The sequence below is a fragment of the Methylophaga thalassica MP genome (assembly GCF_000214595.1).
Lineage (GTDB): Bacteria > Pseudomonadota > Gammaproteobacteria > Nitrosococcales > Methylophagaceae > Methylophaga > Methylophaga thalassica.
This window is the reverse complement of sequence record NZ_AFIG01000001.1, coordinates 1,349,044-1,406,714: the sequence shown is the minus strand read 5'-3', so window position 1 is coordinate 1,406,714 and position 57,671 is coordinate 1,349,044. Positions and strand designations below refer to the sequence as shown.

At 43.6% G+C, this 57,671-nt stretch carries 50 protein-coding genes (2 of these 50 only partly in view); 31 read left to right on the top strand and 19 right to left on the bottom strand.

Annotation, left to right across the window (positions count from 1 at the left end; all coding sequences use genetic code 11):
• From MAMP_RS06640 to MAMP_RS06550, 19 genes are all read left to right on the top strand, one after another.
• A protein-coding gene (locus tag MAMP_RS06640; protein WP_007145242.1) for a calcium-binding protein crosses the window boundary here: on the top strand, nt 1–1,446 show its 3' portion. 891 nt of this gene lie to the left of the window's left edge; 1,446 of the gene's 2,337 nt are visible here — the last part of the coding sequence; its start codon lies off the left edge, out of view; it ends in the stop codon at nt 1,444–1,446.
• A 73-nt stretch (nt 1,447–1,519) separates the two neighbouring features.
• Nucleotides 1,520–1,969 carry a type II secretion system major pseudopilin GspG gene (gspG, locus tag MAMP_RS06635; RefSeq protein ID WP_007145241.1) on the top strand — a complete coding sequence of 150 codons (450 nt, stop codon included), beginning with the start codon at nt 1,520–1,522 and terminating at the stop codon, nt 1,967–1,969.
• Nucleotides 1,970–1,981: 12 nt separating this feature from the next.
• The gene (locus MAMP_RS06630) at nt 1,982–3,178 is read left to right on the top strand and encodes a type II secretion system F family protein (protein ID WP_007145240.1); all 1,197 of its coding nucleotides are present in this window, start codon (nt 1,982–1,984) and stop codon (nt 3,176–3,178) included.
• Complete coding sequence (locus MAMP_RS06625) at nt 3,175–4,893, top strand: GspE/PulE family protein (RefSeq protein WP_007145239.1); 1,719 nt, start codon at nt 3,175–3,177, stop codon at nt 4,891–4,893. The genes MAMP_RS06630 and MAMP_RS06625 overlap by 4 nt, the downstream gene beginning before the upstream one ends.
• Nucleotides 4,874–5,749, top strand: coding sequence for a hypothetical protein (locus tag MAMP_RS06620; RefSeq protein WP_007145238.1), 876 nt, complete (start codon nt 4,874–4,876; stop codon nt 5,747–5,749). The genes MAMP_RS06625 and MAMP_RS06620 overlap by 20 nt, the downstream gene beginning before the upstream one ends.
• On the top strand, nt 5,746–6,267 hold the full coding sequence (locus tag MAMP_RS06615; RefSeq protein ID WP_007145237.1) for a hypothetical protein: 522 nt from the start codon (nt 5,746–5,748) through the stop codon (nt 6,265–6,267). The genes MAMP_RS06620 and MAMP_RS06615 overlap by 4 nt, the downstream gene beginning before the upstream one ends.
• Entirely contained in the window at nt 6,267–6,824 is a 558-nt protein-coding gene (locus tag MAMP_RS06610) for a hypothetical protein (protein WP_007145236.1), read from the top strand. Before MAMP_RS06615 ends, MAMP_RS06610 begins: the two co-directional genes overlap by 1 nt.
• Nucleotides 6,824–7,366: a hypothetical protein gene (locus tag MAMP_RS06605; RefSeq protein WP_007145235.1), complete on the top strand. Its 543-nt coding sequence runs from the start codon at nt 6,824–6,826 to the stop codon at nt 7,364–7,366. Before MAMP_RS06610 ends, MAMP_RS06605 begins: the two co-directional genes overlap by 1 nt.
• A gap of 86 nt (nt 7,367–7,452) precedes the next feature.
• Nucleotides 7,453–9,330: a hypothetical protein gene (locus MAMP_RS06600; protein WP_007145234.1), complete on the top strand. Its 1,878-nt coding sequence runs from the start codon at nt 7,453–7,455 to the stop codon at nt 9,328–9,330.
• A 5-nt stretch (nt 9,331–9,335) separates the two neighbouring features.
• Entirely contained in the window at nt 9,336–9,818 is a 483-nt protein-coding gene (locus MAMP_RS06595; protein WP_007145233.1) for a type II secretion system protein, read from the top strand.
• Nucleotides 9,818–10,195 (top strand): type II secretion system protein, encoded by a 378-nt coding sequence (locus MAMP_RS06590; protein ID WP_007145232.1) that lies wholly within the window; start codon nt 9,818–9,820, stop codon nt 10,193–10,195. Before MAMP_RS06595 ends, MAMP_RS06590 begins: the two co-directional genes overlap by 1 nt.
• Entirely contained in the window at nt 10,182–10,652 is a 471-nt protein-coding gene (locus MAMP_RS06585) for a type II secretion system protein (RefSeq protein ID WP_007145231.1), read from the top strand. Before MAMP_RS06590 ends, MAMP_RS06585 begins: the two co-directional genes overlap by 14 nt.
• A gap of 43 nt (nt 10,653–10,695) precedes the next feature.
• Nucleotides 10,696–12,426, top strand: a complete 1,731-nt coding sequence (locus MAMP_RS06580) for a type I secretion system permease/ATPase (protein ID WP_007145230.1) — start codon at nt 10,696–10,698, stop codon at nt 12,424–12,426.
• Nucleotides 12,427–12,440: 14 nt separating this feature from the next.
• Nucleotides 12,441–13,784 carry an HlyD family type I secretion periplasmic adaptor subunit gene (locus tag MAMP_RS06575; RefSeq protein WP_007145229.1) on the top strand — a complete coding sequence of 448 codons (1,344 nt, stop codon included), beginning with the start codon at nt 12,441–12,443 and terminating at the stop codon, nt 13,782–13,784.
• Between the two features lie 5 nt (nt 13,785–13,789).
• Complete coding sequence (locus MAMP_RS06570) at nt 13,790–15,124, top strand: TolC family outer membrane protein (protein WP_007145228.1); 1,335 nt, start codon at nt 13,790–13,792, stop codon at nt 15,122–15,124.
• 197 nt (nt 15,125–15,321) lie between these two features.
• Entirely contained in the window at nt 15,322–15,966 is a 645-nt protein-coding gene (locus tag MAMP_RS06565; protein ID WP_007145227.1) for a MotA/TolQ/ExbB proton channel family protein, read from the top strand.
• 72 nt (nt 15,967–16,038) lie between these two features.
• Nucleotides 16,039–16,449, top strand: coding sequence for an ExbD/TolR family protein (locus MAMP_RS06560; protein ID WP_007145226.1), 411 nt, complete (start codon nt 16,039–16,041; stop codon nt 16,447–16,449).
• A gap of 33 nt (nt 16,450–16,482) precedes the next feature.
• Nucleotides 16,483–17,481 carry an energy transducer TonB gene (locus MAMP_RS06555; protein WP_007145225.1) on the top strand — a complete coding sequence of 333 codons (999 nt, stop codon included), beginning with the start codon at nt 16,483–16,485 and terminating at the stop codon, nt 17,479–17,481.
• A gap of 261 nt (nt 17,482–17,742) precedes the next feature.
• Complete coding sequence (locus MAMP_RS06550; RefSeq protein WP_007145224.1) at nt 17,743–19,962, top strand: NADP-dependent isocitrate dehydrogenase; 2,220 nt, start codon at nt 17,743–17,745, stop codon at nt 19,960–19,962.
• 65 nt (nt 19,963–20,027) lie between these two features.
• Here MAMP_RS06550 and MAMP_RS16250 read toward each other — a convergent pair whose 3' ends face one another.
• Nucleotides 20,028–20,444, bottom strand: coding sequence for a YMGG-like glycine zipper-containing protein (locus MAMP_RS16250; protein WP_007145223.1), 417 nt, complete (start codon nt 20,442–20,444; stop codon nt 20,028–20,030).
• A gap of 150 nt (nt 20,445–20,594) precedes the next feature.
• Nucleotides 20,595–21,479 carry a LysR family transcriptional regulator gene (locus MAMP_RS06540; RefSeq protein ID WP_007145222.1) on the bottom strand — a complete coding sequence of 295 codons (885 nt, stop codon included), beginning with the start codon at nt 21,477–21,479 and terminating at the stop codon, nt 20,595–20,597.
• A gap of 93 nt (nt 21,480–21,572) precedes the next feature.
• Between MAMP_RS06540 and MAMP_RS06535 the strand changes: the two genes are divergently transcribed.
• Together MAMP_RS06535 and MAMP_RS06530 are read left to right on the top strand one after the other, a co-directional pair.
• Nucleotides 21,573–23,144 carry an NADH-quinone oxidoreductase subunit L gene (locus MAMP_RS06535; protein WP_007145221.1) on the top strand — a complete coding sequence of 524 codons (1,572 nt, stop codon included), beginning with the start codon at nt 21,573–21,575 and terminating at the stop codon, nt 23,142–23,144.
• A complete protein-coding gene (locus tag MAMP_RS06530; protein WP_007145220.1) occupies nt 23,141–25,507 on the top strand; it encodes a YbcC family protein in 2,367 nt (788 codons plus the stop codon). The genes MAMP_RS06535 and MAMP_RS06530 overlap by 4 nt, the downstream gene beginning before the upstream one ends.
• Nucleotides 25,508–25,607: 100 nt before the next feature.
• Here the strand turns inward: MAMP_RS06530 and MAMP_RS06525 are convergent, their stop codons facing one another.
• The 3 genes from MAMP_RS06525 to MAMP_RS06515 all read right to left on the bottom strand — a co-directional run bounded on the left by MAMP_RS06525 (nt 25,608) and on the right by MAMP_RS06515 (nt 28,480).
• Nucleotides 25,608–27,152 carry a methyl-accepting chemotaxis protein gene (locus MAMP_RS06525; protein WP_007145219.1) on the bottom strand — a complete coding sequence of 515 codons (1,545 nt, stop codon included), beginning with the start codon at nt 27,150–27,152 and terminating at the stop codon, nt 25,608–25,610.
• The gene (locus MAMP_RS06520; RefSeq protein ID WP_040576228.1) at nt 27,145–27,720 is read right to left on the bottom strand and encodes a hypothetical protein; all 576 of its coding nucleotides are present in this window, start codon (nt 27,718–27,720) and stop codon (nt 27,145–27,147) included. Before MAMP_RS06520 ends, MAMP_RS06525 begins: the two co-directional genes overlap by 8 nt.
• Before the next feature lie 208 nt (nt 27,721–27,928).
• A complete protein-coding gene (locus MAMP_RS06515) occupies nt 27,929–28,480 on the bottom strand; it encodes an NUDIX domain-containing protein (protein WP_007145217.1) in 552 nt (183 codons plus the stop codon).
• Nucleotides 28,481–28,593: 113 nt separating this feature from the next.
• Here MAMP_RS06515 and MAMP_RS06510 point away from each other — a divergent pair, with 113 nt between their 5' ends.
• Nucleotides 28,594–29,709, top strand: a complete 1,116-nt coding sequence (locus tag MAMP_RS06510; protein WP_007145216.1) for a choice-of-anchor A family protein — start codon at nt 28,594–28,596, stop codon at nt 29,707–29,709.
• 73 nt (nt 29,710–29,782) lie between these two features.
• Here MAMP_RS06510 and MAMP_RS06505 read toward each other — a convergent pair whose 3' ends face one another.
• Both MAMP_RS06505 and MAMP_RS06500 read right to left on the bottom strand, forming a co-directional pair.
• A complete protein-coding gene (locus MAMP_RS06505) occupies nt 29,783–30,220 on the bottom strand; it encodes a hypothetical protein (RefSeq protein ID WP_007145215.1) in 438 nt (145 codons plus the stop codon).
• An 88-nt stretch (nt 30,221–30,308) separates the two neighbouring features.
• Nucleotides 30,309–31,346: a helix-turn-helix domain-containing protein gene (locus MAMP_RS06500; RefSeq protein WP_007145214.1), complete on the bottom strand. Its 1,038-nt coding sequence runs from the start codon at nt 31,344–31,346 to the stop codon at nt 30,309–30,311.
• Between the two features lie 84 nt (nt 31,347–31,430).
• Between MAMP_RS06500 and MAMP_RS06495 the strand changes: the two genes are divergently transcribed.
• The gene (locus MAMP_RS06495; protein WP_007145213.1) at nt 31,431–31,898 is read left to right on the top strand and encodes a hypothetical protein; all 468 of its coding nucleotides are present in this window, start codon (nt 31,431–31,433) and stop codon (nt 31,896–31,898) included.
• Between the two features lie 85 nt (nt 31,899–31,983).
• Here MAMP_RS06495 and MAMP_RS06490 read toward each other — a convergent pair whose 3' ends face one another.
• The 3 genes from MAMP_RS06490 to MAMP_RS06480 all read right to left on the bottom strand — a co-directional run bounded on the left by MAMP_RS06490 (nt 31,984) and on the right by MAMP_RS06480 (nt 34,090).
• Complete coding sequence (locus MAMP_RS06490) at nt 31,984–32,205, bottom strand: hypothetical protein (RefSeq protein WP_007145212.1); 222 nt, start codon at nt 32,203–32,205, stop codon at nt 31,984–31,986.
• Between the two features lie 85 nt (nt 32,206–32,290).
• Nucleotides 32,291–32,479, bottom strand: a complete 189-nt coding sequence (locus MAMP_RS06485) for a hypothetical protein (RefSeq protein ID WP_007145211.1) — start codon at nt 32,477–32,479, stop codon at nt 32,291–32,293.
• Between the two features lie 207 nt (nt 32,480–32,686).
• Complete coding sequence (locus MAMP_RS06480; protein WP_007145210.1) at nt 32,687–34,090, bottom strand: hypothetical protein; 1,404 nt, start codon at nt 34,088–34,090, stop codon at nt 32,687–32,689.
• A 188-nt stretch (nt 34,091–34,278) separates the two neighbouring features.
• On the opposite strand from MAMP_RS06480, the gene MAMP_RS06475 reads away from it, so the two are divergent.
• Both MAMP_RS06475 and MAMP_RS06470 read left to right on the top strand, forming a co-directional pair.
• Entirely contained in the window at nt 34,279–35,781 is a 1,503-nt protein-coding gene (locus MAMP_RS06475) for an FAD-binding domain-containing protein (RefSeq protein ID WP_007145209.1), read from the top strand.
• 180 nt (nt 35,782–35,961) lie between these two features.
• Nucleotides 35,962–37,146 carry an MFS transporter gene (locus MAMP_RS06470; RefSeq protein ID WP_007145208.1) on the top strand — a complete coding sequence of 395 codons (1,185 nt, stop codon included), beginning with the start codon at nt 35,962–35,964 and terminating at the stop codon, nt 37,144–37,146.
• Nucleotides 37,147–37,185: 39 nt separating this feature from the next.
• Here MAMP_RS06470 and MAMP_RS06465 read toward each other — a convergent pair whose 3' ends face one another.
• Together MAMP_RS06465 and MAMP_RS06460 are read right to left on the bottom strand one after the other, a co-directional pair.
• Nucleotides 37,186–39,276, bottom strand: coding sequence for a putative bifunctional diguanylate cyclase/phosphodiesterase (locus MAMP_RS06465; RefSeq protein ID WP_007145207.1), 2,091 nt, complete (start codon nt 39,274–39,276; stop codon nt 37,186–37,188).
• Between the two features lie 423 nt (nt 39,277–39,699).
• Nucleotides 39,700–40,260: a YgjP-like metallopeptidase domain-containing protein gene (locus tag MAMP_RS06460; protein ID WP_007145205.1), complete on the bottom strand. Its 561-nt coding sequence runs from the start codon at nt 40,258–40,260 to the stop codon at nt 39,700–39,702.
• Nucleotides 40,261–40,369: 109 nt separating this feature from the next.
• Between MAMP_RS06460 and MAMP_RS06455 the strand changes: the two genes are divergently transcribed.
• Nucleotides 40,370–40,564, top strand: a complete 195-nt coding sequence (locus tag MAMP_RS06455; protein WP_007145204.1) for a hypothetical protein — start codon at nt 40,370–40,372, stop codon at nt 40,562–40,564.
• Between the two features lie 72 nt (nt 40,565–40,636).
• Here the strand turns inward: MAMP_RS06455 and MAMP_RS06450 are convergent, their stop codons facing one another.
• The 5 genes from MAMP_RS06450 to ptsP all read right to left on the bottom strand — a co-directional run bounded on the left by MAMP_RS06450 (nt 40,637) and on the right by ptsP (nt 48,623).
• On the bottom strand, nt 40,637–41,941 hold the full coding sequence (locus tag MAMP_RS06450; protein ID WP_007145203.1) for a GGDEF domain-containing protein: 1,305 nt from the start codon (nt 41,939–41,941) through the stop codon (nt 40,637–40,639).
• Between the two features lie 167 nt (nt 41,942–42,108).
• Entirely contained in the window at nt 42,109–43,392 is a 1,284-nt protein-coding gene (locus MAMP_RS06445; RefSeq protein WP_007145202.1) for a carbohydrate porin, read from the bottom strand.
• 25 nt (nt 43,393–43,417) lie between these two features.
• The gene (locus MAMP_RS16610; RefSeq protein WP_007145201.1) at nt 43,418–45,121 is read right to left on the bottom strand and encodes a fructose-specific PTS transporter subunit EIIC; all 1,704 of its coding nucleotides are present in this window, start codon (nt 45,119–45,121) and stop codon (nt 43,418–43,420) included.
• 41 nt (nt 45,122–45,162) lie between these two features.
• A complete protein-coding gene (gene pfkB, locus MAMP_RS06435; protein ID WP_007145200.1) occupies nt 45,163–46,113 on the bottom strand; it encodes a 1-phosphofructokinase in 951 nt (316 codons plus the stop codon).
• On the bottom strand, nt 46,113–48,623 hold the full coding sequence (gene ptsP / locus MAMP_RS06430) for a phosphoenolpyruvate--protein phosphotransferase (protein ID WP_007145199.1): 2,511 nt from the start codon (nt 48,621–48,623) through the stop codon (nt 46,113–46,115). Before ptsP ends, pfkB begins: the two co-directional genes overlap by 1 nt.
• Nucleotides 48,624–48,822: 199 nt before the next feature.
• On the opposite strand from ptsP, the gene MAMP_RS06425 reads away from it, so the two are divergent.
• The 5 genes from MAMP_RS06425 (at nt 48,823) to MAMP_RS06405 (ending at nt 55,177) form a co-directional block, all read left to right on the top strand.
• Entirely contained in the window at nt 48,823–49,806 is a 984-nt protein-coding gene (locus MAMP_RS06425) for a LacI family DNA-binding transcriptional regulator (protein ID WP_040576227.1), read from the top strand.
• A gap of 36 nt (nt 49,807–49,842) precedes the next feature.
• A complete protein-coding gene (locus tag MAMP_RS06420) occupies nt 49,843–50,862 on the top strand; it encodes a class 1 fructose-bisphosphatase (RefSeq protein ID WP_007145197.1) in 1,020 nt (339 codons plus the stop codon).
• Nucleotides 50,863–51,026: 164 nt separating this feature from the next.
• Nucleotides 51,027–51,758: an oxygen-insensitive NADPH nitroreductase gene (nfsA, locus tag MAMP_RS06415; RefSeq protein WP_007145196.1), complete on the top strand. Its 732-nt coding sequence runs from the start codon at nt 51,027–51,029 to the stop codon at nt 51,756–51,758.
• A 189-nt stretch (nt 51,759–51,947) separates the two neighbouring features.
• Nucleotides 51,948–54,251 carry an FdhF/YdeP family oxidoreductase gene (locus MAMP_RS06410; RefSeq protein WP_040576226.1) on the top strand — a complete coding sequence of 768 codons (2,304 nt, stop codon included), beginning with the start codon at nt 51,948–51,950 and terminating at the stop codon, nt 54,249–54,251.
• A 230-nt stretch (nt 54,252–54,481) separates the two neighbouring features.
• On the top strand, nt 54,482–55,177 hold the full coding sequence (locus tag MAMP_RS06405; protein WP_007145193.1) for a hypothetical protein: 696 nt from the start codon (nt 54,482–54,484) through the stop codon (nt 55,175–55,177).
• Between the two features lie 115 nt (nt 55,178–55,292).
• On the opposite strand, the gene MAMP_RS06400 is transcribed toward MAMP_RS06405, so the two are convergent.
• The gene (locus MAMP_RS06400; protein ID WP_139031840.1) at nt 55,293–56,990 is read right to left on the bottom strand and encodes a DUF262 domain-containing protein; all 1,698 of its coding nucleotides are present in this window, start codon (nt 56,988–56,990) and stop codon (nt 55,293–55,295) included.
• A gap of 129 nt (nt 56,991–57,119) precedes the next feature.
• Nucleotides 57,120–57,671, bottom strand: partial view of a caspase family protein gene (locus MAMP_RS06395; protein WP_007145191.1) — the 3' portion only. Its footprint extends 423 nt past the window's final position; the window shows 552 of its 975 coding nt (coding positions 424–975); its start codon lies beyond the right edge, outside the window; its stop codon occupies nt 57,120–57,122.

Genomic DNA, 57,671 nt, shown 5'->3' with positions numbered 1-57,671 from the left:
GCGGGTTATAACGCAGTTGATACCTTGCAATTTACTAAAAGTGGTGACTTTGACGAGTCTCTATCATTCACCGGAATTGAGCGTATCGAGCTGGATAGTGGCGTTAATATCACTTTATCTTCTGAGCAACTTGAAAATAATGGTGAATCATTAAGCACGGGCTTCTTAAATCCAGGTCTGCAAATTCATGGTACGGCCGGTGGACCGAGCGAGTCAGTCACGGTTGAAATGGAGTTTGAAGAAGCGGAATTTGAACCTGAAGAAGATATCGTCGGTGCTGAGGAAGTGGAATATGACTACGCCGAATTCTCTGTTGAGGAATTTGCAGTAGCGAATTTATTCCACAACGTTGACATGATCTACGATGCCAGTGAAGGTGAAGAAGGTAGCTTTACTCATGTTTACGGTGGCAATGAATCGGCTGGAGCGACTGAAACCGTTTATGGCAGTGCTGGTGTCGACTACGGTGTCATGAACGGTGGTAATGATACTTACTACGGAGGTGATGGCAACGATGTTCTGGTTGGTGGAAGCGGTGCCGATAGCCTGTATGGTGAAGACGGTGACGATATCTTCCTTGTCGGTGGTTTCGGTTCAGGTAATTCTGGTACAACCTCTGCGGCTGATGATGGTAATCAGGAATGGATCGCAACAGGTGCTGAGCACGATCTGATTGTGGGTGGTGATGGTGTTGATACATTACGTATTACCACTGGAGTCGGTGCAGATACAAAAACTAACGGCACTATCGTTTTAAATGACGCTAATTTCCAAGGAATGGAAGTTGTTCAAGTGGGTGGCACAGTAGACCAATTGAATGTGGAAAATGATGCATTGCAAATGTTGAATGACCACTACTATTTCGCTGCCAATGGTACTGTCGATGACTTAGACAATAGCCTGGGTAACAATGGCGGTACTATTGATAATGTCGTTGTTGATGCTTCTGGTGTAACTGCAAATGGTCTGCGTTTTGAAGGTAATGGTAATGACAATACCTTTATCGGTACAACGCAGGATGATGTTTTCGTCGGTAACGGCGGTAACGATACGCTGACTGGTGGTGATGGCGCGGATACGTTCGTGTTTGGTCAGGTCCATGAGCAAGTCGTGACTGGCGATGACGATGAAGTTCAAACCTATGTAGATACTGCATTTAATTTGACTGGCATCGATACCATTACTGATTTTTTGAGTGGGGTAGATAAGATTGCACTCAATATCGATCAGTTTACGTCTCTAACAGCAGGTAGTTTTAGTGCTGATAATCTGGTTTGTAGCGTAGGTGCAGCTGCTGGTGATGCGAATGACTTCTTGTTATTCGACACAGCAACGGGTGCATTGAGCTATGACGCGGATGGCAGTGGCTCTGGTGCTGCTGTGCAATTTGCTACTTTGACAGGTGTGACTTCATTAAGCGCATCTGACATTGAAGTGTTTGCATAAAGTGAATGGAGAGGGTGTACCCATTGGGTACATCCTCTTTTTTTCTAACTGGTCACCCGTTGAGATTATTGTTATGCCAGACGTTGTTATTTATTTAAAACAGAAACACCATCAATCCGGATTTACCTTGTTAGAACTCTTGGTGGTGATGGTCATTATCGGTTTGTTAGCCGGTTATGTTGGACCGAAGTATTTTGCTCAAATTGGTAAGTCCGAAGTGAAAACGGCCCGTGCTCAGATTGAAGCACTCGGTAAAGCTCTGGATCAATATCGTTTGGATGTTGGCCATTATCCAACAACAGAGCAGGGACTGGCTGCACTCAATACACCCCCGAATAATGAACGTAAATGGCAAGGGCCATACCTTAAAAAAGACGTACCAAACGATCCTTGGGATAACCCGTATTTTTATCAGATGCCGGGTACACATAGTCAGTATGCAGACTATGACTTGTGGTCATTAGGCAGCGATGGTGCCAGCGGTGGTAAAGATACGGCGGCCGATATTGTGAGCTGGCGTTAGGTATCTGACTTTATGATTTTTACGATGAAAGTCATTCATGATGGTGCTGTCAGGTTGATAGAGATTGAAGCCGGTAATGCTAATCAGGCACGTTATCTGGCAGAAAGACAAGGCCATCACGTACTTTCTATCAATCAACAAAAAAGTGGGGCATTGTCTCTTGGTTTGCCTCAATTAAAAAAAACCAAATTCAATGTGATGCTATTTAGCCAGGAATTACTGGCATTGCTTGAGTCTGGACTCAGTCTGGTTGAGGCCATTGAAGCCTTAGCTGAGAAAGAAACTCATGCGGAATCAAAAGCGGTATTGAACCAAATCAAAGCCGCTTTATTTGATGGACAACCGTTATCTGTAGCTCTGGAAAAAGTGCCAGAGGTATTTACTCCTTTATATATAGCCCTGATTCGTTCCAGTGAACGTACGGGGGATATGACAACGGCATTAAGTCGACATGTGGCGTATCAGTCCCAAGTCGATGCAATGAAAAAGAAAATCGTCTCTGCTGCTATTTATCCGGTGTTATTACTGGTGGTCGGCGGCTTGGTGGTGTTGTTTTTACTGGGGTATGTCGTACCCAAATTCAGTGTGATTTATGAAAGCACCAATGCGGATCTGCCTTGGTTATCACAGTTATTACTGAGCTGGGGCCAGTTATTACACAGCCATGGACGTGAAGCGTTTATGGTGTTTATCGCCAGTATTGCTGTAATGAGTTATGTGCTGACGCGGTCGTTTGTACGTCGTTTTATTATGGCGAAAGTCTGGCAAATTCCTAAACTGGGCGAAACGCTGCGAATCTACCAGCTTGCCCGTTTTTACCGAACATTAAGTATGTTACTGCGTGGTGGTATCCCATTGATTACGGCTATGCAGATGGTGTCCTCGTTATTACAGCCTTTATTACGCAGCAAATTAGCCTTGGTGGCTAATGATGTGAAAGAAGGTAAACCCTTATCCAATGCTATGGAATTACATGGCATGACCACCTCGATTTCTGTTCGTATGTTACGGGTGGGTGAACGTACCGGACAGATGGGTGACATGATGGAACGCATTGGCGTGTTCTACGATGATGAAATTGCCCGTGCTGTGGAATGGTTTACTAAATTACTTGAACCGGCTTTGATGATCATCATTGGTCTGGTGGTGGGCTTAGTCGTGGTGCTGATGTATATGCCGATTTTTGAATTGGCAGGGAGTATTCAATGAATACGGCCTATCATGACATCACGCCTGGGAAAACTGAGCTTGTTGTGGAAGCACTGACCGTTGAACAGCTGAATCAGGCGAAACAACTGGCACAACAAAGCAAGCAGCCTTTACTCAAAGTGTTGGAAGAGATCAGTGAGTTAACACCTGATGTGTTTGTGCAAGCGCTGGGGTTATTGGTGCGTTATCCGGTGTTGACGATTTCTCAGCTCTATCAGTTGCAACCTGATTTTGATGTGGTGCCGTTTACGCAGGCGGAGAAAATCGGCTGCTTGGCGGTGCGTGATAAACATGACGCCTTATATCTGGTTCATGCCAATCCATTCGAAGCCAATTTGTATTCCAAGCTGGATCTGCTGGTGAATGAGCCTGCCACCTGGGCCTTGGCGCATACCGAAGATTTAAACGTCTATCTTTCTCATCATGAAGCCAATATGCGTGCTTTAGGTGATGAGGTATCAGAGCACCATGCTGAGCGTAATGAGGATGAGCAGGCTATAGAAGATATTTCCTTACGCTCAATCAGCGAAGATACTAGCCCGATTGTGAAGTTTGTACGCTCGACTTTATATGATGCGTTAAAAGCCGGTGCCAGTGATGTACATCTGGAAACGGATCAAAACGGGCTTAAAGTGAAATACCGTATTGATGGAGTATTGAGTCATGTCGGTGGCATTCAGGGGCTGGCTCAGGCAGAGCAAGTGATTTCCCGTGTCAAAGTCATGTCTGATCTGGATATCGCTGAGCGACGCATCCCCCAAGATGGCCGCTTTAAAGTGATGGCATTGGGGCGAGAAATTGATTTACGTGTGTCGATTATGCCCAGTGTGTTGGGTGAAGATGCGGTTTTACGGGTTTTAGACAGACAAGCATTAAGTGAAGAAGCTCAGGGACTGAGTTTAGAAATATTGGGTTTTGCTCCCGATATTATGGCGCGGTTTCGATTATTAGCCGAAGAACCTTACGGCATGTTGTTGGTAACAGGGCCAACAGGTAGCGGTAAAACTACCACGCTGTACGGCATTATTTCTGAGATTAATCACGGCACTGACAAAATCATCACCATTGAAGATCCCGTCGAATATCAGTTACCCGGTGTATTGCAAATCCCCGTCAATGAGAAAAAAGGACTGACCTTCGCCAAAGGCTTACGTTCTATTTTGCGTCATGATCCAGACAAAATCATGGTCGGTGAGATTCGTGATAATGAAACTGCACAAATCGCCGTGCAATCAGCGCTGACCGGTCACTTGGTGTTAACCACTGTGCACGCTAACAATGTATTTGATGTGATTGGCCGTTTCACCAATATGGGGGTGGATCCGTATAACTTTGTTTCGGCCATGAATGGCATCCTGGCACAGCGATTGGTAAGGGTGAACTGTCCACATTGCCTGACAGAGGATAAGCCAGATGCAGCATTGGTAGAAAAGTCAGGCTTAAACGCCGAGCAGATAAGCGACTTTCGTTTTAAAAAAGGACAAGGTTGTGGTCAGTGCCACGGATTAGGATTCAAAGGCCGGAAAGCGATTGCCGAATTATTGTGCTTTAACGATGAAATTCGCGAACTGATTGTTACGCGTCAACCGGTGAGAAAAATCAAAGAGGCAGCCTATGCCAATGGCACCAGAACGATGCGTGAAGCGGCATTGTTACTGGTGAAAAATGGTGAGACGACACTAGAGGAGATTAATCGTGTTACCACATTGGCTTAATGTTATGACCGATGAGCTGAATGTGTGTATTCGGCCGAATAGTCTTGTTATCAGACGCTTTAAAGGTGTCGCCGGTAAAACACGTTGTATCGATCAACAGAAAATTATGATGAAAAAGGCTGTCGACCACAGGGATGTGGAGGTGGCTTATCTTGCCAAGGTGCTTCATACCACACTCAGTCAAGCGCGTTGGCATGCAAAAACGGCTCGCGTTGTTTTAGCCAACAGTTTTGTACGTTATGCCGTTCTGCCCTGGAATCCGGTCATTAAGACTGATGAAGAAAAGCAGGGGTATCTGCAACATCTGTTTGTCAGTCTCTATGGCGATGTGGTGAAAAGCTGGAATAAAACCATCAGTCCGTCAGGCTTCGGTCAGCCTGCTGTCGCCAGTGCGATACCGACACCGCTCATTCAGAAGATTGATGAAATATTTGCCTCATTAGCCATCCAACTCCTTAGCATCCAGCCGTATCTGATGTCGGTAATGAATGACGCGATTGCGGTGATCAAATCACAGCAGTTACAAAGTTTGTGTTGGTTGACAGTGATTAGTGATGGACGTTTATGTCTGGGGTTGATGTCAGAAGGTCAGTGGTTATGGCTTAAAAACGTACAGCAAGAAAGTGATGTGATCGGTCAGATTGAGCTGTTGATTCAACGTGAACGTCTGATCAATAGCATCTTTGATAAAGCCGTGCAGCAACGTTATGAACAAGTCATGTTATTGCACTGGCCAGATATCTCTGTATCCAGTGCCATAAAAATCGGCAACTACCGCATTATTCGCCTGCCATCGTCAAAGTTATTTGCCAAGGAACAGCCTGATACTCAGGTAGCGAGGTTAATTGCCTCATGAAAACGATTCATCTTAATCACCGTTTGCACACCTCTGCACCCAAGCCGCTGGCATCATTTTTATTATCTGTGGCGGTATTAGCGGTGTTGTTAAGTCTGTTCTTTTTACAACAGAGCAATGCCCGACTGGCGGAATTAAAACAGGAAAAAGCCCGCTATAGCCGAACCACAGAATCGAAATCGACAGCACAGCCTTTATCGGAACGTGAACAGGCGGAACTGGATGCAGTGAATGTGGCTATTAATGAGATTGTGCGCCCGTGGTCACAACTGTTTTTTGCATTAGAAGAATCTCGGTTTGACAGTATCAATCTGGTTGCCATTGAGCCTAATGCGAAGACAAACACTGTGCAGATCATCGCGATTACCTCTCCAGTGGATGAGATCCTGGCGTATATCGACGAATTAAAAAAGCAAGCCATGGTGAGCTCAGTAAGCTTGTTATCGACTGAATCAGTTCGTCTCGATGGCAAAGAGGCCACACAGTTTGAGTTATTAGTGACGTGGGTAGAGCACTGATGCAAAAAGTCATGATGGAACATTACGGACAATGGCTGCTTTACCAGCTTAGGCAGTGGGGTTGGCAAGGCAATCTGGCAGTAGGGTTATTGCTGGTCAGTATCGTGATTTCAATGATGATTCAGGCCAATAATGAGCAGGCAGAAAAACTGCGATTAACGATTGATGATTTGGCTCAACACACACCCGTCGATATTCAACATGAACCACGATCCACTCAGATCACACAACGTTTTTATCAGGCCTTGCCTGAGCAAACACAGGCCAATAAAAACATTGCTGATGTATTAACGGTGATTGAACAGCATGGCTTAAAACTGAACCGTTCTGATTACTCAACACGCGAAGTCCCGCAATCGAGCATGGTGCTTTATCACATCAAATTTCCTCTGGAAGGTGCCTATCCAGCGATTAGAAATGTGGTGACGGAAATCATGAACCGTCAGCAAAGCATGGCGCTAAGCCATATTAATTTTAAACGTGACAATATGCGTAGCGAGCAGGTGAAAGCCAATATCGAGTTTGTGCTCTACACCAAAGCGGATGGTAAACACTGATGCAGAAGCTGAAAGACAATTTGGTGTGGGTGGGTTTAGCACTGACATTGCTTTTGGTGGTGTTTGTTGAACTGCAGGATGAGCCAGATAACGATATGACCGAAGTCGTTGTGGTAGCCCCTGATCATGTACAAACACACAGCGAACAGACACAACAGATTCAGAAACAAGCCGTTCAGACGCAAGAGACATTCGTTGTTGCCCAGGCGGATAACAACAGCCGTTTTACCTTACGAAAAAGAATCATTGATGTACCGGTTGATTTATTTGCATTGCCTCAGGCAAAGCAGGAAAGCCAGCCCATTGCCGTGGCACCGAGACCACCGGCCCCCCCTGTAAACCCATACACCTATGTAGGCAAGCTGATTGAAGATGGAGAAATGCGCGTATTCCTGACCAATGGACGTGAAAACTACGTTGTGCGGGCAGGCGATACGCTGGAAAAGGTGTGGCAGGTGAAAGCGATTCATTCAACAGAAATGATTTTACTCAACTTACCAACACAGACACAGATTCGTGTTGAAATTGGAGCAGTACTTTGAGAATAGCTAGGGATCAAAAAAGGTTACGGATAATAAGACGTTCGGCATTGCTGGTGCTTTTAGCGTGTTTGCAAAGCTGTAGCAGTATGCAGGAGACGCAACAGCAGCAATACACCGATGCCGAGTTTATCGCTGCAAAACGATTGATTGCTTATGGGCAGGTGGATGAAGGCATTGCCAAATTAAAACAGTTAACCACGCAATACCCGCTTAACCCGGAATATCGCAATACCTTAAAACTGCAGCAGGAGATGAAAATCGCCGGGCTGTTACAGTCTGCTCACACGGCACTGGATAATCATCAACCATTAGTGGCTGAGAAAACTTTTAATCAGGTGTTGGCACTGGCACCCGAAAATCAACGCGCCCTGAATGGATTGAAAAAAGTGGCGAGTGCGCAAAAGCACGAAACCATCATACAAAGTGCTGAACAGGCATTTGCCAAACAGGACTTTGATACCGCTCGTAGCTTAGTGCGTGTGGTGCTGGCGGAAGACTCAACCAATGAAGCGGCCAGACAGTTATTTGAAAAGCTCGATGAACAGGCCATTGAGAAAGTCACTGCGGTGCCACACATCAAATCGGCGTTTAAAAAGTCAGTCAGTCTGGAATTTAACAATGCCCCTATCAAATCGGTTTTTGAGTATATCGGCAAAGCAGGGGATTTAAATTTCACCTTTGACCGTGAACTCAGCGATGCCATGCAAACCAGCATTATGCTGCGTGATACGCCTATCAAAGAAGCGATTGACACCATTCTGACGACAAATCAACTGGGTAAAAAAATCCTGAATGAAAACACCATTCTGATTTATCCATTAAGCCGTAGTCAGGAATACGAAGAGTTATATGTACGCAGCTTTTACCTGAACAATATGGATGCCAAACAAGCCCTGGCTTTGTTGCAAACAGTATTAAAAGTGGAAGATGTCTACGTCGATGAGAAGCTGAATACGCTGGTGATGCGAGACAGTCTGGAGTCGATAAAAACCGCTGAAAAACTGATTGCTTCTCAGGATCTGGTTGAACCTGAAGTGATGCTGGAAGTGGAGGTAATGGAGGTCAATCGCCGTAATCTGGAAGAGATTGGCATTCGTTATCCTACGTCGGCCGCGCTGGGTGTGCGTGGTGAAGATGATGTCGATGGGCGACTGACCTTAGCCGAGCTGAAAGAGTTCAATTCCGGTATGGGGGTGTTCACGGTGACCGATCCGGTGCTGGCATTAAACCTGATGCAAAAAGACACCGATACCAATCTATTAGCCAACCCGAAAATACGAGTGAAAAACCGCGATAAAGCCAAGATCCATGTTGGCGATAAAGTGCCGGTATTAACCAGTGTGTCGAACTCAACGGGTTTTGTTTCCCAGTCGGTCAGTTACATTGAAGTGGGCATCAAACTGGAAGTGGAGCCGACTATCCTGATTCAGAACCAGGTATCGATTAAGGTCAAACTGGAAGTCAGTAATATCATTGACCAAATCACCTCCAGTAGTGGCGTGGTGGCCTATTCGATTGGTAGCCGTAATGCTGATACCACCTTGTCTTTAAAAGATGGTGAAACGCAGATTCTGGCAGGGTTATTCAAAGATGATGAGACCAATACCGACTACAAAGTACCAGGTTTATCGGGTTTACCCTTTATTGGTCGTTTCTTCACCGATAAGAATAAAGACAGACAGAAAAACGAGATTGTCTTATTAATTACCCCACGCATTCTGCATAACATTGTGCCAGCAAACTCGGTGTATACCGCTTTCCCATCTGGGATTAACCATTCTGCGAAAAATGGGCAAGGTCAATACGGCGGCATGCCACAGCCTCAGCCTGCGTATCAACCTGCTTACTCTTCAGCGCCACCGCCTGTGGTGCCCACAGATGACGAAAGGCAACGCGATAACGCCAAAACAGCTCAGGAGTTTGCTGATCAAATCCTGCAAAAAGATAGCTATGGAGGCATGTAATCAAGATGCCTGGAAACAGAAAACAGCAGGGTTTTACATTAATTGAGTTGTTAGTAGCGCTAACGTTATTGGCGCTGATTGTCAGCTCCGCAGCGCCGTTAGTGCAACTCAGTGCTCAACGTAATAAAGAGCAGGAACTAAAGCGGGTGCTCTGGCAAATACGCGATGCGATTGACGCCTATAAACAAGCGGTGGATGACGGTCGGATTGAACTCTCTGATGACGCCTCTGGCTATCCGGAAAGCCTGCAAATGCTGGTGGATGGTGTTGAAGATGCACAAGATCCGGAACACAAAAAGATCTATTTCCTTAGACGTATTCCACGTGATCCGTTTGCCAGTGACCCCAGCTTAAGTAATGCCGAAACCTGGGGATTACGTAGCTACGAAAGTTCTTTTGAGGATAAATCTGCCGGTGATGATGTGTACGACGTGTATTCACTATCCAATGGAATGGGTATTAATCAACAGCCATACAAGGAATGGTAATGAAGACGAATAAAGGCTTTACCTTAGTGGAAATATTAGTGGTATTAACCATTATCGCCATTTTATTGAGTCTAGTGGCGCCACGTTATTTCGCCTCTATAGATCGTTCAAAAGAAAAAGTGCTACGTCATGATTTGATCGTCATGCGTAGTGCGATTGACCAATATTTTGCCGACAGAAATGCCTATCCGGACACCCTTGAGCAGTTAGTTGACGGGCGTTATTTACGTGAAGTGCCGGTAGACCCGATTACCGATCGACGTGACACCTGGGTATTTACTCCGCCCAAAGACAGTTATTACGAAGGCGATATTGCTAATGTTTATAGCGACTCGGAGTTGATCTCCTCGGAAGGAACCCCGTATGCCGAGTGGTAAGCAACAAGGTTTTATCTTGCTTGGCATGCTGTGTTTGCTGGTGATTGCCGGTTACGTGTTAACCCAGGCAACTGCCCGTTGGAGTGATGTGGTTCAGCGTCAGCGGGAACAGGAGTTATTAAAAGTGGGTGACACCATCCGTAAAGCCATTGGTCGCTATTACAACGCCACACCGGGCGTAGTGAAACAGTACCCCCCCAATTTGGAAGCCTTGTTATATGACGACAGGTTTCCTACACCACAACGTTATCTGAGAAAGCTTTATATCGATCCTATGACACAACGCGAAGGCTGGGGCATTGTTGTCGCCCCCAGTGGCGGGGTGATGGGCATTAATAGTCTGTCCGGTGATAAACCGTTCAAACAGAAAAATTTTCGGCCTATCTACCAGGAGTTTGAGGATAAGGATTATTACGCTGAATGGTTTTTTGTCTACGTAGAAGACTATCGCTCATAAGAGGCAAACCCTCTGACAACACGCAACAAAAATGAAGGTGACCATGGTGAAGAAGCCGCTTAAAACTACAAAGAATGAAATCGCCGAGTCGTTGCTCGCCTTTAAATCCGTGTTTATTACGGTGGGGATTTTCAGTGCTATTTTGAATATTCTGATGCTGACGCCGTCGCTGTATATGTTGCAGGTCTATGATCGAGTGCTGACCAGTCGTAATGAGTCGACTTTATTAATGCTGACCGTGATGGTGGTGGGTGCTTATCTAGTGCTGGGCGGTCTGGAGTTTGTACGTAGTTTTGTGTTGATCCGGGTCTCTGCCAAGCTCGATATGATGCTGAATAAACGGGTGTACACCGCGGCATTTGAACAGAGTTTGAAAAGAGCCGGTGTTAATGCTGGCCAGTTTCTGCAAGACCTGACCAGTATCCGCCAGTTTATGAGCGGCAATGCCTTATTCGCCTTTTTTGATGCACCGTGGTTTCCCATTTATCTGTTTATCATCTTTTTGTTTGATACCTCGCTGGGCTTCTTTGCCTTGTTTGGTTCATTGACATTGATTGCCTTGGCTATTGCCAATGAACGTGTATCTAAAAAGCCTTTATCAGAAGCGAATGAAGCGTCCATCGCAGCGAATAATCTGGCGACCAATAATTTACGTAATGCAGAAGTGATCGAAGCGATGGGCATGCTGCCCAACCTGATGTCGCGTTGGTACAAACTGCAATGTCGGTTTTTATTATTACAGGGCGATGCCAGTGAAAAGTCAGGCGTCATTTCTGCCATCAGCCGTTTTGTCAGATTGTCATTGCAGTCATTGATTCTCGGGCTCGGTGGTTTATTGGTGCTGGAAGATAAAATCACCCCGGGCATGATGATTGTGGCCTCGATTTTAATGGGCCGTGCACTGACTCCTGTCGAGCAACTGATGAGTGTCTGGAAAACCTGGAGCGGGGCGAAAAGTGCCTATGGTCGGATTAATGAACTGTTGACGGCAAACCCTGCCCGTGAGGTGAATATGCCTTTGCCCAAACCCAAAGGTCTGGTGACGGTAGAAGCCATTACGGTAATTCCGGCGGGTGGAACAGTGCCAACACTGAGAAATGTCAGCTTTTCTATCGCCCCCGGGGATGTGCTTGGCATTATTGGTCCCAGTGGTGCAGGTAAGTCGACATTGGCGCGAGCATTGGTTGGCATTGCATCCACGGCAGCGGGACATGTGCGTCTCGATTCGGCTGATATTTTTCAGTGGAATAAACATGAGCTTGGCCCATATATCGGTTATTTACCACAAAACATCGAACTATTTGCTGGCACTGTCAGTGAAAATATCGCCCGTTTTGGTGAAGTGAATCCCAGTAAGGTGATTTCAGCAGCCCAGCAGGCGGGTGTTCACGACATGATTTTACGATTGCCAGAGGGCTATGACACCCGACTCGGCGACGATGGCGCCGGACTTTCAGGTGGTCAAAAGCAGCGTCTGGGGCTGGCACGTGCAATTTATGACGATCCTTCCTTATTGGTGCTGGATGAACCGAATTCTAATCTGGATGAAACCGGTGAACAGGCACTGATTAATACCATAAAACGCCTCCAACAACGTGGCAAAACCATAGTGATGATTACCCATCGTTCTAATGCTTTAGCGGCAACCAGCAAGTTACTGCTGTTAGTCGATGGCACTGCACAACTGTTTGGTCCGACCAAAGAGGTGATGGCGACACTGGCTAATAAACAGAAAAATAAAAGCACCCCGGCAAAAGCAACATCGGCAGCATAACTATGAGCGAATCTATGAGTACAACACAGTCTGAATCTCGTCATCAACAGCCCGAGGCCGTGAGTCAAACCATCAGTACCGATATCCAAAAATACACCCGGATGGGCTGGTTAATCGTACTGGCAGGATTTGGTGGTTTTTTAGTCTGGGCTTTACTGGCACCTTTAGACAAGGGCGTCCCGTTAAATGGCAAAGTCTCTGTCGCTACTAATAAAAAGGCCGTGCAGTATCAGGATGGCGGCACGGTCGATGCGATTCTGATCAAAGAGGGCTCGGTGGTGAAAGCAGGCGATGTCTTGGTCAGAATGAACAATGTTCAGGCGAAGGCCAATGCTGAAACCAACCGGGTGCAATATTACATCGCCAAAGCCACTGAGGCCCGTTTGATTGCTGAGCGAGATGATAAAGACAAGATTGAGTTTCCAGCGATGCTAGCCGAAATATCAGATAACCCACGGGTGACGAGCTATCTGGAAACGCAAAAAGAAGTGTTTTTCTCACGCCGCAATACCCTAAAAAGTGAGTTATCCGCCATTAGTGAAAACATTAATGGCTTAATCTCACAAACCAAAGGCCTACAAGCTTCACGTAAAAATAAAGAAGAGCAACTGACCTATATTAACGAACAGCTCGAAGGCATCCGCGAGTTGGAAAAAGAAGGTTATGTGGCCCGTAATCGTCTATTGGAACTGGAGCAAACCGCGGCACAAATCAATGCCACTATTTCAGAAGATATTGGCAATATTGCCCGTGCTCAGAGTCAGGTCAGTGAACTCAAACTAAGCCGCTTACGTCGCGAGCAGGAATATAAAGAGCAAGTCAGAGAGCAGCTGTCAGAGGTACAAAGACAAGTCGATGCGTTAGGCAGTCAGTTAACCGGTCTGGACTATGATTTGGAAAAGGTACTGGTGAGAGCGCCAGCCTCTGGCATTGTGGTTGGACTCAAGGTATTCACTGAAGGGGCGGTGGTCGCTCCCGGATTTAAAATGATGGACATCGTGCCCAGCGAAGATTCCTTGGTTGTCGAAGGGCAATTGCCCGTGCATTTAATTGATAAAGTCCGTGCCGGTTTGCCTGTAGAGTTAATGTTTACCGCATTTAATCGAAACCTGACGCCGCATGTACCGGGTGAAGTCACCCAGATATCGGCTGATCGTTTGATTGATGAAATAACCGGTGAGCCCTATTACCAGTTAATTGCCAAGGTCTCGCCTGAAGGCATAGAGATGATGCCGGATCTCACTGTGAAACCGGGTATGCCGGTAGAAATGTTTGTTAAAACCGGTGAGCGAACCATGATGAATTATCTGCTCAAGCCGTTTATTGACCGCCTGAAACTGTCCATGACCGAAGAGTAGTGAATATGACGTTATGGAGACAAGCTGTTTACCTTGCTGTGATGGGGGCGTTATCTATCCATCAGGCACAGGCATTAGATCTACTTGAAGCATATACGCTGGCACGGGCTAATGATCCGACCTTTAAGGCCGCTTATCAGGCGTATCAGGCAGGTAAGGAATACAAAACGTTAGGTCGGGCCAATTTATTACCGATGATTACAGCCAGTTATTCGCGGTTTCGTAATCATGCGGATATTGAGTATCAGAACAGCTTATTCAGCCGGACTGAAAAACGTGAATATACCAGTGAATCCGCTTCGGTTCAGCTGCGGCAGCCATTGATAAACTTTGATGCTTATGCCCGTTATAAACAAGGGCTGGCACAAACATCAATGAGTGAACAGGAGTTTGCCATTCGTGATCAAGAACTGATTTTACGTGTGTTTAACCGCTACGCTGCTGTCTTATATGCCAAAGATATGTTGTCACTGTCAGAACGTAAAAAAGCCGCCTATGAAGAACAGATGCAGGCCAATCTGTATATGTATAAACACGGTGAAGGCACCAAGACCGATATTCTGGAATCACAAGCCCGATACGATCTGGCTGAAGCCGATATCGTTGAAGCCAGAGATAACGTTAGTGATGCTCAGGCTGCCTTGGATCAAATCCTGGGCAGAACAACAGAAAGCATTGATCCCTTATTGGATAACTTTACGCTGCTGCCACTGCAAACTGATGATTTAGCCGAGTGGGAAGCGATAGCGTTACAAAATAATATCGAATTAAGCATTCAACGTTATGCCGTTGAGGTGGCACAGCAGGAGCTAAAACGCAGTCAGGCCGGACATTTGCCAAAGCTGGATGCAGTTGCCAGCTGGAATAACAATACCTCTGATACCACCAATACGTATAACCAGGAATCCACCATCCGTTCTGTTGGTTTGCAAGTGACAGTACCGATTTTTTCAGGTGGTGCGACATCGGCGCGCGTGCGTCAGTCACAAGCTAATTTATATAAAGCCAAAGAACAGTTTGATGAGACGGCGAACAAGGTAACACTGGAATTACAGCAGCAGTTTAATCTGGTGTCCAATGCCAAACGCAAACTAAAAGCCTACAGAACGGCGGTCAACTCGGCTGAGATGTTGGTTCACGCGACCAAAAAAAGCATCAAAGGCGGCACCCGTACCAATGTTGATGTGCTTAATGCGGAAAGTCAGTTATTTGAAGCCAAAGCAGATTTATTGCTGGCCCGTTATAACTATCTTCAGAGTTACCTCAATTTTAAAAAAGCGGCAGGCACGCTGGTATTTGATGATCTTGAACATGTGGCATCTCGTTTCCGATCACAGTAAATAACAAGATAGCTGGTCACCAAGGGCGTGTTAAAAACGTGTTTTTGCAAAAAAAGTGTAAATAAATTGTCACTTTTTCATTTTCGATTGGCATAGAGAGTAAGAGCACAACAAAAGGATGCTCGTTCGCGAATGATCTGCTGAAGTTTTTTGTACGTCATTGCTTGTAATATTGAATTCTAAGGAAAGTGGTTTTTATGGATGCAGTTCCAGATATTGTTGATGCGGTACTTATCTTTCTTGTTATTTTGTCTGTGATTATCTGGTCAGTAGGTATTAGCAAATACTTGGCGTTTTATCGTAATAGCCGGTTTGACCGAGAGTTTTTGGCTGTTTTTTCAAAAGCGCGTGATATTCAGGATCTACTGGCGGTGATGTCTTCAACAAAAGGGCGTCTTGCCAGAGTCTGCCAGGCCGGATTGGATGAACTGGTTTCATGGCAATATCTAGCGAATTCTGTCGCGCCTGATGATAAACGTGAAATGTTGATGCATTCCTTGAAACAACAGGCGCATGCTGAACAAACCCGTATGGAAAATGGCTTATCTATTCTGGCTAGTGTTGGCTCCACAGCCCCATTTATCGGTTTATTCGGCACGGTCTGGGGCATTATGAATGCGTTAAAGAGTATCACCGCGATGGGTTCGGCCAGTTTGGATGTCGTGGCAGGTCCTATAGGTGAGGCTCTGATCGCCACGGCGATTGGTATTGCCACGGCTGTGCCTGCGGTTCTCGCCTACAACTACTTTTTACGAAAAGTCAGATTATCTGCTGCCACCATGGAAAACTTTGCGTCTGCATTTCATCTGTTGGTGCTTAAATCCCGTATCAAACACGATTAACAGTCGTGTTTCTGTTGCGCCTGTTTTGTCAGGTACGAAAACGATACCCATGAGTAATAGAGGAAGTCTGCTATGGCGATGAATACTGGCGGTGATGACAATATGATGAGTGAAATCAATGTGACGCCCTTAGTGGACGTGATGTTGGTGTTGCTCACTGTTTTTATTGTGACAGCCCCTTTATTGATGAACTCGGTGCCGGTCAATTTACCCAAGGCGAGCTCTGACTTAACCCTGACTCAGCCTGAGTCAATCAATATCAGCATAACAGCCGACGGCACTATGTATTTTAGCGATGATCCGGTCAGCCCGGAACAATTGGATATCGCCCTGAATGAAGCCGCACAAAACGTGGATACCAGCGTTGAGATTTTTGCTGATGAAAAAGCAGAATACGGCACAGTAGCTAAAGTCATGGCAGCGATCCAGCGTGCCGGCATCAGTAAGTTTACCTTTGTGATGCAGCCGGAGTCTGATAGTTAATGTCAGTCAAAACTAGCCGTGTGAAGCCGTAATATGACGACCTGGGTTACCGATTTTTCATCAAACCAGTCTGTCGGTTCAGAGCGATGGCTGCCTGGTTTTTTATGGGCAGTATTGATTCATCTCGTTTTGATTTTGTTATTTATGCCGACCATTGAACATTCGCCGCCGGCAGCGCCTGTGCGTATTACCGTGCAAGTCAGTCAACTGGAACCGATGGTTGAAGAGGAGGTGGTTGAACCGGAACCACCGCCTGAGCCTGTAGTCCCGATAAACCCACCGGAAACTAAAAAAAAGATTCTTATCGCCAAGCATGACACGCCACCTGAACCGGATGATATGGTGGTGATTGAACAGCCTCCTGAAGTTGAGCCGGTCGAAGAAAAAACATCTGAGCCCAAAAAAGTGGAGCCTAAACCCGAACCTAAGAAAGTCGAAAAGCCCAAACCAAAACCGGAACCAAAAAAGGTTGAAAAGCCTAAGCCCAAACCAGAGAAACCTAAAAAGGTAGAGAAGCCGAAGCAAGAGAAACCCGTGGTGAAACCCAAGGTTACTGAAAAGGTGGAACCGATTGAGACACCGACGGAGGTCGTAGAGGCACCCAGCACAGATACGTCAGCACAACCCTCGACAAGTTCTGTGGCAAGTAGTGAGAATAGCTCGAATACCAATGCCACGGGTACCGGCAGCAATCCTGATGAGAAAAATCAGGGGGACACGGCTGATGTCGATAGAAATACGGCGTGGAAAGGCTATGGGCAGCTGCTATATGCCATGGTGTCCAAAAATAAAAACTATCCGCAATTAGCGATTCGTCGTCATGTTGAAGGCACGGTGATGGTCAGTGTGCGTTTTGAAAAAGGTCGGATGGTTGGCATTTCCGTTGTCGGACAGGGCAGCGGGCATACGGTACTCGACAAGGCGGCACATGAGATGGTGGAAAAAGCCGTCAAGGCTTTGCCTGTGCGTGGTAACTTATCAGGCAAATCATTCAGCGTCGTGGTGCCGGTTAACTTTCGTTTAACAGATTAAACCCATTTGACACTTTTTATCATGGCTAAGTGATGTATAGCGCCAATGAAGATATGATAAAGTGTGTCAGCCAAAATTATGGAAACCCTGCGTTACAGAATCTCTGAATCAACATCGTGCCATTGATGGTCGTTGATTAACGCATAGTCGAAATGCCATTCATATTTCAACATACATACTGTTGCTATGCCGACGCGGGTTGTGTGAGCACATCGGTTTGTGAGCTTGCAATTCAAAATCACATATTTTTAAGGGTTTAGAATGTCGAAAATTATTTATACCAAAGTAGATGAATCACCTGCATCAGCAACCTATTCATTGTTGCCGATTATTCGTGCTTTTACTGCCGATGCGAATATTGATATCGAAAGCCGAGATATTTCACTTGCAGGACGTATCATTGCTAACTTTCCCGATAATCTAACCGACCAACAACGCATTCCAGACCACTTGTCACAATTAGGGGCCTTAACTCAGGACCCGGCCACTAACATTATCAAGTTGCCTAATATTTCTGCTTCTGTACCCCAATTAAAAAATGCGATTGCAGAATTAAAATCTAAGGGTTACAAGCTACCTGATTACCCTGAAGCGCCTAAAAACCCAGAAGAACAAGCCATTAAAGATCGTTATGCCAAAGTATTAGGTTCAGCAGTAAATCCGGTATTGCGTGAAGGTAACTCTGATCGTCGTGCGCCTGCGGCAGTCAAAAACTATGCGCGTAAAAATCCGCATAGCATGGGGGAGTGGAAGTCGGATTCAGCCACAGACATTGCACATATGGATGCGGATGATTTTTATGGCAGTGAATTATCAGTCACTTCTGCACAGGCCGACGACTTCAAAGTGAGCTTTATTGATAAAGCAGGTAATGAAACAGTTCTCAAAAAATCGATTCCAGTGTTGGCAGGTGAAGTCGTAGACGCCACGCGGATGCGTGCAAAAAGTCTACAAGCGTTCTATGCCGATGCCATTGCAAAAGCAAAACAAGAAAACGTCCTGCTGTCTCTGCATTTAAAAGCCACCATGATGAAGGTCTCTGATCCGTTGATGTTTGGTTTTGCCGTCAAAGTGTTTTTTAAAGACCTCATTGAAAAACACAGCGATCTGTTTGATGAGCTGGGTGTGGACTTCAATAATGGTTTAGGTGATTTATACAGCCGCCTGGCCAATGTTGATGACGAAACCAGAAAAGCGGTGGAAGCGGATATTGAAGCGGTCTATGCCAGCCAGCCTGATGTGGCGATGGTGGACTCGAATAAAGGCATTACTAATTTCCATGTGCCATCTGATGTGATTGTAGATGCGTCTATTCCAGCAATGATCCGTGCCGGTGGCAAAATGTGGAATAAACAAGGCCAGCAGCAGGATACCTTAGCGATGATTCCGGATCGTTGTTATGCCGGTGTCTACAAAACAGTCGTTGATGACTGCAAACAAAAAGGGGCTTTGGATCCGGTGACCATGGGCACCGTGCCTAATGTGGGCCTGATGGCACAAAAAGCCGAAGAATATGGTTCGCATGATAAAACCTTCCAGGCGAAAGCTGATGGCAAAATTATTGTTACCAACCAACAGGCTGAGACCGTGTTTGAGTTTGATGTGGAAGCAGGCGACATCTTCCGTATGTGTCAGACCAAAGATGAGCCAATTCGTGACTGGGTGAAATTAGCCGTGAGTCGTGCCCGTTTATCGGATACACCGGCTATCTTCTGGTTGGATGAAAACCGGGCACATGATGCTGAATTGATTAAAAAGGTGAATGATTATTTACCTGAGCATGATACAGCTGGATTAGATATTCGTATCCTGAGTCCGGTGGTGGCCACACAACTCTCTTTAGATAGAATTCGTGCCGGTAAAGATACCATTTCTGTCACCGGTAACGTGCTACGTGATTACAACACCGATTTATTCCCGATTCTGGAATTAGGGACATCGGCGAAGATGTTATCGGTCGTGCCACTCATGCAAGGTGGTGGTTTATTTGAAACCGGTGCCGGTGGTACTGCACCAAAGCTATTAGATCAGTTGATTGATGAAAACCATCTGAGCTGGGATTCCTTAGGCGAATTAATGGCACTGGCCGCCTCACTGGAACATCTTGCCAATACCCAAGATAATGCCAAAGCTAAAGTCCTAGCCGATACGCTGGATGCTGCCACAGGCAAATTGCTGCAGGAAAATAAATCACCTAAAGAGAAAACCGGTGAATTAGATAATCGTGGCAGTCATTTCTATTTAGCGATGTACTGGGCTGAAGCACTTGCTGAGCAAACAGCTAATGCCGAGTTAAAAACGGTATTTACACCTATTGCTCAGGCACTGATAGAAAACGAAGCTAAGATTGTGGACGAATTGAATACTCAACAAGGTAAAGCCGTCGATATGGGCGGTTACTATATGCCTGATGATGATAGGATGAATAGCATTATGCGTCCAAGTAACACCTTTAATACGATTCTGGCTCGACTTAATTAATCTGGTTAGATGTTAATAAAAAAGCCCCGATTAACGGGGCTTTTTTGTTTCTTTCTATAGAGTAATTAATAACGACCGTGATAATAGTCATGGTGATGTTGGTATTTTCTATGTTGAAGCTCTACAGCTTTGCGATATTTCCGATATTCACGTGCTTTATCTTTGTGATATTTGGCATCTAAATGTGCCATTTTTTGTTTGTATTTCCAGTATTTTTTATCGTAGTGATCGTTATGATGGTGGTGATGGTCATCAACACGGTAATGGTTTGATGAGACCTGAGTAGTGACGGCTGAACCAACAGCGCCACCAATTGCCGCGCCTAAAATAGCGCCGTTTTGACCACCCATTTCATGGCCTACCGCCGCACCTACCGCACCTCCGATACCACCGCCAATCGCGGCATTAAGGGTATTATTGTCAGCTAGTGCGACACCCGACATCATTGATGATGCCAAAATAATAGGTATTAATCGCTTCATATCTACCTCCTGATTATTGGTATCCACTTTTGTGAAAGTGAAAAAGAAGCTAGACAGCAAGGTTATCTATTAACAGCTTAGGTAACCGTGCTGTCATGATGAGTTATAACAATCAGGAAGTTAAGTCATGGTTAAGATAGGTAAAGACTGTTAATCGACAATATTCTTTTGAAGCAGGTCGGTCACAATTTCAGGCACAAAAGTCCGTTTAATGGTGATGGCATAAAAGTGTTCATAGACATTGGGTAACACTTGGTACTCTGATAAGTTGCCACTGGATATTTCATCTTTGACGACCACGGCGGGCAGGGCGGTGATGGCGCCGGTATCACGCACCAAAAGTCGTAACATCGCCATATCATCAGCCTCGGCAATAATATCGGGCTCATAACCCAGTGTTGCACAGTAGGCATCAAAAGCTGAGCGTATTTCTGTAATCTTGGTGGGCAGAACCCATTTCAGATTTTCATAACCTTGTGGAAAGGTGTTATTGGGATTTTGTTGTGCTGGTCCAATAATCGATACTGATTGCCTCGATACTAACTGACTTTGCCATATCGCATCATCATTCTGTTGGCTGACGGAACGATTGGTCAGCACAAGATCCAGTTCATGACTGGTCAGGCCATTCAGTAAATTAGTCATACCCCGAGTGGTGAGTGTGAAGCTGACATTGGGCTGTTTGAGCAGCGGGCTGATAAAGCTTTCGGTAAAGTTTCGCGATAAGGTGGTGAGCACACCAATATTGATGTGTTTTTGTGTGGCTGTTCCTCCTTTATTAATAAAGGATTGTAATTCTTCACCGGTGGTAAATATCTCATCTGCATAGCTTAGAACTTTTCTGCCCACATCGGTTAATAACAGTTGTCTGCCAGCGCGTTCAAATAATCTGACATCCATCGATGTTTCGAGTTGTTTGATTTGTTGTGATAAAGCTGACTGTGAAACGTGGCATTCATCAGCTGTTTTTGTGATACTCCCAGACAGAGCAACACGCCAGAAATAATAGAGATGATGATAGTTGATTTTAGCCATAGTTAAGTAAAACTTATCTTTTCGTTAATAAATATCTATTTTATTTATGTTAAAGCATTTGCCATACTCTCTTCAACTTAAGGAGGTGTGTTTGTGAATCTTGATCTGACAGCTGTTTTGCCCGTTCTTATTCCGCTGACATTGTCATTAGCCGGCTTTATCACAGGCTTAAGTCGTATTAGTGACAAAACGCGTCAGATGATGCTCAAATGGATTTCGGCAGCCATTATGATCTCCGCTATCGTCATTACAGCGGGACACATTGAAAAAACAGACAAGCCACAAGCATTACTGGCAATGAATAATGTGAATCTGCTGGTGCTATTGCTGGTGTGTTTTATGGCGATAGTGTTAATCAAATTCTCACAGCGTTATCTGTTTGCTGAGAAAAACACTCATCGTTACTGGCGTTGGTTATTCCTCAGTTTAACGTCCGTCTCCGTCGTCATTGTCAGCAATCATTTATTACTGTTCTGGTTGGGCTGGGTGTCTATTAGTTTATGTTTCCATCGCTTGTTATTGTTTTATCCCGACAGACCACGCGCCGTTCTGGCCGCACATAAAAAATTTATTTTAGCGAGAGTAGCCGAGATTTTTTTACTCAGCGCGATTGTGTTGTTGTACTCACAGCTGGGGACGTTTTATCTGGCTGAAATGACCAATCATTACATGAGTGCAGGTATTCCGGTTGAACTGAGTCTGGCAGAAAAATGTGCGGCCATTATGCTTGCCTTAACTGCCTTGATTAAGTGTGCACAGTTACCCGTACATGGCTGGTTGATTCAGGTTGTAGAAGCGCCGACGCCAATCAGTGCTTTATTGCATGCTGGCATTATCAATCTGGGTGGCTTTTTGTTACTGAGTTTTGCCCCATTAATCGCCTTCAGCTCAGATGCACAATGGTTGATATTGATTATTGCAGGGCTGAGCACCTTGGTTAGTGCCTTGGTGATGATGACGCGTATCAGCGTTAAGGTAAAACTGGCCTGGTCAACCTGTGCTCAGATGGGCTTGATGCTGATTGAATGTGCTTTAGGTTTACATGAACTGGCATTACTTCATTTAATTTCTCACTCACTCTATAAGGCTTATATGTTCCTCAGTGCCGGTGATGTGCTGCAGGAATATAGCTTGAAGCAATTAGCGCCGCAGAAAAATGTGACGTTTATTTCTGCCATGTCGAGTTTATTATTGGTCGTCATCAGCACCTATGGGATTGTGTATTTCACTTCTTATTCAGGGCCACTGAGTGTTTGGTTATTAGTAAATACAGCGTTGGCGCTATATCTGGTCTCTGCTGTCAGAAATGGCACCATACTTCAATTTTTAACTTCTTGTCTGACAGTGGCGTTACTGGTTGGATTTTACATGGGCGGGAAAACCATTTTGACTTGGGTAATGCCACCTTTGCCGGCGAGTACGATGTTTGACGCCATGGACATCTGGTTGTCTGCACTCTTTGTTGCCTTATTTTTACTTGCCGTACAGGTGCGAGTATTTCCTCAGGCTAAAGCGACCAGAACCTTATATCGCTGGTTGTTTTCTGGTTTGTATTTAGATGAACTCATGACCCGTCTGACCTTGTTTCTCTGGCCGATCACGTTAAGACCAGAGACAGCTATCAAACAGAACGATCCGTCGCTTACCAAGGAGCCCACTTCATGAACAGTGTTAATAAGTCATTAACTGAACTCAGTGTTGAGCATGCGACTGCCATCAATCAAGCGAGTTCATTGATTGCCCCAAGCTGGCCTCTGGATCGATTTATTGCGGTGAATGCCCTGTGGGAGTTTCGTGAGCAAACCATCGAGTCTGCTTCAGCCAGAGTAGGGGCATTACAAGGTTTGAAAACCACAATGTCAGCTGACTATTACCTTGATTTATTCGAACAAGGCGATATTAGTGAGTCGGCATTAATTGAATCTGCTAAGGCTTATGATGCCAGCACTGTGACAGTTGATGAACTCAAGGCAACACTTGAACAGGCCCAGCCGAATGCGGCTTTGAGCATTGCTGAAATTGCCGATTTAAGCCGTGATCATCACAAAATGCGTTGGCAGGATGAAATCGTTCACCAGGTAAGTCAGTTTTGTGGTGAGTTTGTGAATCAGGAGCCTGAGACTTTCGATCATCTTTACGCTGCCTGGCTGGATTTCACGCGGCATGATTACGGCATGTCATTGCTGATGGGTGAGAAAAAACTGCGCCATGCTTTCACTCAGCTACCCGATAATCCAGACAGCTTGTTTGCTCAGGCTGTTGCTGAGTTGGAATTATCTCCACAACAACTAGAGTTGTATGCCCATAAGTTATTGATGTGTATTAATGGCTGGGCCAGCTATTTTGCATGGCAACGTTGGGAAAACCGTCTCAACAATCAACAAACAGCCTGTGTCGAAGCGCTACTAGCGATTCGGATCGCCTGGGATTTGATTATCTGGCGTCAGTTGAAAAGCAAGCCTGGGCAGGTTGAATTCAGCGCATTAAAACAACAGTGGCAGCATCAAAAAGCGTCTTTGATGTCGCGCATAGCCGCCCATCATGATTATGCCTGTCATTATTGGATATGGGCTTATGCAGCTGAACTGAGTTACCAACGACAATTACAGAAAACCTTAAGCCAAACAGCCAAGCCACTTGATTCAACACCGGTCTTACAAGCCGCATTTTGTATTGATGTACGTTCTGAACGTATCAGACGCAATCTGGAATTACAGAGTGAGGCTATTCAAACTATTGGTTTTGCCGGTTTCTTTGGCTTACCTATTACATATCAACCGGCACAGACTCAGGCAAATCGTCCTCAGCTACCGGGCTTGATTGCGCCTTCAGTGATGGTGAGTGAGCAAACGCCGAATCATAAGAAACTGAATAAGGTGAGTAACTCAAGTACTTGGAAAAACTGGGCGAGTTCACCGGTATCGTCATTCACCATGGTAGAAACCATGGGCTGGACCTACGCTTATAAACTGATTAAAGATAATTTCTTTAGTAAAAAGAAAGAAAAATTAATAGATGAGTTCACCCACCATCAAGACTGGCAATTAACTCAAAACCACACTGAGTTAAGCTTGCTCGAAAAAGTTAATTTGGTTACCGGCGTACTTAAAGGCATGGGACTGACGAAGACGTTTGCATCCACCATATTATTGCTGGGCCATGGTAGTGAAACTCGCAATAATTTGCATGCCTCAGGTCTGGACTGTGGTGCTTGTTGTGGTCAGAGTGGCGAGGTGAATGTCCGAGTTTTAACCAGCCTGTTAAACGATCCTGCTATCAGAACGGAGTTGCAAAAAGCGGACATCCATATTCCAGAACAAACACGTTTCATAGCAGGATTACATAACACCACAACTGATGAAATTGTGTGTTTTGACACATTGAATAATGATGATATTGAAGCTTGGTTAAAACAGGCTTCCATAGAAACTCGTCGTGAACGCGTTCAGATAATGGATGCAGCATTAAAAGACCTGGATGATGCTTCATTAGAAAAATCACTTAAAGACAGAGGCAAAGACTGGTCTGAAGTGCGTCCTGAATGGGGCTTGGCCAATAATGCGTCATTTATTGTGGCGCCGCGTCAACGTACGCGTGGACTGGATTTACAAGGACGCTCCTTTTTGCATGATTATGACTGGCAGTCAGACGCTGAATTTGCATTACTAGAGCAAATCATGACGGCGCCGATGATCGTCACGCAGTGGATTAATATGCAGTACAACCTATCGGTGACGGATAATACGTTTTTCGGTAGTGGTAATAAGTTGTTACACAATGCCGTTGGTCAGCATGTCGGCGTGTTTGAGGGGAATGGTGGCGATTTACGAATTGGTCTCGCAATGCAATCTATTCATGATGGAGAGCAGTGGCGTCACCAACCACTTAGACTCAGTGTTTATATTGCTGCTCCGAAACAAGCGATTGAAAATGTGATTGCCAAGCATAAAACTGTACGTGATCTTGTTGAAAACGGTTGGTTGTTTATCCTGCACTGGTCTGATGATAACACTTTTGAGCGACTGTAAATTAATTCAGAGTATGACATTTTTCTACAACGTTATACTCTGAGTTTGCGCCTATTTTTATTAGTTTTAAAATGTTACAAAATTTTGCGTAATCAGTATTTTACACCTTAAATTGATTGGCTTCTTTTGATAGCTTATCGGCAAGGGATTGATTTTCACGTGTAATATCGAGAGATCCTCTTGTGCTCGAAATGATGGCATCATTTGTGGTGAATACTTCTTGCAATGTACGACTGATTTTTTCTGCAACATTACTTTGTTCTGCGAGCATTTGTGAAATTTGTACATTGAGATCACTAATTCTAATTGCACCTGTAGAAGCGTCCTTCATAGCACTGTCAGCTTTGTTAACCGTATTGATTGTTGTTTGCCCACGACTTTGACATTCGCTAATGTTTTTTGTCATGACTTCTACAGAACTATTGATTTGTTTGGCCATCAACATGATGGATTCTGTCGCCCCTTTACTCTTGAGAGCAAGGCTTCTAACTTCTTCGGCAACAACAGAAAAGCCTCGGCCATGTTCTCCGGCTCGAGCTGCCTCTATAGAAGCATTGAGGGATAAGAGATTTGTTTGTTCAGAAACTTCACTAATCAATTGAATTGATGAGTTAATGCCTTCGATACTATTATTTAAACCCGTGAATGTAGATTCAACCTCTTTCAGATTATTGATGAGACTAACCACTTCTTCTAATGCCTCATGACTAATTGACTCAGTTTGTTTCAGACTCTCGGTTGCTTGTAACGATAGTGCACTAGCTTCTTCCGTTGTTTTTGACACACTAGAAATACTTTGTGACATCTCTTCTGATGCTGCAGCAACGGATTCAACTCGAGCGTTTTGATGGTTCAGTTCTAACACATCCTCTTCTAGTGATTTGACTGAGGATTGTGCGAGTTCATCTAAGCGAGCTCCAGCATGTTTGAATTCAGCGAATGCATGACGGATAGTGCCATAGAATGATTTCAGGCTCTTAACAAACTCGTCATCACTCACTGTGGTGGCTTTAATATCATTGAAGCTAATTGTAAAGTCACGATCTTTAGCAGAGTTTTGGATGGTTACCATCAATTTGTTTGACAAATCAAACTGTGCTTGCATCCTCAAGCAAAAAAAGACAAGAACGGCTGTTTCGATGATCACAAACGCTGCATGAATGAAGAATATCTCCCAATCACACTGTATCCCATACACCACATAATCAATATTCCATAACTGGGTGTCAGCTAATTGTAGGGGTACAGAAACGGCATGGTGAACAGCAATAACGCCAGCCGCTAGCAGCAGCATTTTGTAGTCACGCCAGATTATGATGAATGCTAGCGTTGCAAAGATATGAAAGTGCATTTCGAGTCGACCAAACTGTTGCATGATCACAATCATAGACATAAGCATCAGGCTGACAGTCATGATAGAACGAGACGCTAATGTGCCAGGCATAGTCTTGTAGACAAAAAATGAGGATAAACATGCCAAAGTTGCGGGTATGGCACCATGAATATGTGTACCAAACCCCATTGGTACAAGAAAATAGATAAACGGCAAGTGACTTAGCAGAATGATCAAAACGAACTTGTCGCTCGCCTGCATGTCCTGTTGTCTTCTTGCGTAAAGCTGGCTGTAATCTCTGTCATTACTCATTGTGTTTTTCCGCTTTGATATTGAGGTCTTGAAGTATTTTTTTTGTCGTGGGGTTGGTATAGGTTAGTAAGCTATTATCTTGTGGAAAATAGCTATACAAATAACCCGCATGGTTAATCACCCCATTTGCAAGTTGTTGAATATTCTCATGTACTAGATCAAAACCAGATAGTTCTTGGACATTTAGCCCTGTGTATTCTGCTAACCACGTTAGGTATGTTTCTTTATCTACTTCATCGCCGATGTTCACGACATAGAGATTTAGTTCGGAGGGATAAGCCTCGTTCAACTCTTTGATAAGTTGATAGTTTGATGGGCAGATATCTTCGCAGCCTGAAAAGGAAGCCAGTATCAGTGCGGGTGCCAGGGGGGGAGAGTTCATAAATTGAGGAAAATGAATATCAGGATGACTTTCGTATCCGTGTAATTCGGATCCTGTAATGATTTTTGCAATTGAGGGGGATAAAAAAAAGCTAAAAAAAGCGAGCACAAGCAGTATTAGTGGAATGAGCAGCTGCTTTATGTGATGAGACGTAGTCGATTTAGAAGAAGTGGAGCTATTTGACATAGTGCCTCACACAAGAGAGCTAGAATCAATCAGTAACTATATGTCTTCATGTACTCGGAGCTATACTCACCAATGGATTGTCGCCCATCTCGCAACCATGTTGACCTAAATTATTTATCGGCAGTTTTATTCAAAAGTGAAATAAAAAAATGTTCTACGATAAAAATTTTTATTTTTATGTTGGCGAGATTGCATTCCAGCTCCAGCTCTAGCTCTTGCGTTGAATGGCTAGCTTTAATAGTGCAGCCACTGACATGGCATCAATAATCTCGCCGTTCATGGCCATTTCAATGGCTGTATCTAGCGGGACTTTTATTAATTCAATGTCTTCAGTCTCTTCAAGTTCTTGCTCGCCAGGTGTCAGCTCTGTTGCCAGAAAAATATAAGCTTTTTCGTCTGTCACTGAGTTGGAGGTTCGTAATTCCATGAGTGGCTGCCAGTTTTTAGCGGTTAATCCCGTTTCTTCTTTGAGTTCTCTTTTCGCCGCTTCCAGGGGAGGCTCATCAAGTGGGCCGCCACCTTCAGGAATTTCAATGGTGGTTTCATTATTTGGATAGCGACTTTGTTGTACCAACCAAGTATGATCGTCATCATCAATGGCGATGACGCCAATGGCGCGGGATTTGAAATGAACCACACCATAGATGCCCTCGCTGCCATTGGGTCTAATGACTTCTTCATGACGGATTTGAATCCACGGATTGTCATAGACTATCTGCAGTGATTTCTGTATCCAGCCACCTATTTTTGTTTTTGACATATTAATTTGTGATCAAAAAATGAAAATAAAATAAAAAATAGTACTTTAGTACAATAGATATTTACTTGCAGCACTAATAAGCTTTAAGTAATCACATATAAGGAAGATTCAAAATGCGTTTTTCTAAACTTGCCATGGTCGGATTAGTTACTCTAAGTGTCAATCAATTCGCTTACGCTGATGCTGTTGAGATTGACGCCATGTCTCTTCTTAATCAATACAATCTCATTACTAGTGGTAATGTGATCAGTACTTCTGAAATTGATGGTAACGCATTAATCGGTGGCAATGTTACTGGTGGCATGTACAACATGCATTCAACTTCCAATGCAGTCGTTCCTTCTCTGACTGTTGGCGGTGACCTTAACGGCACTGTGCAAACAAAAGGTAAGGGCGTTAACATCGGTGGTAATGTGTCGGGCTCACTGAACATTAATGACGGTGGCGATGCATATATGAACTCAGTCTCAGGCTGGGTGCAAAATAATGCCAACGGTAATGGTTCGACCTCAGTCATCGGCGATATTTCTGGTAGTGTCAATACTAACGGCGGTAATACCATCTATGGCGGCACTAATACAGGTTTTGCTGGCGCTAACGGTAGTGGTACGGTTATCAATCAACCTGTATCAGCACCATTTGACCCGGCTGCTGCAGCGGCAAATGCGGTGAATACATTAGGCCAGTTTTCGAACCAGTTAGCAGGCACTGATTTCAATAGTAACTACACCATTACCGGTGGCAAAGTGACTTTTAATGCCACACCAAATACCGATGGACTGGCTGTGTTTAATATTAACGACGGTCAGAGCTTCTTCGAGAGCGTCAATGAGTTTGCATTTAACCTCGGTAGTGCTACCAGTATTTTATTCAATGTCTTTGATGACGCACTTTCTGAATACGATATCAGCGTGAATTTCCTGGCTAACTCAGCTGTTGATTTAGCGGATATGCTGTTATGGAATTTTGTTGATGCAGATAGTCTTCATATCACAGCACAATTTGGCGGTAGCATTTTAGCGCTGGGTACGGATGTGACTACTTATGGCAATATTGAAGGCACATTAGTGGCTAGAAGCTTGAATCAAAATGCTGAAATTCACTCACAGCCATCTGGTTTTATTCCTCCATCAGCAGTGCCTGTTCCTGCAGCAGCCTTTTTGTTTGCTCCAGCATTACTTGGCTTCTTAGGTCTGCGTCGTAGAGCAAACCTACAAACAGCGGCTTAGTAATTTGTTCCAGGTAAAAATAAAAAGCCACCTTAAACGGTGGCTTTTTTGTTTCTAATACTTTTATGAATGACTATTTTTGTCGCTCTAATGTGGCACAACCTGCAGTCGCATGCTCCCAGGTTTCCACATAACAGGTGCCTATCGTATTGTCGTTAAGAATACGACCATGGACATAACCATGGCTTGGTGTTGATACCCAGGTGAAAGACTTATTATCAGGATAAATTACACCGAAAAAGTGTTTAGTGCCATCAGCATAAGTAAAAGTGCCGCGAAAACGACGATCTTGCTGTTCTGTAATAGTGACGGTTTTATCATCCCAGGTTTTATAACCTTTTTCATCGGATACCGTGAGATTAACACCACTCCAGGTGCCAACCAGATTAGGAATCTGTTTCGCTTTTATCTCAGTTTGGTAATAGTAATAAGCAATTCCTGCGGTATTCACTAACACGAGTAGCCACAATAAGAATTGTGAAGCGGCATTACCGGATTGTTTTTTTATCATTTTATTTCTCTCTCTGGGTGAAAAGTCATCACTACGATGATCATAAAAAAGTAAAGCAACGTCCTACTTTATCAATTTAAATTGATGATTAGGCGTCAAAAATGAGCAGTTTATTTTTAGCTTCTTGTCGAAAACGACGGGGCGATACACCAAATTGTGTTTTAAACGCCCGACTAAAGTGAGCTATATTGTTAAATCCGGATTCCAGTGCAATCTCGGTAATGGTGCGATGCATAAACTGCCGGCTGTTTAATTTTCGATAGACGCTGTTGAGTCGTTGTTGTGTGACGTAACGCATTAATGATGTCTGCTCAGCTTGAAGAAGGTTATTGATGTAACGCACGGACAGACCCACCGCATCAGATATCATTTTGGGTGTTAAATCATGGTAGTGGCAGTGTTGATTAATATACCGTTTCACATGAAATAGTGTTGAGCTTTGTGTGTTAGATAGTTGAACTGACTTAGGTTCCAGTTGATTGAGTGATAAGGTCAGTAAATCAACAAGAGGATCTTGCAAGGAGTGAAAGGCATTGCTATCCAGTATATCCAGTTGTTGCGTCAGAGACTGGATACAGGATGCTGCGATGGCTGCAGTGCCGGATTGAGTTGTTATTTTCTTTGCTGTCAGATTACCTACATGACTGATCCGTTGTCTCAGATAGTCTCTGGGGAGCGAGATAATTACTTTTGATACAGCCTGTGGCATGGTAATGCGGTGCCATTGTGTTGCATCGTATAAGGTCATATCACCTTTTTCTAAAAAGACTTCACGACCATCTTGTTCGAGTTTGTATTTTCCCTCAGTAATTAAAACAGCAAAATAACAATCCTGGCTGATATCCGTCGGTTCTCTTGATAAACGCTCTATTTGCAGTGAATGAGATTTAATGGGCGATAAACGCACACCATTTTGCCATGGATATATCGCCATTTCGTTAAATACCGGTTCATCATTAAACGGATTAACATCGACATTCGCGTACTCACGTCCAATCACTTCTTTTAACCAATCCAGTCGGTGTGAATGTGGCTGATCATCAGTACATAAGCGCTGCCCATGTAATTGGGAAAGGCTAGTATTCATGTTTCTCTCTCTCATATTGACCATCGCTTTATCGGTCATGTTATTGCGCCTTTTGAGTCAAGACGTCGGTTTTTATAAGTGGATAATAACACAGAAAAAAATGAGAAATTTGAGGAGAGAAATATGCAGAATAGAACAGATAATAACGTTAATATTGTGATGCTTAGAGGCGCCTGTTTATGGATTCTTATGGCATTAATCTTGGCCTGGTGTTTGGTGGGCTTATATAACCAGCTTGAATTTCTTCAAGCGCTTATACCAGGTTCACCTAAACGTGTGTTACAGGCGCATTTGGACTTTCTGATTATGACGGCGTTGATATTAGGCTATTATGCTGTCAAAGTCGCTTTACCCTGGCATGTCCGTTGGGCAATGGTTATAGGGGCTTTTACTAACTCAAGCTTATTTTTGATGTATGCGCTTTTCCCGGTTTTAGATCCTTTGCATGATGCATTTAACCCTGAGGTAACCGGAGCAGGCTTATTTAATGTCTATTTGTATGCCAGTTTATTGATGACCAGTTACGGCTTTGGTAAAGGTGCTGTCATTATTCTGAAATCTACCTTCACAGTAAAAACAGAATCACAGTGACCGCTGATTAATGATGGCCACCTTAATAAATACACAGAAAGAGCAGGGATACCTTGTGAGTGAAAGTCACTGACTGGTTTGATTATTAGTGACTTTTCTCACCTCCATTTCGACTAGCGCTGTGGTTGTCTTTTTTACCGCGTCCTGAGCCTGATTTATTGCCACCGCCGGACTCTTTATTGACTGTAGCCCAGGCAATTCTTTCAGCTTCTTCTTCAGAAACGCCTTGTTCTTTATAGCTTTCTTCTATATGTTCTGCTTTACGTTTTTGTTTGTCGGTATATTTTTCTTTACTGCCTTGCGCCATGACTTACCTCCATTAAAAACTGAAACAAAGTTATAGGAGGTGACATTTAAGCTAATCGATAGTTTCTGTTGTATTAGCCATCAACTTAGTGATGCTCATGTCGTGTTACCAAAAACTCTAGGCCGGCTCCGATATCTTCCTCACCACACGCAGCCATATCGTCAGGACTTCCTGCCAATGCTTCCTGGTGGGTTAATATCAAATCCCTGCGATCTTCAATCACCTCAGTGTTCTGAGGTTTATCAGCATGAGGTATCGAAATTTTTATCTGCATGGCGATATCCTGTTTTCAGTAAATGCCTTATCTATCATCACTCGGTAGTGACTGATTATGGCTGACTTAAATCGGCTGGCTGATAGAGATAGATTTTTGCGAACAGAAACATCAGCACTGATCTTATTAATGAGTCTGAAAATAAGTCAGTAAGTTGCAATCTGACGAGTAAAGTAAGTCGAAGAGCTGTGGATGATCCTACGTATATCAATTTTTATAACCGAACAGACGTTGTTTCTTTATTTTTTCAGCCACTACCTCAGGCACCAGAGATTCCCAACCGTGTTGATTCTCGGTAATCATTTTCAATACATCCGGTGAAAATATCGGTAAATAGGCTTCATTAAACTCTCTGAGCTGCTGAACGTGTTCACCTTGTTTCAAATACTCATAGAGATTAGCTTGTTTAGGATCAATTCTAAGGTTATCTACTTTGTATAAAGTTCCGGTTTGAGTATCTTTATATGGATAAATGTATAACTTAACGTTGTGCTTGAATAAGCGACCAAAGGCTTCCAGAATCCCACCTTGCAAGCGGCTGTAATAGTCTTCTTTAAACAATTCCACCAAGCTATGGGCCCCCATAGTTAAACCAATATGACGATCGGTATAGCGGGAGAGGTAGGAAACAAGACGATAATATTCTGGATAATCAGAAATCATTACAGTGTGTCCTGCAGCCTCCAGCACGTCAGCACGGCTGATGAAGTCCTCCAGATCAATACTGTCACTTTCACTACGGAGGTTGTGCATTGTGATCTCCATAATTGAGATCGTATCTGCTGGTGACGCTGCATTATCTGCATCAAACTGTTTACGTGCTGAATTGAGCATATCAATGTTGACGTGGGTCACTGGGCGAAAACGTCCACGTTCGACAAGCACATTTTTCTTTCGCAGATGTTCAGATGGCTGCAGAACCTTGCCATCGGCAGAGAACATGGCCACATCGCTCAAGCCAAGTTGCACCAGGCGTAGACTAATCACGCGGTTATCAACATGTAAAAAGGCATCGCCATGCATGTCCACCATATCTACTTCTATACGATCAGTTGTGAGGTTATCCAGTAATGATTTCACTAAGAGATCGGGGCTTTGATAATAGTGGAATGCACCATAAACAAGGTTGACACCAATAATACCGAGCGCTTCTTGTTGTAGAGAGTTTTCATTATCCAGCATACGCACATGAATAATGATTTCACTTGGCGCGCTGTGGGGTTCAGTTTGAAAACGAATACCCAACCAGCCATGACACTCATTTGTTCCGTGATAGTTGCGAGCAGAGACCGTATCAGCAAAGGCAAAAAAAGCGGTAGTGTCGCCGCGTTGTTCACTCAAGCGCTCTATATTGAGGTTATATTCCAACTCCAGCATATCTTCGAGGCGCTCACGACAGACATATCTTGGTGCCTCGCCATAGATATCATCACTTACTTTCATATCATAAGCAGAAATACTTTTTGCGATAGTACCGGCGGCACCACCCACTCTAAAGAACCAACGCACTACCTCCTGACCTGCGCCAATTTCAGCAAAAGAGCCGTAACGGACGTTATCAAGGTTCACTTCAAGTGCTTTTGCTCCGGGAGAGAGTATTTTGTTTTCCATATCTTACCTATTAGACGCGTGTGAAAGAGAGCGTGTTGAGCTTCAGCGAATTTGTTGCTGGTGCAAGTCGGTCATTAGTGTTTTTCTAAGTCACAAAAATGGCTAACCGAATTTAACTACTTAACTTATTTTTCACATATTTAGTGAAAGTATTCAACACCGTAATTTTTTGAAGAAGTCATCATTTAATGAATCTGGTTTGGTTTAAGCGTGACTTACGAATACATGATCATGCCCCCCTGACACTTGCAGCAGCGCAGGGGCCGATTCTACCTGTATATATTTTTGAGCCGGCTCTATGGTCACAGCCAGACATGAGTTACAGACAATTCGCGTTTCTTAAAGAGTGCCTATACCAGCTAAATGAAGCACTCAGCGTGTTGGGGTGTCCATTAATCGTTAAAGTCGGTGATGCTGTCAGCATTCTGGAATCATTGAGGCAAAAATATAATGTCACATCACTATGGTCGTACCAGGAGACCTGGAATGGTTGGACATATCAGCGGGATATTGCTGTTCAGCATTGGGCTGATAAACATCAGCTCAACTGGCATCAACCTCGTCAGCATGGTGTTATCAGACGGCTTAAAGACAGAGATGGGTGGGCCAAGCGCTGGTATCAACATATGAGTGAGGCTTGTTATATCTGTCCTGAAAATCTGACCGGCCCAAGCGAAAAAAATGATTATCTGCCAAAGGCCGACAAACTCGGCTTAGTTGACGATGGTTGTGTTCAACGGCAAGTAGGGGGACGGGAACGAGGACTTCGCCTGTTAGATACGTTTTTGTACGAACGAGGACAGGGATACACTAAGGAAATGTCTTCACCGCTGACAGCGGTTGATAGTTGTTCCCGGCTTTCACCTTATCTTGCATTTGGCACTTTATCGATTCGCGAAGTCTACCAGGCCACTGAGCAACGTATTACCAGTATCAAACAAAGCGATACACAAGTGAGATCACAATGGCGACAAGCAATGCGTTCATTCTCAGCCCGTCTTCGCTGGCATTGTCATTTCATGCAAAAACTGGAGGATGAACCGCGTATTGAGTTTGAGAATATGCATACGATATACGATAGCTTGCGAATGTCCGATATCAATCAGACATATTTTGATGTCTGGCGAAGTGGATTGACCGGGTTTCCTATGATTGATGCCTGCATGCGAGCATTAATTGCTACAGGCTGGATAAACTTTCGTATGCGAGCCATGTTGATGAGTTTTGCCAGTTATCATCTCTGGTTGGATTGGCGGCAACCAGCACTATATCTTGCCAGGTTATTTACGGATTACGAACCAGGTATACATTACCCACAGGTACAGATGCAGTCGGGGACCACCGGCATTAATAGTATTCGAATCTATAACCCTATCAAGCAGGGTATGGAGCAAGATCCCCAAGGCGACTTTATCCGACAATGGATACCTGAATTAGCTGATATGCCAGCACCTTTTATTCATCAACCATGGACTCGTCCTTCATTGATGAACGGGTATCCTGCACCCATTGTTGATGAAAAGTCGGCTCGAAAATTAGCTGCACAACGTCTGTATGAATTAAGGAAGCAATCACAACATAAACAAGAAGCTGCAATTATCGTTAAAAAACATGCGAGTCGAAAAAAAACGCAACGAACAAGAAACAAAAAACATCATCGTGGCAACAAGGTGAGTTGCCTCTTTAAATAAATCCACAGCAAATTTGCTGCAATTGCCTAATGTTAGCCATGTGCACTTCAACGAATTTATCATTTATTTCTACTCACGACTTCATGAGCTGATGACAGGCATAAATGTCGCTTTATCTTAATGTTGGTTTAACACGGTTTGTGTTACATTGCGCGCCTTCCCAATAAGCCGTTTGATCACATGACTTCGCAAGACACAGCATCACATTCTTATTCATTACCCTGGGTTATTTTTGCCCTGGCTATCGGTGGTTTCTGCATTGGCACCACAGAATTTGTGGCAATGGGATTGATTCAGGAAATCGCTGCTGATCTGAAGGTATCCATTCCTTCTGCGGGACATTTCATTACTGCTTATGCCTTAGGTGTGACGGTCGGTGCGCCAGCCCTAGCCATTCTTGGGGCTAAGTTGCCGCGTAAAACCTTGTTATTGGGTTTGATGTTGTTTTATGGCTTGGCTAATGCGATGACCGCGTTTGCAGATAGCTCAACAACCATGTTGCTTAGTCGATTTATCGCTGGGCTACCTCATGGTGCTTATTTTGGTATTGCTTCACTGGTTGCAGCTGATCTGGCCGGACAACATCGTCGGGCTACAGCCATTGCTCAAGTGATGATGGGACTCACCATTGCCAATGTCATAGGCGTGCCTTTTGCTACCTGGTTAGGCCAATCTTTTGGGTGGAGAACGGGCTTTGAGTTTTCTGCGATGATTGCATTGGCGACCATTTTTGCGATTAGCTTTTGTGTGCCACGCATTGCGCCACATGCTTCAGCCAGTTATCGATCGGAACTGGCGGGTTTTAAAAACATCAATATGTGGCTGACCCTGGCCATAGGTGCGATTGGCTTTGGTGGCATGTTTTCTGTTTACAGTTATGCCTCACCAATTTTGACGGAATATACTGGTGCCAGCATTAAAGTGGTTCCCATGGCCTTAGCTGTATTCGGTACTGGTATGGTGATTGGTGGCCTCGTTGCTGGCTGGTTAGCAGATAAACATTTGAACAAAACCATCGTTGCTGTGCTGGTCAGTTCTGCTATTGCTTTTGTGATAGCGGCATTCAGTATGACGCAACTTTATTCAGCGGTTGCGGCCTTGTTTTTGATTGGTTTTACTGTCACAGGTTTAGCGGGTGTGTTGCAGATTCGCTTAATTGATGTAGCAGGGGAGGCACAAGCTCTGGCCGCCTCGCTTAACCATTCGGCATTTAATGCAGCGAACGCCCTTGGTGCCTTTTTAGGTGGTTTTGTGATTAGTCAGCAAATGGGCTGGGTAGCACCGGTCTGGGTGGGCTTATTTTTAAGTTTGTCAGGTCTTGCGGTATTTAAACTCGCACTTACTGTTGAAGCTCGTACAAATTAACAAAAGCAGCTGTTATTCAACATGATCTATTAACTATCGTTAGTGAAGTTGTGCTCCATTTTCCGACAATAATAATTCGAAGTTATCACTCGTGACTGGTTTGGAAAACCAGTAGCCTTGAGCATAATCACAGCCAACGGATTTTAGAAAGTTTAACTGTGCTTCGTTCTCAACCCCTTCGGCAATGACTTTAATATTAAGCTTGTGTGCCATGACGACAATGGCTTCACACATCGCCTGATCATCGTGGTTGATATGAATATTCTGAATAAAAGTACGATCAATTTTTAGGTAATCAGCATTCAGCTTTTTTAAATAAGCCAATGAAGAATATCCAGTACCAAAATCATCAAGTGAGATTTCAATGCCCGCCTGTTTTAACATGCCTAATCGTTGTTCAGTCATTGGGCCTTCATTCATCATCACACCTTCAGTAATTTCCAGGGAAACTGCCTTATTGCTAAGGGCTTTTTGTGATAAAAAATCGGTCCATTCCTGGAGATCGCAAGATTCGTTTTGAAATTGTTTAGGCGATATATTGATGCTGAGCTGAAAGTTTTCTTTAAATTTTTCCTGCCAGGATTTCACTTGAGAGGCACTCTGGCGGAATACCCAATCGCCTAATTCACATATCAACCCAATATCTTCGGCTATTGGGATAAATTCATCTGGGCTAATGTAGCCGAGTTCTGGATGTGTCCACCTCAGTAGAGACTCTGCTTTATCAATCATGCCAGTTTCAAGGTTAACTATGGGCTGATAATGTATTGAAAACTGGTCTGAACCCATCGAGTTTCGAAGATGTTTTACGATCTCCGTTTTGTTAAGGGCATGCTGCGCCATGGAAACATCAAAAAAAGAAAATTTGTTACGACCAGAGAATTTTGCATGATACATCGCCTGATCAGCATGCTTGAGTAGTTCTTGAGTTGATTCACCATGCTCAGGAAATAGAGCAATACCAATACTAAATGAAAAATAGAGTCTTTCGTCGTCTAAAATAAATGGGGATGACATGGCATCCAGCAGTTTCTGAGCAACCGTACTTGCATCTTCTGCTGAGCACATGTCTGTCAGACACACGGTAAATTCATCACCGCCTAATCTGGCTATCAGATCATCTTCACGGATACACATTTTCAAACGTGATGCCGTTTCTCTAATAACGGCATCTCCGATATCATGACCCAAGGTGTCATTGATATCTTTAAAGTTATCAAGATCAAGAAACAAAATGGCGCAGAGTTGATTATTTTTTCTGGAAATAACAAGCGAGTCTTCCAGGCGCTCCATAAACGCACGTCGATTAGGTAAGTCTGTTAGAGGATCGTTATATGTCAGCCTGCAGATGGCTTCCTCTGCTGCCCTACGTTCGGTGATATCAGCAAAGATTGAACAATAATGTGTGATTTCACCAGTACTGTTCGTGATGGCATTAATGGTTATCCATTCGAGAAATAATTCACCATTTTTGCGTTTATTCCAAATTTCACCGCTCCATTTCTTTTCTCGAGAAAGGGCTGTCCACATTTCTCCATAAAACTGTTTATCGTGCTTACCCGAACTCAGTATTCTCGGATTTTTACCAAGAATTTCATGTTGCTTAAAGCCTGTAATTTGAGTGAATGCAGTGTTAACGGCGATGATTTTATTGTCATGACTAGTTATTGTCATTGCCACAGAACTGTGAAAAAAAGCTGATGAAGTGATGTGAATCAGATCATTTTTATCAGATTCTTTACGGCTATCTGATATGGCGTTGAATAGATTATCCAGACTGGTAGGTTTTAAAGGACATTGTTCCTTTGCCAGGCAAGGCAAATCGAAAGGTGAAGATATCACTTCATAATTTTCATTAATTAAAATGATATTGATATTGTTATTAATGTGACGAAGTTTATGAATAGTGCAGTCTGGCATGTTCCTAAGAAAAAAAGTCTCAGCAACGATGGTGTCAATGGCATATTGTTTAAATAAAGCTAATGCATTATCGCAATTATCAGCAGTCAGATAATTACTTATGTGAGAGCCAAGTAAAGTGCTAATTTTATTTTCTGAGTATTTATCTTTGCCCAGATAAAGAACACTCAGTTTTGCCTCTGACGAGGTTCTTGATATCGTCGATGTCATTGACTAATACTCTTTCTGGCTGTTAGTTAATGACCTCATTACAAACAATAATAAATGTAAACATTTGTCATTGTTTGGAGTGAGATAGGTTGGGCCGGTTTTTAATAAACCATGCTTTAAAACAACAAAAGAATGTTTATTCTGTATGGTTTGGTTGTTCGTTGGCACTGTCTCTATATCCCAATCAGCTATGTAGAAAAATGTTATTTTTTTGATTAAATTCACACGTTAGTTATAAGGTTAAATAACCATATAATTAACAAGGTTGTCAATGAACATTTTTACAGTGCTCGGAGAGAGTTGAACATTGATATGTATAAGCGAATAATCCAGTGGAATCATGTAATTCAGATTATGTGCTGTTTGTCTGAATACTTGATCATTACTCAGACTAAAACCGATACATTAGCGCATTATAAAAGACTAATATAGCTCACCAAATATCTCTAAGTGGGTAAGGTAAAGCCGTACATCAAACTCAAGCTGATGGTAGTCAGGTTGCATGTGGGTGCAGAGTTTATAAAAGGCTTTGTTATGGTCTTTCTCTTTTAAATGCGCCAGTTCGTGAACTACAATCATATTCAAAAATTCTATCGGTGCAGTTTTAAATACTGAACCAATACGCATTTCATTTTTGGCTTTTAATTTACTGCCCTGAACGCGTGAGACATAACTGTGTAAACCTAAAGCATTATGCAACACATCCAGCTTGTCATCATAAATCACTTTGCTGAGTGGGCTGGATTGGCGCAGATTCTGGTTCTTCATATCCATCACATAGGCATACAACGTTTTATTAGTTTTAATGTCATGTGTGTCTGGATATTTTTTTAACAGAAACTGGCCGAGTGTTTTTGCTGAAATAGCGGCGCTGACTTGATCGAGAACAGGGGCAGGGTAGCCTGATAAATATTTTAGTGCCGACATAGAGATTGCCTTGTTTTCTGCTTTTTGTTTTTTTAATAACCAACTCTGCGTTTTCATCAGCTACTTGCTTGACTATTTAAGCGTGAAAAGCCATAAATGGAAATCGTTTTTTTACTTTTAAGTGGCTTTTCAGGAATAGTATTTCTGTTGAAGAAAAGGAAGCAAAATGCAGAAGGTGTTAGCGAAAGAATCAATGAAGTTTCTCAAGCTCGTGGCTGTAGGATTATTGCTCATTATTGTACTTATTCTGGCCGGTGAAAAGCTAAGTGGTATAGAAGCACTGATACTGGCTTTGCTGCCTTATCTGCTTTACCAGATATACTCAGCCATGCAGTCGGCAAAGAAACGCAAGAGGAAATAAACAGATATCGTCTCGTCCTGCAGTAATCAATAGGTCAAATACACTGACTTATTGAATCAGAATAAAACGAGCTCAACCACGCACAGCCAGACAATAATTGTTCTTACCCTGACGTTTAACATCATACATTGCTCTATCTGCGACTTTGACCAGTTCATCAAGGGTAGTGCCATGTTCAGGAAAAAAGGCGATACCGATACTGACACCAATGCTGACTTGCCTTGTTTCTTTGTCTGAATAAGTGAATTCTATGGGTGTTTTCAGTTCATTGATAAGCTTTTGGGCAATGATTTCCACGTCATCGCTATCCGTTAGATCATCAATCATCATCACGAACTCATCGCCACCAATTCTTGCCAACTGATCCGCTTGACGTAGGATACCAGTAAACCGCCTAGCCACTTGCCGCAACACCTGATCGCCCGCATCGTGACCCCACGTGTCATTGACCGATTTAAAGCCATCCAGGTCTAAAAACATCACAGCGATTTGTTGATTTTGTCGCTTAGCTTTAGCTAAATAATTATCAGCATGTTGTTGCAAATAATGCAGAGATGGCAGGCCGGTAATAGCATCAAAATGCGCCTGCTTCTCTAATTCGATTTGCGCATGATGGGCTGCTTCTAACGCTTGATGAAGTTCAGTGACATCATATTCAGTGACCAACATTAAAAATTCTGCCGTTAATGGGTGGCGTGTGATGCGAATATCCAGCGTATGTTGGCGAAGGCCTGCACTGGTTTTCATCATATGCGTCCAACGTCCAACCCGTTTTTCCGTGGCATCCTTTAAACGCTCAATCCCTTCTTCGAGCTTATCAAAGCGGGCAGTGAAGGCATTTTTATCACTATCAAGTTGTTGTGGAATGATGTGTTTATAGGCTTCTGTGGCTGCTGGGTTTTCGATGACGATATCACCGGAGAAGGTAAAGGTACTCACTAATACAGTGGTATAGCGCATGGCTTCAACAAGCAGTAAATTTTCAGGCGTTTCCCCGAGTTCAACTTGTTCGTTGATATAAGCAATGATGGCGCGATGACGTTCAGGACCAACTAAAACCGCCCGATGTAACATATACAGTGTTTTGGCTTTACCGTTTGGGTAGGTGGTCCATGGGTCAATGCTGAGACCATTTTTAGCGGCTAATTCAAAGGTTTGGTGCATTCTATCTTTTGCACCTTGGGTATCACCCGATAGATCTTTATTTATCAGTTCATCAACTGAGTTGAGTCCCCAAAACGTTAGCGCTGCTGCATTACCCCACCACCAACCATGTCTATCAAGATCAAAAATCCAGACGATGTTAGGAATCAATTCGTAAAGACCAAGCTCATCTAAACTTTTGATATGGGTAAGGTGACGGTAATCAGTGGTCATGAATCGAGTCAATTTATCGTTTGTGTGTTGTGCTACTGAGTCTTAACCCAGATTATCGCATAAGCAGACATTTTTGCAGAAGGTATAAGCTGGAGCACATATTTGTGCAAAAAAGTACTGATGGCTTAGACCGGCTTCTAAATATAAGCAGGTCTAAGCCAAAATTTTTATTTTAGTGACGTAACGATATCAGCCAGATTAACGTCGAACCGGAGACCCAAAATAAAAATATTATCTAAGTCTTTTTTACGTCCAGGCTCAGAGAATTGATCGGGATTGATGATGTACTGAATATTTGGCTGAACGCGAATTTGTGGTGTTAATTGATAACCATAACTCAGTTCCATCATGACTTGATTATTTGCTGGCGTGCCTGAGCCACCATTGAGTTTCCTTGCTAGTGTTAAGTCTTTCATCGCATCTCGGCTATAGTGTTGCTGGGACACGACAAAAGCGACTGTATCGTCGTTTCGGCTATCGAAAGTGCCACGCTTAACGAAGCCACCTTGTAATTGATAATCTACGGCTAACTCTCCGGAGCCTTTTGTTAATGCGGCGCCGAAGATGGTGAAGCTGCGTTTTGAGTCAGGATCCGGGCGATAAACGACTTGTTCAAAGCGAGCAAATATACCGGAACGCCCGTTTAATTCTTCGTATGGATTGCCTGTCTCGACCGCATTATTACCTGCACTATCTTTTAGAGGATCTGAGTAATCTGTTTTGTCATACCAGCCACCAAATTCATAGGTACGAGGGTAACGATCAGTGTCCCAGCTGGTTTTGTATCCCAAGGTGAAGGGCACGATAAAGCCGTTTGATTCATGAGTATTCCATACCACGCCATGATCACCGTCATCTTGATGCCCGCTATTGTCTTCATACACACCAATATGGGCGTAAACGTTTGGTGTGATCCAATACTTGGAGCGAGCTGCCCAACTGGATACTGGCCACCAAGTAAAGCTGCTGGTACGAAAAACAAATGTTGGATTGCCACAAGCAGCATTATTTTGAAAGTACTGACAAAGCTCAGATCCTAAGAAGTTAATATTGGCCACCATCCGGCCAGCTTCAAGTTCAAGTTTGCCATCGAAGAAATGTTTTTCCAGAGAGAATAAAACCAGACGAGATCCCTGACCTCCATAAATTTCCTGAACAGAGGTACTGTTACCAAGGGCTTTTTCGGCAAGATTATTACCATGTCGGTTAGTTGCTGCTAAATGCAGCGTGGTGTCTGTCCAACCAAATGCCTTATCAAGGTTAATATCAGCACCCAGATAAAGTTGGCCAGCGTAAGCGCTTTTTTCTTTTTTACCGCCATCGATATTGCTGGCAGCTTCGCCAGTATAGGATGAGCTCCATTTTACTAAATTAGTATCGAATGATTCTGCCATTACTGGACTAACAAGACAGAAATAGATGAGTGAAATAAGGGCTGTATAAATACGCATGAGATGAGCCTTCCTATGGTTTACGTCATTCAGATATTTTTTTCGTAAGAAATAGGCAAAGCGTCGTAATAACGCTCCCGACAGCTATTGCTAATGCATACATCCCTACATGGGTGACTGCATTCGGAATACCTAATACAAAAATGCCACCATGAGGCACTTTAAGCTCTACGCCTACAGCCATAGATATTGCCCCTGCAGTTGCAGAACCGAGGATCAAAGCAGGAATAACACGGAAAGGATCGCGAGCAGCATAGGGAATCGCCCCTTCAGTGACGAACGCTACACCGAGCACAGCTGCTGCGTTGCCAGCCTCATATTCCTCTTTATTGAATTTCTTAGGAAATAACTTTGTTGCTAATGCCAAACCAAGAGGTGGTGTCATTCCTCCTGCCATCACGGCAGCCATAGGTGCAAATACATCGCTGGTGACAAGGCCTGTGGCGAAGGCATAAGCAGCTTTGTTGACAGGACCGCCCATATCAAATGCCATCATGCCACCCAATAGCAATCCTAAAAATACGGCACTACCAGCTTGCATTCCCTGAAGCCAATCTTTCAAACCAGACATGATTTCAGCTACCGGCGCGGCAATAACGAAATACATCAAAAGCCCTGTGATCATGGTTGTAAGCACCGGAAGTATCAGTACCGGCTTGAGGCCATCAAGGCTTTTAGGAAGTTGGATTCCTCTATTAAGGGCGACAGTGATATAGCCAGCCATATAACCGGCGACAATACCACCGAGAAAACCGGCACCAAGGTTAGCGGCTAGTAAACCACCCACCATACCGGGAGTGAGTCCTGGTCGGTCTGCAATTGAAAATGATATGTAACCAGCAATCGCGGGCACCATAAGTACAAAAGCGCCTTTTGCGCCAATTTGGTATAGCGCATAGGAGAGGGTCCCGGCATTATCCTCTTGATAGGCATAGATACCGCCTAAGGCAAACGAGATAGCGATGAGTATTCCGCCTGCCACGACAAAAGGAAGCATGAAAGACACCCCTGTCATCAAGTGCTTGTATGCACCTGCAAACCCTTTTTTATTATCTTGCTTTGCCGTCGTTTCATTTTTACTGACTTCTGCTGTGCTACTGGCAGAAGCTTCGTTAAAGGCTTTTTCTATCAGCTTGGCACCATCAGCGATAGCAGGTTTGGTACCGGATTTGAAGAGGGGTTTGCCTTGAAATCTCGATGTGTCTACTGTCGTATCTGCAGCGATAATAACTAAGTCAGCCGAGGCGATTTCTTCAGCAGTCAATTCATTTCTGGCACCTACAGAACCTTGTGTTTCGACCTTTATCTCATAACCCAGATTCTTCGCGCCCAGCTGTAAGCCCTCAGCAGCCATAAATGTATGAGCGATACCCGTTGGACAAGAGGTGATGGCAACGATTTTTTTCCCTGTTTGGGGCGAGCTATCAGTGCTTTTTGATAAGCGCTCCAGTACCTTAGATGGGGTATCCAGTACCTCATTAATACTCGCTGTGATTGTTGGTAGATTAGTAAGAGCTGGGTCATCTATTTCAACATCACCCACCAGAAGCAGAGATTCCGCATCATTGAGCATGGCTGGCGTTATGTCGGTGATTACGCCTTGAGGGGTTCGCACTTCAATACAAAATGAATGCTTGAGTTCTGAAGCCGCTTTTCTTAATACTTCAGCGGCAAGAAGCGCGTGTGTTTCTTTATGTTTATCATCGACGATGATGAGTAGTTTTGACATCTTAATCTCTCCTGTAACCTTTTTTGGTGTAAGGCTCTGATTTAATTATTTATATGGCTTGTTGTAATGGATTTTGCCAAAGCGTTAATGCGCTCTTTCGACGGTAGGTTGGGGCCGTGCAGCTCTAATTTGCCTACAGCGAAAGCCGTTGCTAGTTTTGCCATTTCTTCTACATTAAGATCATCCAGAGCGGCAGCAACCAGGCCTGCGACCATTGCATCACCAGCGCCTACAGAACTTGCACTGCTTATTTTGGGAGGGAGAGCATGAAGCGCTTCTTTATTAGAGAAAAATAATGATCCCTCAGAACCCAAGGAGACAATGACCTTTTCTATACCACGATTAGTGAGTTCTTGAGCGGCATGAATGATGTCACTTGTTTCTTTTAAGTCCCTACCTACATAGGTTTCAAGTTCGTGTAAGTTAGGTTTAATCATAAAAGGAGCAGGGGCGTGACTTGTCAGGATCGAAGACAGAGCCGGGCCACTGGTATCAACAATAATACGTAAATTTTTCGGGGCCAGTTCCTGCATTAAATGAGTGTAAAAATCCTCGGGACAGCCCGGAGGCAGGCTTCCTGATAACACCAGGGTAGAGCCATTTTCGACAGCACTCAGTCTTTGCAAAAGCCTGTCCAGATACACTTGGGATATGTTCTGACCAGACATATTCAGATCTGTCGTTCCACCGCTCGTTTTATTGACGATCTTGATGTTTGTTCTGGTTTCTCCGTCAAAACGAACAAAGTTATCGCGAATTTTTTTCTGTTTAAAAAGCCTGGTAAAAAGTTCTGAATTATCATTACCAAGCAGGCCGGAGGCACAAACGTAAATACCCCAATCCGCCAGGCATGAGGCAACATTGATACCTTTACCACCTGCATTCGAACAAGCGCTATCTACACGGTTAACCTGATCAACTGTCAAGTGATCGACTTCCAGGGTTTGATCGATAGCAGGATTAAGAGTCACAGTCGTTACCGGATGTATCATTATTCAACCCCCTTAAGCTGACGAACCGCTTCTGAGGTTTCGGCTTCGAGAGCTTTTTGTGCTAATGCTTTAAGTTCATCCATTGAACTTTGGCGAAGGCGGGCTTTGACAGCGGGAATGTCAAGTGGTGACATGGATAACTCGGTCACACCCAGTCCGGACAGAATGGCTGCACCGTGCGGATCCCCTGCAATACCACCACAGGCACCAACCCAGCAATTGTGATCCTTAGCGCCATCAACTGTTAGCTTGATAAGTTTGAGAACGGCAGGGTGCAGGCTATCCGCTTCAGCAGCCAATGTCGGATTTTGTCGATCCATTGCGAGACAATATTGAGTTAAATCATTGGTACCGATAGAGAAGAAGTCGGCATGTTTGGCCAATGTCTCAGCTTCAAGTGCTGCTGCCGGTACTTCAATCATGACGCCTATCGGGCAGCTTGGCGCAGCCATTGATTCCCGTACATCTTCACAGATCGCCCGTAGCTTTAAAAACTCAGTCACTGAGGTGACCATTGGGAACATGATTGATAATTTGGCTCCGTCTTTCAGTGCACGGTAAAGCGCACGGAGTTGTGGCTGGAGCAAATCAGCACGTCGAAGCAGTAGTCGAGAACCTCGCACACCTAAAAACGGATTATCTTCTTGAGGTAAGGCGAGTTGTGGTGCTTGTTTATCGCCACCAATATCAAGTGTACGAACAATCAGCTCCCGGCCTTCTAAATTCTTGCTCATGGCAAGGTAAGTTTCGTACTGCTCGTCTTCAGAGGGCTCATCATTTCGTTCAAGATATAAAAACTCAGTACGCATCAAGCCAACACCTTCAGCTCCTTCAGATATGGCTTCTGCCACTTGATCGGGTAGATTGATATTGGCACCGATGAGAATGTGAGTTCCATCTGTGGTTTTCGCAGGCAGTTGACGGGTTTCAGCTTCTTTTGCCTGTTGAGCTTGAAGTTTTGTTATCCACTCCTGTGCTGAATTTATATCATCATCATTCGGATCGATATAAATACGTCCGGCTGTACCGTCAAGAATAACCTGTGAGCAATTAGCAATATCCAGTAAGCCCTGACCACCACCAACTAGAGCGGGTAAGCCTAATGTTCTTGCTAAGATAGCGGTATGAGAGGTGGGGCCACCGTCTGCTGTCGCTAAACCAATCACTTTAGTGATGTCCAGAGCGGCTGTATCTGAGGGGGTGAGGTCGTCACTAATCAGTATGTATGGATGATCGGGACAAGCTGTCTCAGTGGTATTTGATAGTTCAGGGGCGATATGAAATAAGACTCTGTTCCCAACATCTCTGAGATCAGTCGCTCTTGCAGCTAAAACAGGGTTACCGAGCGCAGACAGACGGTTTGCCATACGCTCAACACCGGTATTCCACGCCCAGGCAACACCATGACCATCAGCCATAATCTGACAGACAAGCGTAATGAGATCGGTATCGTTTAATAACTCGATATGTGCCAAGAATATTTTAGCTTCTTGTTTTCCGAGTTGTTGCTCAGTCTCTTGCGAGAGAATTTGTAGCTGTGCTTTTGTTTCTTTCAGAGCTCTATGAAGTCTTGATGCATTATCAGAGAGTGATCCTGTTTCATCAGGGACCTCGAGAGTGTGTGTTATTTTTCGGTAAACTTGCCCAACCACCATGCCAGGGGCTGCCGAGGCACCAATGATGGCCGCTAAATCTTCTCTTGCTTGCCAGGAGGGACTTGATTTTTGTCGTTTTAATGCCAGTTCTGCATCCGCTTTTTCTTGAGCGGAGAGGCTTTTCATCAGCGTATGCATTACTGACAATGCTTTATCAGCATCAGCTCCCTCAGCAGAAACAATAAGCGAGGCACCTTGCCGTACTCCCAAGCGAAGTAGTGCAATTAAATTCTTTGCATCAGCCGTTTTATCAGCATGACGAATGCGAATTGATGAATGGAATTGGCGCGCAGTTTCAATCCATTTTGTGGCTGGGCGAGCGTGTAATCCATTGGGATAATCCAGCGTCCATTCGATTTTTTTTGCGAAGTCCGGCAAGACTTCGTTCTCTTCAGTTTCTTCACTTGAGTTATTGAGTGAAGTGACGATTAGCTGCTCATCATCCGTTTTAAACAATTGTTGAAGTTGTTCGTCGTTTTGTAGCAGGCCGGTTAAGGTTTGCAGTAATGTAATATGCCCATCAGTTTGAGCGGCGATAGCCACCACCATATAGGCTATCTGACCTGGGTTCCATTCCACACCCTGAGGAATTTGAAGTATCGCGACGGCATCTTTTTTTATCAGATGCCGATCTTCAGCGATACCATGTGGAATGGAGATACCTCTGCCAAGAAAGGTATTGGCGCGTGTTTCACGCTGTTTCATGCTTTGTGCGAAAGCGGGATCAACACAGTTATTCTCCACCAGTAGCTGTGTTGCTTGTTCGATAACGGTTTCTTTGTCGGTAGCGCTGACGTTGAGCTGGACTATTTGAACAAGATCTAGCTCGCCATTCGTTTGCTTCGTTACAAGCATCGTTTTTCTCCTCTCTATTTACGCCACGCTTTTTATGTTTACGTGAACATATATTTCTGTTTTGTTGCATTGAAAACGTTTTCATAATAAATGTCAAATTATTTGATGGAATAGCTTTTTAATATATGGTAATGTCTTAATCAATCATTGATATGTATTGATTTTTATTGTTTCAACTAAATTGGAAACGTTTTCTTATATGGCTGTCGGAATTAAAGATGTAGCGAAAATAGCTGGTGTGTCACCAGCTTCAGTTTCTAGGGTATTAGGAGGAGGTTCGGTTAGCGATAAAGTACGGGAAAAAGTACTAAACGCTGTCAAGGCCACAGGATATCGTCCTAATATGGCAGCAAGACGCTTACGTTCAAACCGTACTGAGACTATTGGCTTGATCGTAGCCGATCTGGTCAATCCTTTTTTTACAGCCATCACTCAAGCCGTAGAATCTGCTGCCTATAAGGCTGGCATGCGAGTCATGTTTTGTAACACCGGTGAAGATCCTGAACGTGAAGAAATGTATCTCAGATTTATGCAAGAAGAACGCGTTTCCGGATTGATTGTCGCCCCCACAGCTCTAGGATTGAAGTCGCTGAGCAAATGGAGTTTTGACTTCCCTTTAGTGCTGATTGATCGTGCTAGAGATAAAGAAAAATTCGATGTGATTGTCATGGATAACCAAACCGCGGCTAAAGAGCTTGTTACTCATCTGCACAGCCAGGGATATCAGCGTATTGGCGGTTTATTTGGCGCTACAAGTATTACCGGTGAGCAACGAAAAGAGGGATATATAGACGCTATCCATTCTCTCGGCCTTAAGCCTGAAATCAAAAGTCTGCCATCCACCGCTATTGTTGCTCAAAAAGAGCTTGAAGCATGGTTTGCATCCCCTGACAGGCCAGATGCCATTATCCTCAGTAACAGTCTTTTTACCCGTTCAGCCTTGATGGCTGCGAGAGCGACAGGATTACAAATTCCAGATGATATCGCCATTGCCGGTTTTGATGATGAGCCATGGTCATCATTAGTGGATCCGGGGATTACCGTTATTCGTCAACCCGTTGAAATGATGGGAAAAGAAGCTGTTTCAGCGGTTATTCAACGTATTGAATCACCGAATGCGCCTCTACGTCGCCTTATGCTATCAGGTGAGTGTGTGATTAGAGGTTCAAGTCGGAAGCGGTAGCGTCATCAATATAAGCCGAATTGACAGGAGACATTTATGTCATCTATTGGAAAATCGATAAATCAATTTATTAATGAGCAGCAGAATAAGACTGATTCAAACAGCGACGACTTATCAGGTCTTATTGCTGATATAGCCAGTGCCTGTAAAAAGATTGCTCATCTGGTAAATCGCAGTGCGATCACTGGAATAGGTGGTGCGAGCGCGTCTGAAAATGTACAAGGCGAAGTCCAGAAAAAACTCGACATCATCACCAATGATGTGATGGTTGAACAGCTTAATCATCATGGACACCTGGCAGCGATGATATCTGAGGAAATCGAAGATATTATTCAGATTCCCGAACATCTTCCCAAGGGGAAATATCTTATTGCTTTTGATCCACTGGATGGTTCATCCAATATTGATATTAATATCTCTGTAGGGACTATCTTTTCAATATTACGCTGTTCGGATGCCAGCCGCGAGGTAAGGTCAGATGACTTTTTGCAAGCTGGTACAGAACAAATCTGTGCAGGTTTTTGTGTGTATGGACCCACAACCATGATGATTCTCACTACGGGTAATGGTGTAAACGGTTTTACGCTGGATAGTGAGATTGATGAGTTTGTTTTGACTCATCCTGATATGACTATTCCAGAGGATGCCGCTGAATTTGCGGTGAATATTTCTAATCAACGGTTCTGGGAAAGCTCTGTTCAACGCTATATTAATGAATGTATTCAGGGTGTTGATGGTGAGCGAGAAAAGAACTTCAATATGCGTTGGGTTGCGTCCATGGTGTCAGATGTTTATCGAATTTTAATTCGTGGTGGAATTTTTCTATATCCACTCGATACTAAATCAGCGAACTCAAGTGGCAAACTACGCCTGATGTATGAAGCCAACCCGATGAGTTTTATTGTTGAGCAAGCCGGTGGGCTGAGCACTACAGGCTATCAGCGAATTATGGACATCAAACCAACAGATCTACATCAACGTGTGCCTGTTATTTTGGGATCTAAAAATGAGGTGGAGCGAATAATACGCTATCACCAAGAAGACAAATTGAGCTAAGTCATTCAAAAAGACATGCCTCAATAACACTGAAATATAGATTGCTTAGAGTGGTTAGCAAAATTCAACTCGAGTCGTATGGAATAAAACACTATTTCTCTCAACTAATAGCTTCATGCTATCGCTTATCAATTGATAAAACGCTTTAGGGGAAACCTTTATATATGAACGACACTATCGCATTACTGAAAAATCATCGTTCAGTTCGAGAATTCACACCAGAACCTGTGAGTGATGAATTGGTGCGTCAGATTATTGATGCAGCAGGCTGGTCTGCCACATCTAACTTCGTCCAGGCATACACCGTTATAAGAGTCAGAAATCCACAAACACGTCAGCAGATTGCAGAGCTCGCCGGTTCGCAAACATGGGTGGAAACCAGTCCGGTATTTTTAGTTTTTTGTGCCGATCTCAAACGTAGTCAGGCGGCTTGTGATTATGAAAGTCAGGAAATGGTGTCTGGATATACTGAACAATTCATTATCGCCACCGTCGATGTCAGTCTGGCCGCACAAAATGCGATGATTGCAGCAGAATCGCTCGGCCTTGGAGGTGTTTTTATCGGTGGTATTCGTAATAATCCGGAACAAGTATCTGAGCTACTTAAACTTCCTGAGCAAGTTTATCCTGTGTTTGGGATGTGTCTTGGTTATCCGTCAGCATCGCCCGAGCAAAAGCCAAGGTTACCTGTCGATGTCATTTTGAAAGAAGAAACATACCAGCAAGATAAGTCAGAACTGGAACAGTACAACGAGACGTGCAAAGCCTACTATCAAAATCGTTCCAGCGGTGCCCGTGATGAGACTTGGACACACCAGATAGCCACGATGATGAATAAACCAATGCGTCCCCACATGAAAGCGTTTCTTGAGAAAAAGGGCTTTAAGTTTAAATAAACTTTGGGCAACAGCCTGAGCTAGACGCCTTTACATCCATTGGAACTATTAACTCACAAAATAACCAAACTAATTATCCGATGATGGAAGCACGATTTTCTGGAGTCTGATGATTAGGCTTTCTGCACTCGAAATCGGTTTCCTGCTTGCTCAATATTATTCTGATGGCGAAACAGCTTAGGAGAAAGCATGACAAACTCGAGCACTAAAAACGCTCATTCCCCTACAGAACAGGACCCCAATACAAGCTATAACAAAGGCCCAGCAGGTGGGTGGGGATCGCTGCGCGGTGTATCTCGAATCTTCGGTGAGGTCCATGGTTCTACTGTCGCAGCGAAAATTCTTTCCAGGCTTAATAAGCCCGGTGGGGTGATGTGCAGTTCATGTGCCTGGGCCAAGCCTGCCAATCCCTCACGGTTCGAGTTTTGTGAAAATGGTGCCAAAGCAACCTTATGGGAGTTGGATGAGAAAAAGGCGGATGCTAACTTCTTTGAGCAATATAGCGTTACTGAATTAAAAAACTGGCACGACCATGATCTGGAAAAAGCGGGCAGGTTATCTGAACCGCTTCGCTATGATACGAAACGCGACCGCTATGTGCCGGTCAGTTGGGATGAGGCAATACAGGATATTGGTAAAAAGCTTGCTGCGATGAACCCGAAGCAAGCCGTTTTTTATGCTAGTGGCCATGCCGGCTTGGAAGCGTCCTATCTTTATGCACTTTTTGCGCGGGCAATGGGGCATCAGAATCTGCCACAGTCATCCAATATGTGTCACGAAACGACCAGTGTGAACCTCAAGACCTTTGTCGGTACACCCGTTGGCACCTGTACACTGGAAGACTTCGAACATTGCGATGCCATTTTCTTTTTCGGTCAGAATACCGGCACCAACTCTCCACGCTTTATGCATATCCTCAAAGATGCTGTTGAACGTGGCTGCAAAATTGTGACTTTCAACCCTGTACGTGAACGGGGCCTGATTGAATTCATTGAGCCACAGAATATCATGCAGATGCTCACCAATAACCCCACCGAGATCTCCAACAAATATTATCAGCTCAAACCTGGCGGTGATATTGCCGTCATTGCCGGCATGATGAAGTATTTGCTGGCACGTGAAGAAGCTGCCCCTGGCACCATCCTGGATCAGGATTTTATTGCTGCTGAGACAACAGGTTTTGACGAAACCGTAGAAAAGGTCAACGCATTTGATTGGTCAGATATCGAAGCACAATCTGGCCTAACCCGAACCATGATTGAAGAGGCAGCCGAGATATATTGTCAGGCAGAAAAGGTTATCGGTATCTATGGTATGGGGCTGACGCAGCATGTTGATGGCTGGCTCAATCTGGGGATGTTCTGCAACTTACTGCTGATGCGTGGCAATATAGGTCGCATCGGTGCCGGTATCTCGCCTGTGCGTGGCCACTCAAATGTGCAAGGACAGCGGACCGTCGGTATAGGCGAAAAATCTGCACATATGCCAGCTGATAAATTACATCAGTTATTTGGTATAAATGCCCCGACGGAAGACGGTCAGAATATTGTTCAAGCGAGTGAAGGTGTATTAAATGGCGACATCAAGGCCATGCTTTCACTGGGTGGAAACCTGTTACGGGCTCTGCCTGATCGTGAGCGTTTGGAAAAGGGCTGGTCAAATCTGGATCTGACGGTACATATCGCCACCAAGCCCAATCGATCACACCTTATACCGGGTAAAGTCAGTTATATTCTGCCTTGTCTGGGTCGTACCGATATTGACCAGCAGCAAAGTGGGCCACAAGCTGTTTCTATGGAAGACACGTTCAGTCATATTTATGCCTCGATTGGCGCGGCAGAGCCACCCAGCGATCAAGTCCGTTCCGAGACAGCGATTGTCGCAGGTATCGCGAAGGCAACATTACCTCCCAACCCTAAACTCCGCTGGGATGACTGGGTTGCCAACTACGATCTGATTCGTGATCTGATTGCTGAGACCTTCCCTGATGATTTTAGTGACTTCAACAACAGAATGATGCAGCCCGGTGGCTTCTATCGTGGCAACCCAGCCCGTGAAAGAAAATGGAAAACCGAAATTGGCAAAGCACAATTTACCCCACCAACAACACTTACCTCACTGGGGCAGCATCCCAGCGGTGAGAATGGCTTTACCCTAATTACATTGCGTTCCAACGATCAGTTCAACACCACCATTTACGGCTTTTCTGATCGGCTGCGTGGTTTGGAAGGTAGTCGCGAAATCGTATTGATCAATCGCGAAGAAATGGCACGCCTTGGCTTGCAGGAAGGGCAAATAGTCAGCCTGTATACTCAGATAGAAGATGGCAATCTGCGTCAGGTCGATGGACTGAAAGTGACGGCCTATGATCTACCTGATGGCACAGTAGCCGGCTATTATCCTGAACTGAACCCCCTGGTTCCATTGTCCTATCACGAAAAAAATTCTCTGACGCCAGCATACAAAGGTGTGCCTGTGGAAATCAGGCAATGATGGAGTTTCTGTAGGTTGGGTAGAGTGATAGCGAAACCCAACATTTTGATATTTTATGAGGTGTGTTGTTATTTGATGTGACGTTTTGTTGGGTTTCATGCTTCAACCCAACCTACAGACCGTAAATTGTGGATTGATAGATATGCAAAAAGCGTTGTGTTTATTATTCTTAGCTTTTTCTATGTTGATGAATACATAAAAGCGAGTTGAGCTAAACAGGGACGTGTTGTATGGAAAAATTTGAGCGGTTATTAAAATTAGCAGCATCGGCTGTGGCACTCGTTGTGCCATGTATCTTGTTATCGGGCTTTAGTTACCATATCGGTTATATTTTTACGTTTGGTTTGAGTCATGAGCTCATCAATAAAGACATGTCTGATGTATTGGTCGAAAGTTGGTACATTGGTGTTTTAGGTGCGGAATGGTTACTCACTAAGTGGCCTTTTTTTCTTGGTTTCTTTGTGTTTCTAGTGGTTAGTGGTTTAGCTGCTTTTTTGTTTGCACGACATGCAAAAGAAAATAGTAAAGATTGGCTTTTTAAAGCGTTGAGCAAAGAAAACCAAGGTAAAAAAATATTTGGAATCACGCAGTGGCATTGGTGTCAGTTAGGTGGGATGGCTAATGAGCTTTTTTCGTGGTTAGCTTATCCCATACTCATTGTTTCAATCGCATTAGTGTTGGTGGGATTTTCTTATCAACGTGGTCAATATGATGCCGAAAAACAAATGCAAATATATACAAAATCTGGTTGTCAGAATGAAGAAAAAGTTGGCAGCTGCACGTATTTGCTCGATACCAGTAAAAATAATCAAGTGATTGCAAAAGGTATTCTTATCTCAGCCAATGATAAGAAAGTTGCTCTATACAATAGTAAGGTTGAGGTCTGGATTTTATTAGATAGCTATTTAATTAGGAAAGATAAATAACGTATTTCGGATAAACCAAGTTGGCTGACCCCCTTGATTCTTTTAAGGCGGTCTTTTCAGGCCGCCTTAAATCCTTTGGGAGTTGGAAACTGAAAGTTGTTTGATTATGAATAAATTATTTTTTTGACCTTTTATTCTGATCTAAATAGGGGGATATGCGTTTTTTTAGTACGAAAGATAGATTTAAAAATTTGATTTTTTCGGACGTTTCACCAATGTTGATGTCCCAACGTGACTCCATGAAGTTTAATAGTTTGATCCCTCTTTCTAGGATATCGTTAGCTGTCCATGAGTCTTTACATGCAACTTCATTTTCAGCATAAGAACCGTACCTAAACCCTACTCTAACGGCTTCACTTCCCAACTTGTCTTTAAAGCATTTATTTTGGAAACTTGAATTTTTAGCGCGTGATAAAGGCAGTAAATTACCCAATGAGTGTCTCAATACACTTTTTTCTTTTGAGGAATAAATATTGTAGAGTTTGGTCCAACATTCTTTACGCGGGCGTTGCGGATAGATGTGTTCTACAGTGTAGTGATCACTATCATCTTCAATAATAAAATTATCCCAGTTTATTTTATCTCTATTTGTTTTAGATTCATTTTTTAAGTTTAGATCATATTCATATAGGAAATACTTTATACCTCTCCAATTGTAAAAACCGCTACGTTTAAATGAGTCTTTTATTATGTTAATTAAGTTTTTGTCTTTTTTTAATTTTTCATTTCTTTCGCTTAATGATTCTAAAGCTTTTTCTGGGGTTAGTTTTCCTGTTGTTAGTTCTGCTGATATTTCAAGAAACTGATAAGCACCCACGTCTAAAAAATGTTGATACCTAACTAGATATATAAAAAACATGAATTTTTCTAAAGATTTAAGTAATTTTATACGCAGTTGGGTATTTTTTTCTTGTTGGAAAAATACCATTATTAGAGGAGCAACTGGTTCAATCCCAATTCGGCACAATTTTTCTAGCCATACTTTTTCATCTGTCGAATAAGAGCTATCATTCGGATTGAGAATTTGATACCAAGTTTCTACAGACTCTTTAAGGCTTTCAGCGTATTTTTTTACCTCTATTAGTGTGAGGTTTTTATTTTTATCATCAGTTGATGCGTTAATGCTTTTCGCTGTAAATTTTTCTTCGAGCAAATAGTCTTTGAAGTAGTATTTATATTGGCGCTGTATGTACCTTATTCCCCGACTACCATCCATTTCATCTTTAAGAATATTACCAAAATAAAGTATAAAATGATTTTCTAAAAATAAATCATCATTCAATGGTTTGAGTTTGTTTTTACCTAGATAATGATAAATAGATTTCCAACTATCATTAATTAATCTTCGTAGAATTTGTTTTTCGTAATCAGCAACATTAAATTTCGTAGATAAATAAATTAATCTATTTTTTAGAAGCTCTAAGTGAGATAGTTCCTTGCCTCTATTATTCATTGTTTCAAAAGCAACGAATACATCAATGTCTCTTGAAATTGCGTAGATGTTAAATAAGAAGTTTTGAGTTACTTTTGTGTAGACTCTTTCGATCTCATCAAACTCAAGATTTCTTAATTTAGCAATAAAAAAGCTTTTAGCTAACTCTAGGTTGTGCGTGTATATGGTCTCTTCATTCTTGTATGAAGAACTTGAGTTCTCCAAAAATATTTTTGTTTTTAAGTATTCGTAGCTTGGATTATCTTTTTCATATCCGAAAATATATGAACGTGAGACACCGTCATCCTTGGAGTCAAAAAGGTATTTCTTTTTTATTTCAGCTATTGAGGTAAAGTTTAATTTTTTATCGGCTATTTGCAATCTGAGGTTGGAATTCAACCCTAGATAACAATTATTACATAGCTCAAACTAATCATCGTTTGGTTGGAATCCCTGGGAATTAGCACTAATAAACAACCTGTATATTGGTTGGAAATGTGACGATTGTAATTAGATTCGATTCTTTTCAACCAACCTTCTATAGTGTTCACCAAGAGCGGTTAGCCTGCACGATTTACTTTCCATCGCAGCATTCCACATATGATCCGCTCCGTCAGGCACAAGGAGGTTTAATCGGTTATATTTCTGAAGTACAGAAAATATTCTTGTGTTTTCTTCAACTGGGTTTGGCATTCCTTCATCCCTACCTTTCATTTCAGGTTCAAACGTAGGATCAAGAGGAAATGAATATCCAGGAGTGGGGAACAATGTTGTAATCTTTCTTAAATCCTCAATGGATATAGAAGGGGAGGATTTTCTTAACGACACAAATTGCTTCACGTTTGTTTTGAAAACAGGGCGTTGTTCCCATGCCCCAAGAGATTGATCAATATGAGCATAAATACTCCCTGGGGTAATGTCGCCTGTTAAGTTGGCTGCACTACCGCTTAGTGCATCAACCAACAACGTGGTAAAAACTCCACGTCCATTTTGCTCTGTAGCGTACTGGTCTTTAGTTGAAGCTGTTAAAACTGTCACACCTTCGGCAAGCGACGCTAGTTG

Excerpts from the sequence above, each read along its gene's own strand:
- MAMP_RS06560 (WP_007145226.1), top strand. The coding sequence starts at position 16,039 with ATGGCGATGAATACTGGCGGTGATGACAATATGATGAGTGAAATCAAT.
- MAMP_RS06455 (WP_007145204.1), top strand. The coding sequence starts at position 40,370 with ATGCAGAAGGTGTTAGCGAAAGAATCAATGAAGTTTCTCAAGCTCGTG.
- ptsP (WP_007145199.1), bottom strand. The coding sequence starts at position 48,623 with ATGCTTGTAACGAAGCAAACGAATGGCGAGCTAGATCTTGTTCAAATA.
- MAMP_RS06600 (WP_007145234.1), top strand. The coding sequence starts at position 7,453 with ATGCAGGAGACGCAACAGCAGCAATACACCGATGCCGAGTTTATCGCT.
- MAMP_RS06425 (WP_040576227.1), top strand. The coding sequence starts at position 48,823 with ATGGCTGTCGGAATTAAAGATGTAGCGAAAATAGCTGGTGTGTCACCA.
- MAMP_RS06570 (WP_007145228.1), top strand. The coding sequence starts at position 13,790 with ATGACGTTATGGAGACAAGCTGTTTACCTTGCTGTGATGGGGGCGTTA.
- MAMP_RS06505 (WP_007145215.1), bottom strand. The coding sequence starts at position 30,220 with ATGATAAAAAAACAATCCGGTAATGCCGCTTCACAATTCTTATTGTGG.
- MAMP_RS06595 (WP_007145233.1), top strand. The coding sequence starts at position 9,336 with ATGCCTGGAAACAGAAAACAGCAGGGTTTTACATTAATTGAGTTGTTA.
- MAMP_RS06470 (WP_007145208.1), top strand. The coding sequence starts at position 35,962 with ATGACTTCGCAAGACACAGCATCACATTCTTATTCATTACCCTGGGTT.
- MAMP_RS06480 (WP_007145210.1), bottom strand. The coding sequence starts at position 34,090 with ATGGAAAACAAAATACTCTCTCCCGGAGCAAAAGCACTTGAAGTGAAC.
- MAMP_RS06445 (WP_007145202.1), bottom strand. The coding sequence starts at position 43,392 with ATGCGTATTTATACAGCCCTTATTTCACTCATCTATTTCTGTCTTGTT.
- MAMP_RS06525 (WP_007145219.1), bottom strand. The coding sequence starts at position 27,152 with ATGAGTAATGACAGAGATTACAGCCAGCTTTACGCAAGAAGACAACAG.
- MAMP_RS06460 (WP_007145205.1), bottom strand. The coding sequence starts at position 40,260 with ATGAAAACGCAGAGTTGGTTATTAAAAAAACAAAAAGCAGAAAACAAG.
- MAMP_RS06605 (WP_007145235.1), top strand. The coding sequence starts at position 6,824 with ATGCAGAAGCTGAAAGACAATTTGGTGTGGGTGGGTTTAGCACTGACA.
- MAMP_RS06510 (WP_007145216.1), top strand. The coding sequence starts at position 28,594 with ATGCGTTTTTCTAAACTTGCCATGGTCGGATTAGTTACTCTAAGTGTC.
- MAMP_RS06530 (WP_007145220.1), top strand. The coding sequence starts at position 23,141 with ATGAACAGTGTTAATAAGTCATTAACTGAACTCAGTGTTGAGCATGCG.
- MAMP_RS06575 (WP_007145229.1), top strand. The coding sequence starts at position 12,441 with ATGAGTACAACACAGTCTGAATCTCGTCATCAACAGCCCGAGGCCGTG.
- MAMP_RS06580 (WP_007145230.1), top strand. The coding sequence starts at position 10,696 with ATGGTGAAGAAGCCGCTTAAAACTACAAAGAATGAAATCGCCGAGTCG.
- MAMP_RS06500 (WP_007145214.1), bottom strand. The coding sequence starts at position 31,346 with ATGACCGATAAAGCGATGGTCAATATGAGAGAGAGAAACATGAATACT.
- gspG (WP_007145241.1), top strand. The coding sequence starts at position 1,520 with ATGCCAGACGTTGTTATTTATTTAAAACAGAAACACCATCAATCCGGA.
- MAMP_RS06585 (WP_007145231.1), top strand. The coding sequence starts at position 10,182 with ATGCCGAGTGGTAAGCAACAAGGTTTTATCTTGCTTGGCATGCTGTGT.
- MAMP_RS06520 (WP_040576228.1), bottom strand. The coding sequence starts at position 27,720 with ATGTCAAATAGCTCCACTTCTTCTAAATCGACTACGTCTCATCACATA.
- pfkB (WP_007145200.1), bottom strand. The coding sequence starts at position 46,113 with ATGATACATCCGGTAACGACTGTGACTCTTAATCCTGCTATCGATCAA.
- MAMP_RS06450 (WP_007145203.1), bottom strand. The coding sequence starts at position 41,941 with ATGACCACTGATTACCGTCACCTTACCCATATCAAAAGTTTAGATGAG.
- MAMP_RS16610 (WP_007145201.1), bottom strand. The coding sequence starts at position 45,121 with ATGTCAAAACTACTCATCATCGTCGATGATAAACATAAAGAAACACAC.
- nfsA (WP_007145196.1), top strand. The coding sequence starts at position 51,027 with ATGAACGACACTATCGCATTACTGAAAAATCATCGTTCAGTTCGAGAA.
- MAMP_RS06405 (WP_007145193.1), top strand. The coding sequence starts at position 54,482 with ATGGAAAAATTTGAGCGGTTATTAAAATTAGCAGCATCGGCTGTGGCA.
- MAMP_RS06630 (WP_007145240.1), top strand. The coding sequence starts at position 1,982 with ATGATTTTTACGATGAAAGTCATTCATGATGGTGCTGTCAGGTTGATA.
- MAMP_RS16250 (WP_007145223.1), bottom strand. The coding sequence starts at position 20,444 with ATGAAGCGATTAATACCTATTATTTTGGCATCATCAATGATGTCGGGT.
- MAMP_RS06495 (WP_007145213.1), top strand. The coding sequence starts at position 31,431 with ATGCAGAATAGAACAGATAATAACGTTAATATTGTGATGCTTAGAGGC.
- MAMP_RS06515 (WP_007145217.1), bottom strand. The coding sequence starts at position 28,480 with ATGTCAAAAACAAAAATAGGTGGCTGGATACAGAAATCACTGCAGATA.
- MAMP_RS06465 (WP_007145207.1), bottom strand. The coding sequence starts at position 39,276 with ATGACATCGACGATATCAAGAACCTCGTCAGAGGCAAAACTGAGTGTT.
- MAMP_RS06590 (WP_007145232.1), top strand. The coding sequence starts at position 9,818 with ATGAAGACGAATAAAGGCTTTACCTTAGTGGAAATATTAGTGGTATTA.
- MAMP_RS06540 (WP_007145222.1), bottom strand. The coding sequence starts at position 21,479 with ATGGCTAAAATCAACTATCATCATCTCTATTATTTCTGGCGTGTTGCT.
- MAMP_RS06490 (WP_007145212.1), bottom strand. The coding sequence starts at position 32,205 with ATGGCGCAAGGCAGTAAAGAAAAATATACCGACAAACAAAAACGTAAA.
- MAMP_RS06625 (WP_007145239.1), top strand. The coding sequence starts at position 3,175 with ATGAATACGGCCTATCATGACATCACGCCTGGGAAAACTGAGCTTGTT.
- MAMP_RS06485 (WP_007145211.1), bottom strand. The coding sequence starts at position 32,479 with ATGCAGATAAAAATTTCGATACCTCATGCTGATAAACCTCAGAACACT.
- MAMP_RS06610 (WP_007145236.1), top strand. The coding sequence starts at position 6,267 with ATGCAAAAAGTCATGATGGAACATTACGGACAATGGCTGCTTTACCAG.
- MAMP_RS06615 (WP_007145237.1), top strand. The coding sequence starts at position 5,746 with ATGAAAACGATTCATCTTAATCACCGTTTGCACACCTCTGCACCCAAG.
- MAMP_RS06555 (WP_007145225.1), top strand. The coding sequence starts at position 16,483 with ATGACGACCTGGGTTACCGATTTTTCATCAAACCAGTCTGTCGGTTCA.
- MAMP_RS06410 (WP_040576226.1), top strand. The coding sequence starts at position 51,948 with ATGACAAACTCGAGCACTAAAAACGCTCATTCCCCTACAGAACAGGAC.
- MAMP_RS06420 (WP_007145197.1), top strand. The coding sequence starts at position 49,843 with ATGTCATCTATTGGAAAATCGATAAATCAATTTATTAATGAGCAGCAG.
- MAMP_RS06550 (WP_007145224.1), top strand. The coding sequence starts at position 17,743 with ATGTCGAAAATTATTTATACCAAAGTAGATGAATCACCTGCATCAGCA.
- MAMP_RS06565 (WP_007145227.1), top strand. The coding sequence starts at position 15,322 with ATGGATGCAGTTCCAGATATTGTTGATGCGGTACTTATCTTTCTTGTT.
- MAMP_RS06475 (WP_007145209.1), top strand. The coding sequence starts at position 34,279 with ATGAATCTGGTTTGGTTTAAGCGTGACTTACGAATACATGATCATGCC.